We start from the raw sequence: 55,511 nt of genomic DNA on the forward strand, positions 1-55,511 counted from the left end.
GATGCCCCGGCTTTTGGCTTCGATAATACGGTTTTCGATCTGATCGCTCATGCCCAGGCCGTGACGCCCGCCGATGCGGTTTGCTTCCAGCATCAGCTCCACGTCGTCGCGGAAGGTTTTCCCGTTCAGCGCCACCGGGTGGCCCTGCTCAAAGCGAACGACGATCTCTTCCGCCGGCACCGGCACATTCTCATCCCAGAACTTAACGCCCATAATCGGATTGACGATTTTGACGCTGGAGTTGAGAAATTCCAGGTCTTTAGCTTCGTGGGTCGCCCCCAGCATGTTGGAGTCGGTGGAGTAGGCTTTTTCGACCGACATTTTGTAATCGAAACCGCAGGCGATCATAAACTCAGACATCTCATGGCGTCCGCCCAGCTCATCGATGAAGTCGGTATCCAGCCACGGTTTGTAAATCTGCAGATCGGCGTTGGTCAGCAGGCCGTAGCGGTAGAAGCGCTCAATGTCGTTGCCTTTATAGGTGCTGCCATCGCCCCAGATATTTACGCCGTCCTCTTTCATGGCGGCAACCAGCATAGTGCCGGTCACGGCGCGGCCAAGGGGCGTGGTATTGAAATAGGTCAGCCCGCCGGTCGTGTTATGAAATGCGCCGCACTGAATGGCGGCAATGCCTTCGGCAACCAGCTGTTTGCGGCAGTCAATCAGGCGAGCGTTTTCCGCGCCATATTCCATTGCGCGACGAGGAATCGCGTCATAGTCTTCTTCGTCCGGCTGGCCAAGGTTCGCCGTATAAGCATATGGGACAGCCCCTTTTTTTCGCATCCACAGCAGCGCAGCGCTGGTGTCCAGACCGCCGGAAAAAGCGATACCAATACGTTGACCTGGTGGAAGATGCTTGAGAATCGTCGTCATAAATAAACCCTGCTTAATAGACTGATTGTGAAATCGGTTTTCTGGTCTTAATGCATTTTTATGCAAAATAAATGAGTTTTCATTTAATCATCTTTTGTGCGGGACGGAAAGGGTTTCGCGCGCTTTTCACTTAAATAAAGCGAGGTTATCGGCAGGGGGCATCGTCGTCTGCTTATTCAGTCACAGGTACAGCAGGTCATAAGCGCCCTGTGGGGAACGATACCTGTAACCAGACTTGCACGGTGCGCCGTTTCGTCCTTATGCGCTTTCGACTCAGCGTCGACGCCGCAGGTAATGAAAATAGACCGTCCCGGCGGATAACGTGGTTGACAAACCGTCAACCCGAACGTTATAATCCCGGCAGATTTTACGTCCCGTCCTCGGTACCAAATCCCAGCAGTATTTGCATCTTTTATTCAAAACGAGTAAAATTTGCCACGTTTCAGGCGCGGGGTGGAGCAGCCTGGTAGCTCGTCGGGCTCATAACCCGAAGGTCGTCGGTTCAAATCCGGCCCCCGCAACCACTTTTCCTTAGAGTTTTTTTTCAAATATACTGTGAAGACTCGGGTCTTCGTAGCTGGATTTAAAAAGAATTCTTACGGAAGGTTCTCCAGACCGCAGCAGCGGTTATAGGGTTCAGTTATCTAAAGCCCCGATTTATCGGGGTTTTTTGTTATCTGACTACAGAATAACTGGGCTTTAGGCCCTTTTTTTATGTCTTGGGGGTGGGCTTGTCCACATTAGAGCAAAAATTAACAGAGATGATTACTGAGCCGGTAGAAGCCCTGGGCTTTGAGCTGGTCGGCATCGAATTTATTCGCGGTCGCACATCCACACTGCGCATCTATATTGATAGTGAAGATGGCATCAACGTTGATGATTGTGCTGATGTGAGCCACCAGGTCAGCGCGGTGCTCGATGTCGAAGATCCGATCACCGTCGCATACAATCTGGAGGTTTCCTCTCCAGGCCTTGACCGTCCCATGTTTACCGCCGAACACTACGCGCGTTTCCAGGGCGAAGAGGTTGCGCTGGTTCTGCGTATGGCGGTACAGAACCGCCGTAAATGGCAGGGCGTTATCAAAGCGGTAGAGGGTGAGATGATCACCGTCACGGTCGAAGGCAAAGATGAAGTGTTCGCGCTGAGTAATATCCAGAAGGCGAACCTGGTCCCCCACTTTTAACAGTCTGGATTGAGGTGAAAAGCCCGCGATGAACAAAGAAATTTTGGCCGTTGTTGAAGCCGTCTCTAACGAAAAGGCGCTGCCACGCGAGAAGATTTTTGAAGCGCTGGAAAGTGCGCTGGCTACGGCAACGAAGAAAAAATACGAACAAGAGATCGACGTGCGTGTAGAAATCGATCGCAGAAGCGGCGATTTTGATACCTTCCGCCGCTGGCTGATCGTTGAAGAAGTCACGCTGCCGACGAAAGAGATAACCCTGGAAGCCGCGCGTTATGAAGACGAAAGCCTGAACCTGGGCGACTATGTCGAAGATCAGATCGAATCCGTCACCTTTGACCGCATTACCACCCAGACCGCGAAGCAGGTTATCGTACAGAAAGTGCGCGAAGCTGAACGCGCGCTGGTGGTCGATCAGTTCCGTGAACACGAAGGCGAAATCATTACCGGCGTGGTGAAAAAAGTAAACCGCGACAACATTTCGCTCGACCTGGGCAGCAATGCGGAAGCGGTGATCCTGCGCGAAGATATGCTGCCGCGTGAAAACTTCCGCCCCGGCGACCGCATCCGCGGCGTGCTCTATGCCGTTCGTCCGGAGGCGCGCGGCGCGCAGCTTTTCGTCACCCGCTCTAAGCCGGAAATGCTGATTGAGCTGTTCCGTATTGAAGTGCCGGAAATTGGTGAAGAGGTTATTGAAATTAAAGCGGCGGCCCGGGATCCCGGTTCGCGTGCGAAAATCGCGGTTAAGACCAACGATAAGCGTATCGATCCGGTCGGTGCCTGCGTAGGTATGCGCGGCGCGCGCGTCCAGGCGGTATCGACGGAACTGGGCGGCGAGCGTATTGATATCGTACTGTGGGACGACAATCCGGCGCAGTTCGTTATCAACGCGATGGCACCGGCCGACGTCGCCTCCATCGTGGTAGATGAAGACAAACATACCATGGATATTGCCGTTGAAGCCGGTAACCTGGCGCAGGCGATTGGGCGTAACGGTCAGAACGTCCGCCTGGCTTCACAGCTGAGCGGCTGGGAACTCAACGTGATGACGGTTGACGACCTGCAGGCGAAGCATCAGGCGGAAGCGCATGCCGCCATCGATACCTTCACTAAATATCTCGATATTGATGAAGAGTTCGCCACCGTGCTGGTTGAAGAAGGTTTCGCGACGCTGGAAGAACTGGCCTATGTGCCAATGAAAGAGCTGCTGGAAATCGACGGCCTTGATGAGCCGACCGTAGAAGCGCTGCGCGAGCGCGCGAAAAACGCACTGACCACTCTGGCGCTGGCCCAGGAAGAGAGCCTCGGTGATAACAAACCGGCTGACGATCTGCTGAATCTTGAAGGTATGGATCGTGATATGGCGTTCAAACTGGCTGCCCGCGGTGTTTGTACGCTGGAAGATCTCGCTGAACAGGGCATTGATGATCTGGCTGATATCGAAGGGTTGTCCGACGAAAAAGCCGGTGAGCTGATTATGGCTGCCCGTAATATTTGTTGGTTTGGCGACGAAGCGTAATAAACTGTAGCAGGAAGGAACAGCATGACAGATGTAACCGTAAAAGCGCTGGCCGCAGAGATACAGACCTCCGTGGATCGCCTGGTACAGCAATTCGCTGATGCCGGTATCCCGAAGTCTGCCGATGACTCTGTGTCCGCACAAGAAAAACAGACCTTACTGGCGCACCTGAACCGTGATAACAGTTCAGGCCCGGATAAGCTGACGCTGCAGCGCAAAACGCGCAGCACCCTTAACATTCCCGGTACCGGTGGGAAAAGCAAATCGGTACAAATCGAAGTCCGCAAGAAGCGCACCTTTGTAAAACGCGATCCGCAAGAGGCCGAACGTCTTGCCGCGGAAGAGCAGGCGCGGCGTGAAGCGGAAGAGCAAGCCCGTCGTGAGGCAGAAGAAGCTGCCAGACGCGAGGCGCAACAAAAAGCTGACCGTGAGGCCGCAGAACAAGCTAAGCGTGAGGCCGCTGAAAAAGCGAAGCGCGAAGCTGCGGAAAAAGATAACGTGAGCAATCAACAGACTGACGATATGACCAAAGCCGCCCAAGCTGAAAAAGCCCGCCGTGAGAGTGAAGCCGCAGAACTGAAGCGCAAAGCGGAAGAAGAAGCGCGCCGTAAGCTTGAAGAAGAGGCGCGTCGCGTCGCGGAAGAAGCGCGCCGCATGGCGGAAGAGAATAAATGGACCGATAGCGCGGAGCCCGTTGAGGACGCCAGCGACTATCATGTTACCACTTCGCAGCACGCCCGCCAGGCGGAAGACGAAAACGATCGTGAGGTCGAAGGCGGCCGCACCCGCACCCGCAGCACGAAAGCGGCGCGTCCGGCGAAAAAAGGCAACAAACATGCCGAATCCAAAGCCGATCGTGAAGAAGCGCGCGCGGCGGTTCGCGGCGGCAAAGGCGGTAAGCGTAAAGGCTCCTCCCTGCAGCAGGGCTTCCAGAAGCCGGCGCAGGCCGTTAACCGCGACGTGGTCATTGGCGAAACCATCACCGTCGGCGAGCTGGCGAACAAGATGGCGGTTAAAGGTTCTCAGGTCATCAAAGCGATGATGAAGCTGGGCGCGATGGCGACCATCAACCAGGTGATCGATCAGGAAACCGCGCAGCTGGTTGCCGAAGAGATGGGGCATAAGGTGATCCTGCGTCGCGAAAACGAGCTGGAAGAGGCGGTAATGAGCGACCGTGACACCGGTGCAGCGGCCGAGCCGCGCGCTCCGGTGGTGACCATTATGGGCCACGTTGACCACGGTAAAACCTCGCTGCTGGACTACATTCGCTCGACGAAAGTGGCCTCTGGCGAAGCGGGCGGCATTACCCAACACATCGGTGCATACCACGTTGAAACCGACAACGGCATGATCACCTTCCTGGATACCCCCGGCCACGCCGCGTTTACCTCCATGCGCGCCCGCGGCGCGCAGGCGACGGATATCGTCGTGCTGGTCGTTGCGGCGGACGACGGCGTGATGCCGCAGACCATCGAAGCTATCCAGCACGCGAAAGCGGCGGGCGTGCCGGTGGTGGTGGCGGTTAACAAAATCGATAAGCCGGAAGCGGATCCGGATCGCGTTAAAAACGAGCTGTCCCAGTACGGCATCCTGCCGGAAGAGTGGGGCGGTGAAAGCCAGTTTGTCCACGTTTCTGCGAAAGCGGGCACCGGTATCGACGAGCTGCTGGACGCGATCCTGCTGCAGGCCGAAGTGCTGGAGCTGAAAGCGGTGCGTAAAGGCATGGCCAGCGGCGCGGTGATCGAATCCTTCCTGGATAAGGGCCGTGGTCCGGTCGCAACCGTTCTGGTTCGTGAAGGCACCCTGCACAAAGGTGATATCGTCCTGTGCGGCTTTGAGTATGGCCGCGTTCGCGCCATGCGTAACGAGCTGGGTCAGGAAGTGCTGGAAGCCGGTCCGTCCATTCCGGTTGAGATCCTCGGTCTGTCCGGCGTTCCGGCCGCCGGTGATGAAGTCACCGTGGTTCGTGACGAGAAGAAAGCGCGTGAAGTGGCGCTGTATCGTCAGGGTAAATTCCGCGAAGTGAAGCTGGCGCGCCAGCAGAAATCGAAACTCGAGAACATGTTCGCCAACATGACCGAAGGCGAAGTTCACGAGGTGAACATCGTCCTGAAGGCCGACGTTCAGGGTTCCGTGGAGGCGATCTCCGACTCTTTACTGAAGCTGTCTACCGACGAAGTGAAGGTGAAAATTATCGGCTCCGGCGTGGGTGGCATCACCGAAACCGACGCGACGCTGGCTGCCGCTTCCAACGCGATCCTGGTGGGCTTCAACGTGCGTGCCGACGCCTCAGCGCGTAAAGTGATTGAGGCAGAGAGCCTGGATCTGCGCTACTACTCCGTCATCTATAATCTGATCGACGAAGTGAAGGCGGCGATGAGCGGTATGCTCTCTCCGGAGCTGAAGCAGCAGATCATTGGCCTGGCCGAAGTGCGCGATGTGTTTAAATCGCCGAAATTTGGTGCCATCGCGGGCTGTATGGTTACCGAAGGCGTGGTTAAACGTCATAACCCGATCCGCGTTCTGCGCGAAAACGTGGTTATCTACGAAGGCGAGCTGGAATCCCTGCGCCGCTTCAAAGATGACGTTAACGAAGTGCGTAACGGCATGGAGTGCGGCATCGGCGTGAAGAACTACAACGACGTGCGCACCGGCGATATGATCGAAGTGTTCGAGATCATCGAGATTCAGCGTACGATTGCATAATCTTCGTCGTCTTTTGGGCCGCCACTGCGTTGGCTACGTGCGTTCACCCCGGTCACATAGTTAACTATGCTGCCGGGGATGGATGAGAGACATTCATGTCTCTCACCGGAGGTTAGCCTTCGGCTGTTCAAATTCGTTCCTGACGAATTTGTCACGCTCTTGCCGCCTTGTTGCAACCCAAAATATTTAGAAGATTGTTTGGCACAGACCGGGGAAGCGAAGCGCCACCCGGCAATAATTTTTAAAAGGGGCTTAGGGCCCCTTTTTTGTCTGGAGAATTTATTATGGCGAAAGAATTTGGTCGCCCGCAGCGCGTGGCGCAGGAGATGCAAAAAGAGATCGCAATTATCCTGCAGCGCGAAATTAAAGATCCGCGCCTGGGGATGATGACCACCGTTTCTGGCGTTGAGATGTCCCGCGATCTGGCCTATGCCAAAGTGTATGTCACCTTCCTGAACGACAAAGATGAAGAGGCCGTTAAGGCGGGCATCAAAGCGCTGCAGGAGGCTTCCGGCTTTATCCGCTCGCTGCTGGGTAAAGCGATGCGCCTGCGCATCGTGCCGGAGCTGACCTTCTTCTATGACAACTCGCTGGTTGAAGGGATGCGCATGTCTAACCTGGTGACCAACGTGGTGAAACATGACGAAGCGCGTCGTGTGAACCCGGACGACAGCAAGGAGGAGTGATGAGTCGTCCTCGTCGTCGCGGCCGCGACATTCACGGCGTGCTGCTGCTGGATAAGCCGCAGGGCATGTCCAGCAATGACGTGCTGCAGAAGGTAAAGCGCCTCTACAATGCCAACCGTGCCGGGCACACCGGCGCGCTGGACCCGCTGGCCACCGGCATGCTGCCCATTTGCCTCGGAGAAGCGACCAAGTTTTCCCAGTACCTGCTGGATTCCGATAAGCGCTATCGCGTGGTCGCCCGCCTTGGACAGCGCACCGATACCTCTGACGCCGACGGCCAGATTGTGCAGGAGCGGCCGGTGGCCTTTAGCCCGGAGCAGCTCGCGAGCGCGCTGGAGGCGTTTCGCGGCGATATTCAGCAGGTGCCGTCGATGTATTCGGCGCTGAAGTACCAGGGCAAAAAGCTCTACGAATATGCTCGCCAGGGGATTGAAGTTCCGCGTGAGGCGCGGCCAATTACCGTCTATGAGCTGCTGCTTATTCGCCACGAAGGCTGCGAGCTTGAGCTGGAAGTTCACTGTTCAAAGGGCACCTATATCCGCACCATTATTGACGATCTGGGCGAAACCCTGGGCTGTGGCGCGCACGTTACCTCGCTGCGTCGCCTGGCGGTCAGCCGCTATCCGGCGGAGCGGATGGTCACGCTGGCGCATCTGCAATGTCTTATGGAACAGGCGGAGCAGCAGGCTATTCCGGCGGCGCAGCTGCTGGATCCTTTGCTGATGCCGATGGACAGTCCAGCTTCGGACTACCCCGTCGTTAATCTTCCGTTAACATCTTCTGTCTACTTTAAAAATGGTAATCCGGTGCGCGCCGCCGCCGCGCCGCAGGAAGGATTAGTACGTGTAACGGAAGGCGAAGAGGGCCGCTTTATCGGCATGGGCGAGATCGACGATGAAGGCCGCGTGGCACCTCGTCGGCTGGTGGTTGAGTATCCGGCATAACGCCGGTGCGTCTTGCGATAACGGGGCGCGACGAGTAGAATACCGCCGCTTAACGTTACGCAAATTTTTCAACAGTAAGTTCGCGTGGCGTACACTGGGATCGCTGAATTAGAGATCGGCGTCCTTTCATTCTTAATACTTTGGAGTTTTAAAATGTCTCTAAGTACTGAAGCTACAGCTAAAATCGTTTCTGAGTTCGGTCGTGACGCAAACGACACCGGTTCTACCGAGGTTCAGGTTGCGCTGCTGACCGCGCAGATCAACCACCTGCAGGGTCACTTTGCCGAGCATAAAAAGGATCACCACAGCCGTCGTGGTCTGCTGCGCATGGTTTCTCAGCGCCGTAAGCTGCTCGACTACCTGAAGCGTAAAGATGTTGCACGTTATACTCAGCTGATCGAGCGTCTGGGTCTGCGTCGCTAATTTTTGCGAGTTTCAGAAAGAGGGGGCCTGTGTGGCCCCTTTTTTCAAACGGACGGCAGCAATTCACTGGAAACTAATGTATTGTTGCTATGAATGATCTTTTGTCGCAGAGGTTCGCGCGGCTAATGAGAGGCTTTACCCGTAGACGGGTCAGGGTTGTCATTAGTCGCGAGGATGCGCTGAAGATCGGGTATTAACGACGGTGCCGCGTTGCGTCGTCAAAAATTGAAAAAGGATATGACTTTGCTTAATCCGATCGTTCGTAAATTCCAGTATGGCCAGCATACCGTGACGCTGGAAACCGGCATGATGGCGCGTCAGGCAACTGCCGCCGTAATGGTTAGCATGGATGACACCGCGGTATTCGTTACCGTTGTTGGCCAGAAAAAAGCGAAACCGGGCCAGGATTTCTTCCCCCTTACCGTTAACTACCAGGAGCGTACCTACGCAGCTGGTCGTATTCCGGGCAGCTTCTTCCGTCGTGAAGGCCGCCCGAGCGAAGGCGAAACGCTGATCGCGCGCCTGATTGACCGCCCGGTACGTCCGCTGTTTCCGGAAGGCTTCGTTAACGAAGTGCAGGTTATTGCCACCGTGGTGTCCGTGAATCCGCAGGTTAACCCGGATATCGTGGCGATGATTGGCGCTTCCGCCGCGCTCTCTCTCTCCGGCATCCCGTTCAACGGTCCGATCGGCTCCGCGCGGGTGGGCTACATCAATGACCAGTATGTGCTGAACCCGACCCAGGATGAGCTGAAAGAGAGCAAGCTGGATCTGGTGGTTGCCGGTACTGAAGCCGCCGTGCTGATGGTTGAATCCGAAGCCGAGCTGCTGAGCGAAGACCAGATGCTGGGTGCCGTGATGTTTGGCCACGAGCAGCAGCAGGTTGTTATTCATGAAATCAATGAATTGGTGAAAGAAGCCGGCAAGCCGCGCTGGGACTGGCAGCCGGAAGCGGCCAATGAAGCGCTGAACGCGCGCGTGGCCTCCCTGGCTGAATCCCGCCTGAGCGATGCTTATCGCATCACTGACAAACAGGAGCGTTACGCTCAGGTTGACGTCATCAAATCTGAAACTATCGATACGCTGATTGCGGAAGATGAAACCCTGGACGCGAATGAACTGGGCGAAATCCTGCACGCCATCGAGAAAAACGTCGTACGCAGCCGCGTGCTGGCAGGCGAACCGCGCATCGACGGCCGTGAAAAAGACATGATCCGTGGTCTGGACGTGCGCACCGGCGTGCTGCCTCGCACTCACGGCTCCGCGCTGTTTACCCGCGGCGAAACCCAGGCGCTGGTCACCGCAACCCTGGGCACCGCGCGCGACGCGCAGAACCTCGACGAGCTGATGGGCGAGCGTACCGACAGCTTCCTGTTCCACTACAACTTCCCTCCGTACTGCGTCGGCGAAACCGGCATGGTCGGCTCTCCGAAGCGTCGCGAAATTGGTCATGGTCGCCTGGCGAAGCGCGGCGTGCTGGCGGTCATGCCGGATATGGACAAATTCCCGTACACCGTTCGCGTGGTGTCTGAAATCACCGAATCCAACGGTTCGTCCTCTATGGCCTCCGTGTGCGGCGCTTCCCTGGCGCTGATGGACGCCGGCGTGCCGATCAAAGCCGCCGTTGCGGGCATTGCGATGGGGCTGGTGAAAGAAGGCGACAACTTCGTTGTACTGTCTGACATTCTCGGTGACGAAGATCACCTGGGCGATATGGACTTCAAGGTGGCGGGTTCCCGCGACGGTATCTCTGCGCTGCAGATGGATATTAAAATTGAAGGCATCACCAAAGAGATCATGCAGGTTGCGCTGAATCAGGCGAAAGGCGCGCGTCTGCATATTCTGGGCGTAATGGAGCAGGCGATCAACGCGCCGCGCGGCGATATTTCTCAGTTCGCTCCGCGCATCCATACCATCAAGATCAGCCCGGATAAAATCAAAGACGTTATCGGTAAAGGCGGCTCTGTTATCCGTGCGCTGACCGAAGAGACCGGTACGACCATTGAAATCGAAGATGACGGCACCGTGAAGATCGCGGCCACCGACGGTGAGAAAGCGAAACACGCTATCCGTCGTATCGAAGAGATCACCGCAGAGATCGAAGTGGGTCGTATCTATAATGGTAAAGTGACCCGGATCGTTGATTTCGGCGCGTTCGTGGCCATTGGCGGCGGTAAAGAAGGTCTGGTGCACATCTCTCAGATTGCCGACAAGCGCGTTGAGAAAGTGACTGACTACCTGCAGATGGGCCAGGAAGTGCCGGTAAAAGTTCTGGAAGTCGATCGCCAGGGCCGCGTACGTCTGAGCATTAAAGAAGCAACTGAGCAAACTCAATCCGCTGCTGCGCCGGAAGCGTCAGCCAGCCAACAGGGCGAGTAAGGTTGTTGATTGCCCCTCGCCCAGCGCGAGGGGACTTTAACCTGGCAGGATGCCATGTTAGCAACCGAGGAACAGGACGTTCTTAATCGTTGTCTTCGGGAGTGGAAATGAAGCCTTTTTTGCGCTGGTGTTTCGTTGCGACTGCACTCACGCTGGCGGGATGTAACCATTCTGCCTGGCGTAAGAGTGAAGTTCTCGCGGTGCCACTGCAACCGACTTTACAGCAGGAAGTGATTCTGGCACGCATGGAACAAATTCTTGCCAGTCGGGCTTTAACCGATGACGAACGCGCGCAGCTTTTATATGAGCGCGGAGTGTTGTATGATAGTCTTGGTCTGCGGGCACTGGCGCGAAATGATTTTTCACAAGCGCTGGCAATCCGACCAGATATGCCGGAAGTATTCAATTACTTAGGCATTTATTTAACGCAGGCAGGCAATTTTGATGCTGCCTATGAAGCGTTTGATTCTGTACTTGAGCTTGATCCAACTTACAACTACGCGCATCTCAACCGCGGCATCGCTCTGTACTACGGCGGTCGCGACAGATTAGCGCAAGATGATCTGCTGGCGTTTTATCAAGACGATCCCAACGATCCTTTCCGTAGTCTGTGGCTTTATCTCGCCGGGCAGAAGCTCGATGAGAAGCAGGCTAAGGAGGCGCTGAAACAGCGCTTCGACAAATCGGATAAAGAACAATGGGGATGGAACATTGTCGAGTTCTACCTGGGCAACATTAGCGAAGCAACGCTGATGGAGCGCCTGAAGGCGGACGCAACGGATAACACCTCGCTCGCTGAGCATCTCAGTGAAACCAACTTCTATTTAGGTAAGTATTACCTAAGTCTGGGGGATTTGGACAACGCTAAGGCATTGTTCAAACTGGCGGTGGCTAACAACGTTCATAACTTTGTTGAGCACCGATATGCATTGTTGGAATTATCGCTCCTGGGCCAGGACCAAGATGACCTGGCAGAATCGGACCAGCAATAGCTGACGTACACATCAGCCCGTAATCATTTTTTGATTGCCATCACCTTCACGGGTGAGGGCGTTGTTGTTCGTTAATACACCTACTTTGAGCCGGTTCACACTTTTCAATGAAAATTGCAGATCAATTTCATGATGAGTTATGTAGACTGGCCGCCATTAATTTTGAGGCACACGTACTACATGGCTGAATTCGAAACCACTTTTGCAGATCTGGGGCTGAAAGCTCCTGTCCTTGAAGCCCTTACCGATCTGGGTTACGAAAAACCATCTCCAATCCAGGCAGAGTGCATTCCGCATCTGCTTGAAGGTCGCGACGTGCTGGGCATGGCCCAGACGGGCAGCGGCAAAACCGCAGCGTTCTCCTTACCGCTGCTTAACAATCTCGATCCTGAGCTGAAAGCGCCGCAAATTCTGGTGCTGGCACCGACCCGCGAACTGGCGGTGCAGGTTGCTGAAGCCATGACGGATTTCTCTAAACACATGCGCGGCGTGAACGTGGTTGCCCTGTACGGCGGCCAGCGTTATGACGTGCAGCTACGCGCCCTGCGTCAGGGGCCGCAGATCGTCGTCGGTACGCCGGGACGTCTGCTCGATCACTTAAAACGCGGCACGCTGGACCTGTCTCGCCTGAGCGGTCTGGTGCTGGATGAAGCGGACGAAATGCTGCGTATGGGCTTCATCGAAGACGTTGAAACCATTATGGCGCAGATCCCGGAAGGGCATCAGACCGCGCTGTTCTCTGCCACCATGCCGGAAGCGATTCGCCGCATTACCCGCCGCTTTATGAAAGAGCCGCAGGAAGTGCGCATTCAGTCCAGCGTGACCACCCGCCCGGACATCAGCCAGAGCTACTGGACCGTCTGGGGGATGCGTAAAAATGAAGCGCTGGTGCGTTTCCTGGAAGCGGAAGATTTTGATGCGGCAATTATCTTTGTCCGCACCAAAAACGCGACCCTGGAAGTGGCCGAAGCGCTGGAGCGCAGCGGCTATAACAGCGCCGCGCTGAACGGCGACATGAACCAGGCGCTGCGCGAGCAGACCCTGGAGCGACTGAAGGATGGTCGCCTGGATATCCTGATTGCCACCGACGTAGCGGCCCGTGGCCTCGACGTTGAGCGCATCAGCCTGGTGGTAAACTACGATATCCCGATGGATTCCGAGTCCTACGTTCACCGTATCGGCCGTACCGGTCGTGCGGGTCGCGCCGGCCGCGCGCTGCTGTTCGTTGAGAACCGCGAGCGTCGCCTGCTGCGCAATATCGAACGCACCATGAAGCTGACTATTCCGGAAGTAGAACTGCCGAACGCCGAGCTGCTGGGCAAACGCCGTCTGGAAAAATTCGCCGCGAAAGTTCAGCAGCAGCTGGAAAGCAGCGATCTGGACCAGTACCGTGCGCTGCTGAGCAAGCTGCAGCCGGCTGCGGAAGACGAAGGGCTGGATATGGAAACCCTGGCCGCGGCGCTGCTGAAGATGGCGCAGGGCGAACGCCCGCTGATCCTGCCGCCGGATGCGCCGATGCGTCCTAAGCGTGAATTCCGTGACCGCGACGATCGTGGCCCGCGCGATCGTAACGATCGGGGGCCGCGTGAAGATCGTCCGCGTCGTGAACGTCGTGACGTTGGCGATATGCAGCTGTACCGCATTGAGGTGGGCCGTGACGACGGTGTTGAAGTGCGTCATATCGTTGGCGCGATCGCTAACGAAGGCGATATCAGCAGCCGCTACATTGGCAATATCAAGCTGTTCGCCTCCCACTCCACCATCGAGCTGCCGAAAGGTATGCCGGGCGAGGTTCTGCAGCACTTCACCCGTACCCGCATTCTGAACAAGCCGATGAATATGCAGCTGCTGGGCGATGCGCAGCCGCACACCGAGCGCCGCGGCGGCGGCCGCAGCTTTGGCGGCGAACGCCGTGAAGGTGGCCGCAGCTTCGGCGGTGAGCGTCGTGAGGGTGGACGCGGTGGTGAAGGCCGTCGTTTCAGCGGCGAGCGTCGTGAAGGTCGCGGCCCGCGCCGTGATGACGCTACCGGTCGTCGTCGTTTTGGCGGTGATGCCTGATTCCGCGACTTCGCCGAACCATAGCGTAAAGTAAGCTATACAGCCCCGACAGATAATATCGGGGCTTTTTTTATTTTAATTGTACTCGTGTACTGGTACAGTGCAGCATACTGTGCTGTTATAGCCGAACAAATAACGGGAGAAATCGCTGTATGGCCATATTAACCACCACCCACACCTCGCCTTCACTGCTCGGCGGCGTGGTGATTATCGGCGGCACCATTATTGGTGCAGGGATGTTCTCCCTGCCGGTGGTTATGTCCGGAGCGTGGTTCTTCTGGTCGATGGCGGCGCTGGTTTTCACCTGGTTCTGCATGCTGCACTCGGGGCTGATGATCCTCGAAGCGAATCTCAACTACTGGATCGGCTCCAGCTTTGACACCATCACTAAAGATCTGCTGGGCAGGGGCTGGAATGCGATCAACGGCGTTTCTATCGCCTTTGTGCTTTATATCCTGACCTACGCCTATATTTCGGCCAGCGGCTCGATTTTGCACCATACGTTTACGGCGCTGTCGCTGAACGTGCCGGCGCGGGCGGCGGGCTTTGGCTTTGCGCTGCTGGTGGCGTTTGTGGTGTGGCTGAGCACAAAGGCGGTGAGCCGGATGACGGCCATTGTGCTGGGGGCGAAGATTATTACCTTTTTTCTGACCTTCGGCAGCCTGCTGGGGCATATAACGCCGGTCACGCTGTTTAACGTGGCGGAAAGCCATGCCAGCTATACGCCCTATCTGCTGATGACGCTGCCGTTTTGCCTGGCCTCGTTTGGCTACCACGGCAACGTGCCGAGCCTGATGAAGTATTACGGCAAAGATCCGCGCACCATTGTGAAATGCCTGGTATACGGTACGCTGCTGGCGCTGGTGCTGTACAGCGTCTGGCTGCTGGGGACGATGGGCAACATTCCGCGCCCGCAGTTTATCAGCATCGCGCAGCAGGGCGGTAACATCGACGTGCTGGTACAGGCGCTGAGCGGCGTACTGAACAGCCGCAGTCTGGATGTGCTGCTGGTGGTATTCTCCAATTTTGCGGTGGCAAGCTCCTTTCTTGGCGTAACGCTCGGGCTGTTTGACTATCTGGCGGATCTGTTTGGTTTTGACGACTCGGCGGCGGGGCGTTTTAAAACTGCGCTGCTCACCTTTGTGCCGCCGGTTATCGGTGGCCTGCTGTGGCCGAACGGGTTCCTGTACGCCATCGGCTATGCGGGCCTGGCGGCCACTGTCTGGGCGGCCATCGTTCCGGCGCTGCTGGCGCATAAATCACGCGAACGCTTCGGCAGCCCGAAATTCCGCGTCTGGGGCGGGAAACCGATGATCGTGCTGATTCTGCTGTTCGGCATCGGCAACGCGGTGGTGCATATCCTGTCGAGCTTTAATCTGTTGCCGGTGTATCAGTAAAGTGTTCTCCCCCTCACCCCTTTGGAGTGAGGGGAATAAACCGCGCTATCCCAACAACTCGTGCTTCACATCCATCGCCAAATCGAAGGAATGCAACCGTGCCTGGCGATCGAAAATCTGCCCATTAACCATAATTTCGTCCGCCTGGGTTTCCCGCAGAATGGCTTCCAGCCCGTGGCGGACTTTGGCTTTATCACCGACCAGCGACATGCTCAGGGCCTGCTGCACGCCGTACTGTTCTGACGGCGACCAGAGCCGATCCCTGTTCTGGATGGGGGGCGGAAGCTGGCCGGTTTCACCACGGCGCAGTTTGACAAACGCCTGCTGCATCGAGGTAAACAGATACTCCGCGTCGCGGTTACTGTCGGCGGTGATAATATTGATGCACACCATTGCGTACGGCTTTTCCAGCCGTGCCGAAGGTTTAAACCGGGTGCGGTACAGATCCAGGGCCTGGAACAGCATATCCGGCGCAAAGTGCGAGGCGAAGGCGAAGGGCAGGCCGAGCTGCGCCGCCAGCTGCGCGCTGTAGAGGCTGGAGCCTAACAGCCACACCGGGATCGGCTCGCCGTAGCCCGGCACCGGGCGCACCGGGGGATTGGGATCGCGGGCGTCGAACCAGTCGATCAGCTCCGCCACGTCGCGAGGGAAATTATCGATATCACCCGCCATATGGCGACGCAGGGCATGCATGGTTGGTCCATCGCTGCCCGGCGCACGGCCCAGTCCCAGATCGATACGTCCCGGATAGAGCGTATTCAGCGTACCGAACTGTTCAGCGATCGTCAGGGGTGAGTGGTTCGGCAGCATCACGCCGCCGGATCCCAGATGCAGCGTGGCGGTATTCGCCGCCAGATAGCCAATCAGCACCGAGGTGGCGGCACTGGCGATACCGGTCATATTGTGGTGTTCCGCCAGCCAGTAGCGATGATAGCCGCGCTTCTCCGCAAGGCGGGCGAGCTCGAGAGAGCGCGCAAAGGCCTCTTTTGCCGAGGAGCCTTCGGGGATTGGTGCCAGATCCAGCACCGAGAAGGGAATGGTTTTGTCAGTCATAACGGCTCGCTTTGTTCCGGTTAATCTTTTCATACTGCATTAAAGATTAGCGAATGTTGTTAACAAAGTGAGCTTTATAGCAGCAGTGATGCGCACAAAACGCCTGATGGCGCTACGCTTATCCGGCCAGGCGCAGGCCGGATAAGGCGGTCAGGTTACGCCTGTAGTTCCAGGCCGGGCAGCCGCTTCCAGTAGCCGTTGCAGTCGTGCCGATTGGCAAGCGGCAGCGGCGCGGCCCCGTTTTCGTTGGCCCGGAAGGCCTCAAGCATGGCGAAGGTCTCCGCCCCCTGCGGCGACAGGCGGACAATATCCACCAGGCCCTGCATTGAAGGTAGCTCGTTGCCGAGGTTATAGATGTAGCCGCTCATGGTCTGAATACCGTTAAGCACGAACACCTGCTGATTCTCTTGAGAGCGCACGCTGCGCCCGTTCGGGTACTTGATGCAGCAGGTTTCGCACTCATCTTTTGGCCGGTCCTCCGAGCGGGCGGTAAAGCAGCGGGCGGAGTACGCCAGCGGCAGATGGCCGTAGCTCAGCACCTCTACCTCGAACCGGTCGCGGATGCCCAGTTCGTCGCATTGAGCGAGCAGGTTTGCCAGCCAGTCGCGGGAAAGCTCCACCGGCATGCACCAGCGCACCATTCCCTGCTTCAGCAGCAGGCGTAGCGTGACCGCGTTATAGCAGTTCAGGGCGTGCCCGGCGACAAAGGGCAACTTACGTTCAGCGCACAGATTCACCACCCCGAGATCGCTGGCCTCCAGCAGAAAATCCCCGTTTTCCACATAGCGCTTCAGCTCGTTCAGCTCAGAGGAGGCCTGCACCAGCGCCAGGGTGGAGAGCACCACCTGCTTGCCGCTGCCGGCGAGGGTTTTCGCCATACCGAGCCAGTCCCCCGTTCTGGTGGCCCGCCGTTTGCTGCACACCGCCTCGCCGAGGTAAATCACATCGGCGCGGCTGGCGGCCGCCTGCTGATAAAAATCTTCCAGCGTTTCTTTCGGCCAGTACCAGAGCACCGGCCCTAAGGAGTATTTCATTGCTTCTCTCACTGCCATTTACGGTGATACGCGCCAAGCGTGGTCTGGGTGCCTTCGGACATCGCGCCGAGCGTCTCCATCCAGGCGCTTTGTGGAACAAAGCTCTGGGGATCGGCGATGCAGCGGTCAATAGCCTGACGCCAGACTTTCGCCACCTGGCTGACGTAGGCCGGGCTGCGCTGGCGGCCTTCGATCTTCACTGAGGCGATATTCGCCGCCAGCAGCTCCGGCAGCAGCGCCAGGGTGTTGAGGCTGGTCGGCTCCTCCAGCGCGTGGTAGCGCGCATCGTCGACCAGATACCGGCCTTTACATAGCGTCGGGTAGCCGGCGTTTTCCCCCTCCTGATAGCGGTCGATTAGCACTTCGTTCAGGCGGGACTCCAGCCCCTGGGGCGTCTGCTGCCAGCGCACAAAGCGGGCCGGGGAGCAGGCACCGACGGTGTTCGGCGACTCGCCGGTAAGGTAAGAGGAGAGATAGCAGCGCCCCTCGGCCATAATACACAGGCTGCCAAAGGCGAATACCTCCAGCGGCACCGGCGTGACGCGGGCCAGCTGCTTCACCTGGTGGATAGAGAGAACCCGGGGCAGCACGACCCGCGCCACGTCAAAATGACGTTGATAAAAGGCAATGGCCTCTTCGTTGGTGGCCGATGCCTGAACGGAGACATGGCGCTCAATATGCGGATAGCGTTCTGCGGCATACTCCAGCATGGCGAGGTCGGCGAGGATCAGCGCGTCAGCGCCGAGCTGGGCCGCCATATCCACCGCGCGCTGCCAGCGGGCATAGCCATCCGGGTGGGCGAAAGTATTGATTGCGATGTGCAGCTTACGACGGTGCTGGTGGACAAAGCTCACCGCCTCCTGCAATTTTTTTTCGGTAAAGTTAAGGCCGGCGAAATGGCGGGCGTTGGTATCATCTTTTAGCCCGATGTAAACGGCGTCAGCGCCGTTCTCGATGGCCGCCTTCAGCGCCGGGAGATTTCCGGCAGGGCACAGCAGCTCCATAATTTTTCCTGCAGGTGGCGTCTTCGGGGACGCATATTTGTTAACGAACATAGATTTTAATTAACCTTGCTGCGACAATTTTTGATTTAAACCAGTTAAAGTCGTATTGCTTAAGCATGAGACAGGTTAACGGTTTCATAAAGAATTGTTGATTTACGCCGCTATGTCATTTATCTGATATGGCAAAATAGCGGAACTTTTGAAACAGGGAGTAAAACTCGTGTTGGATAAACTGCGTTCACGCTTAGTTCATGTCGGCCCGTCACTGATGAGCGTGCCGGTTAAGCTGGCCCCCTTCGCGCTGAAGCGTCAGGTGCTTGAACAGGTCCTGAGCTGGCAATTCCGCCAGGCGCTGGCGGACGGGGAGTTAGACTTCCTCGAAGGACGTTGGTTAAGCATTACCGTTCGCGATATTGGCCTCAGATGGTTTACCTCCGTGGAGAATGATCGGCTTATCGTCAGCCAGCACGCCGAGGCCGACGTCAGTTTCAGCGCCGATGCCGGCGATCTGCTGATGATCGCGGCGCGTAAGCAGGATCCGGACACGCTCTTTTTCCAGCGCCGGCTGGTGATTGAGGGCGATACGGAGCTGGGGCTGTACGTTAAAAATCTGATGGACGCCATCGAGCTGGAGCAGATGCCGAAAGCGCTGCGCGTAATGCTATTACAACTGGCGGACTTTGTTGAGGCGGGCATGAAAGGCTCGCCGGAAGCCAAACAGACATCGGTAGGTGAACCATGCTGATTCGAGTAGAGATCCCCATTGACGCCCCCGGCATAGACGCCCTGCTGCGTCGTTCGTTCAATGGTGACGCCCAGGCGAAGCTGGTTCATGATCTGCGAGAGGATGGCCTCCTGACGCTCGGCCTGGTCGCCACCGACGATGACGGTCAGGTGGTCGGCTACGTCGCCTTCAGCCCGGTGGACGTGCAGGGCGAGGATCTGCAATGGGTCGGCATGGCACCGCTGGCGGTGGATGAAAACTATCGCGGCCAGGGGCTGGCGCGCCAGCTGGTTTACGAGGGGCTGGATTCGCTTAACGAGTTCGGCTACGCGGCGGTGGTGGCGCTGGGGGAGGCGGCGCTCTATAGCCGCTTCGGCTTTGAGCTGGCCGCACACCACGATCTGCGCTGCCGCTGGCCGGGCACCGAAAGCGCCTTTCTGGTGCATCGTTTAGCGGAAGACGCGCTGGAAGGGGTCACGGGCCTGGTCGAATACCACGACCACTTTAATCGTTTTTAGGCATCGGGGTTTGCAGGCTGCTGAGCAGCGCCTCAAATCCTTCCCCCTCCGCCACCAGCCGCTCTTTTTGACGACGAGTGAGCTGCTTGACGCGATACTCTGCGCGCAGTGCCAGCGAGCGATCGCCCACCCGCGCAGAAAATGCCAGGGTCAGCTCGCCTTTTCCCCGCAGCGCTTTTGCGCCTTTACCGCTCTGGTGCTGCTTATAGCGGCGCGCCACGTCGGTGGTGATGCCGGTGTAGAGGGTGTCGTTGGCGGTGCGGATCAGATAGAGATACCAGGGCGTCATGGCGGCCTTCAGCGCGTTATGTTTCAGACGCCCAGTATATACCTCTAATTCGCAGAGCGGGACTGTGCTGAAAAGCCGCCGGAACCGGCTTGTGGCCGTCAGCGCGATAGAGGTATCCAGAAACAGATTTGAATGTGTACAGGGCGGTCCAGGGTAAATGCATTGGATCGTTGTGTAGCCAGTGCGCATGTCTGAGCTAAGAGAGAACGAAGATGGAAGCACTTACCGCCGCGAGCCGCTGGCTGGCGAAACAGCATGTGGTAACCTGGTGCGTACAGCAGGCGGGCGAGCTGTGGTGCGCCAACGCCTTTTATCTGTTCGACGCCCGGAAGGTGGCTTTCTATGTTTTATCAGAGGAGAAAACCCGCCATGCGCGAATGTCCGGCCCGCGCGCGCCGGTGGCCGGAACGGTCAACGGCCAGCCGAAGACGGTAGCGCGGATCCGCGGCGTTCAGTTTAAAGGGGAAATTCGTATGCTGGCGGGGGAGGAGGGCGAAGCGGCCCGTCGGGCCTACTGTCGCCGCTTTCCGGTGGCCCGGATGCTGCCTGCGCCGGTATGGGAAATCCGCCTTGATGAAGTGAAGTTCACCGACAACACCCTGGGCTTTGGCAAAAAATTGATCTGGCTGCGTCCGTCAGGCACCGAGGATGCGTAGCGCCTCGCGGTTAAAGGCCGGCAGATCGTCCGGCGTCCGGCTGGTGACCAGTTGATCGTTATCGACCACCACCTCCTGGTCATAAAACTCCGCGCCCGCGTTTTTCACGTCAATAACGATTGGCTTGACGGCGGTAAGCTTGCGACCGCGAACTACGTCGGCGCTGATCAGCAACTGCGGGCCGTGGCAGATGGCGAAGACCGGCTTTCCGCTGTTGATAAAATCACGGGTAAAGGTGACGAAACGCTCGTCGCCGCGCAGGGCGTCCGGCGAGTGGCCGCCCGGCAGCAGCAGGGCGTCAAAGTCGGCGGGGCTGACGTCATCGATGGCTTTATCAATGGTGACGCTGGCATCGCCCTGTTTTCCCTTTACGGTTTTACCCGCCTGCTTCTCGATGGTGATAACCTCATGACCTGCTTTGCGAAATTCTTCGGCTGGCGAGGTAAATTCGGAATCTTCAAACTCGTCGGTAATCAAAACGGCAATCTTTTTACTCATGTTTCCTCCGCTGTGTTGGCTTTGGATAAGGCAATTTTTCCGCGTTGATGGATAATTACCTCCTGAACCATTAAGTGTTGTTTACCGGGTCAAAAGCGCAAGGCGGACAATTCTGTAAAGGAGCGAGGATGAGTCAGGTACTGATTACCGGCGCTACGGGGCTGGTCGGGAGCCATCTGCTGCGGCTGTTGCTTAACGAGCCGACGATCGGTGCGATTGCCGCCCCGACGCGCCGGCCGTTGCCCGCGGTTGAGGGCATTTTTAATCCGCACGATCCGCAGCTGAGCGACGCCCTGGCGCAGGTGGTTGAGCCGGTGGACATTGTCTTCTGCTGCCTCGGCACTACCCGTCGCGAGGCGGGCAGCAAGGAGGCGTTTATTCACGCCGACTATACGCTGGTGGTGGATACCGCCCTGACCGGTCGACGGCTGGGCGCGCAGCATATGCTGGTGGTGAGCGCCATGGGGGCCAACTCCCGTTCGCCCTTTTTCTATAACCGGGTAAAAGGGGAGATGGAGGAGGCGCTGATTGCCCAGAAATGGCCCCGGCTGACCCTGGCGCGGCCCTCAATGCTGCTTGGCGATCGGGTGAAGCAGCGGGTAAATGAAACGATTCTGGCCCCGCTGTTTCGCCTGCTCCCCGGCAACTGGAAATCCATCGAGGCGCGGGACGTGGCGCGGGCCATGCTGGCGGAGGCATTGAGGCCTGAGCGGGAGGGCGTCACCGTACTTACCTCCTCGCAGCTGCGGAAAAGGGCGCGACACGAATAGGCAGTAGCATGGTGAAGTGAGCCGCTGGAATCAGGCGGTGTCCCTTAACCGTTCGTGAGCGTCGCTGGCGGTCATTCAGGTCCGGGGCAAGGCGCGAGCCGTAAGGTCTGGTTATTCCAGATGCGCGGCGAGCAACGCGGCAGCGGGCCTGAATGACCCCAGCCCTGCGGGACGCGCGTCAGAAGCGCGTACTCTGCGTTGTCGGGCTTGAACGTAGTTCACTCTGTCCTGCGCCTTCCGCCTTGATTACGCGCTTCTGGCTCAGCGTCGACGCCACGCCCGGTTAAGGGACACAGCCTAATAAATAGCTGCGCGAATACCGCTATACTTTTGCCAATACGGGTTTCGCTCCGGGGAATGGGCTGGTTGTTTCCATAAAGCTACGCCCCTTTTCAATGGTTGCCGCACTGAGCGGCATTCGCGGCTGTTGCATGGCCAAAGGCGCGCGGTAATCTTTCCACACGGTCAAAATGTTTAAAACCAGTAGCTAATACCCGCGTGGATATCATGATATCTCACCCTGGTATTGACTTCAGCGTCCATGATGGCATCGAGATTAAAGGCGGTTGAGCGCCACGAAGTATCAGCAGAGGCTTTGCCCGCGTCAATATAGCGGTAGCCTAAATCAACAGACCAGTTTTCATCAATATGGCAGATGAGACCCGCGCCGAGACTCCAGGCAAGCTGGGTCTTGTTACCTGACATATTTATTGAATTTCTGTTGTTGATCACCCTATATTTTGTTTGATGCCGTAAACGGTTATTTGCCATTCCCATTCCGGCGGTAAAGTAAGGTCTGAAACCGGTTGCCGTGTTCACATCCCAATAGACATTTAGCATCAAGGTCTGGGTTCTGATACGAGAGGTATAAAACAGCTCATTATCGCCATAGTTAGGCACCAATAAGGCAAAGTCCAGATGGCTTTCATTAAGGGACTGGCTACCGTTATCTCGTGCAATATATTCCAGCTCTATTCTGATCGGTAGATTAAAACGTGAGTTAAGATCGTACCCTCCGGCTATACCTCCACTCAGGAGTGATTTAGTATCGCTACTAAAGTTCAGCTGGCTATGAGTCGCATATCCGTTGATAAGATCGGTGCCTGAGGATTTCAAATCACGATCGGCCTGCTGCTGTAAACTTACTCCCACTTTACCGCTGAGATAGAACCCTGAAAGATCCTCTGCACTCACTGAAAAAATAGAACTGACCAGCAAAGCAGATAACGTTATTCCCTTTTTAAACATATCACACTCCCTTTTATAAAGTGATGCTGCCATAATAAAGATGAATTATCTAATTATAGAAACAGGAAGTAATTTATCAGTAACAAGCTGCTGTATATGATCGTTGAAAGTATCAACCGAAGAGTAGTATTGCAAGCCGAGTTCAGCTTTACTACGGCTGCTGTTAAAGTAGATTGGATAACCCACATTATGAGTAACATAGTTACGCTGCAAACCTATCCATGGTGCAATTAACCATGTTAACCACTTAGGAACTTCATTCTTTGGTAGTTTGTTTTTAATGCCGTATTTTTCCGGATTGATCAGGCGACTAATTTCCAGCAATCGGAGACTTTCACCGGCAATAATATAACGACCAGCCACATCAGAAAGTATCGCTGCCTTGACGTGCGCCTGCGCAACGTTACGTACATCCACCACACCCACCCATAGTTTTGGTACACCGGAGCGGAACGTTCCATTCAATAGTTTAAAGATTATTCCTACGCTCGTTGCGTCTATCCGCTGTGATAAGGATGGTCCAAAGATAGCCGCAGGATGAAGAGTAATCAGTTCCCAGCGGGATTGTTTTTTTTGCTCATCCCTGGCAACAGATTCTGCCATTGTTTTAGAGTAGGCATAGGGATTATTAGCTACATTCTGATTACGGTTAACGTCCTTTTCCTGGACGGTATGGTTAACGTCACTACCTATGTCGCTCGCATTATTATAGAGCGAAACCACACTGCTGGTCAGGATAACCCTGGTTACGGATAATGTCTTATTCACCGAAGCCAGAACATTCAACGTTCCTTTCAGGGCGGGTTGAATCAGTTCTTTTTCAATATCTTTAGGTTTCTCTAAAAAATATGGCGAAGCCGTATGAATAACCACAGAACAAGACTTCATCGCTTCATCAAAGCTGTCAGGTTTTAATAAGTCAGCTTCATACAGTAACAGATCGTCAGGAAAAATCTCCATCATGCGCTCCAGATGCTTTACCTTTTCGCGATCCTTCAGGTTACGCACTGTTGCATGTACCCTGTGCCCTTCACGCAGCAGATAATTAACAATCCACGATGCCAGATAGCCTGCGGCACCCGTAACCATAATATTTTTTTTGTATTCAGGCATATAATATTTATTCCATTTTATACTTAGTAAAAGCCTGGCCGCCATCTTTCAGGTAGAATTTTCGTGGGCTTTATGACACAGCCCATCCAGAGAACTCTAATATAAAATAACCCGCAAAAACGTAAGGAAACGTAAATAACAAAAAAAACAAAGCGTTATATTTTCATTTATCCTATGATAAAAAATAATCTTAGTTTTGCTTTTTTGTTAATCATCATTGATGTGGATACATTAGAAGTGCTCGCCGTTCTAATCTAAGATTGGCTAATGAAACAGGTTGACAAAACTAGTATCTTATAGTGTTATCGAGCTTGTTATTAATCATCAAGGAAAGTGATATGTTGAAAGTAAAACCCCAGTTGAAAACAAAAAAAATTATTCTATCTATTATTATTGCAGAAGCATTTTTTTTATTACCTGTCCCCTCTCATGCACAAAGCCTTACGGGGTTTTATCTCAGTGGTAAAGTGGGGGCAAGCTTACAGCAACAGCGTAATCGCGATATTTCTGTTTTGGATACTGATTTGGTCACTGGTGCCAGCACGGGCGATCGCCTTAAATTTGGCAATCATACTAAATCAGTCCTGAGCGGCGGCGTGGCCGGAGGGTACGATTTTAATCCACAGTTTAATCTACCCGTCAGAATAGAGCTGGAATATATTGCACGTGAAAACGGTAGCCAATCACGCCACAGTGAACATGTAGACTTTGATTTGTTAGTTCCCAACCACGGGAATAACGCTTTCCACTACACCTCCAGTATCCGTACTCAAACGGCTATGCTGAATGTTTACTGGGATATTGACACGGCAACCGCTTTCAGGCCTTACATTACAACCGGGCTGGGTCTGGCCAGTCATCGTTTCAGTAATCGCACGGGCTATATGATGATGGGGAATACTGGCACCATGCGGGTTTCAGATACGGTGAATAATTTTGCCTGGAGCCTGGGGGCAGGAGTGGCCTTTGCCATTAATAATAACTGGTCAGTCGATTTAGGTTATCGCTATATAGATACCGGAAAAATCTCTGCTAATTCATCATGGCGTGAAACCTACTTTATTGACGCAAGGATTGACACAAAAACCAGGCTGGATGTAAAGTATCACGACTTTTTATTAGGCTTGCGCTACAGTTTTTAATCTTGTGCCATCCTCATTCAACGTTGAGTGAAAAATAAATTACCGTGAGTGTAGCCGAGATTTTTTACTTGTTATTGCCTGTCACATATTGGGTCAAGCATATTGTCTATTACCCATAACGTCGTTGTCGTGTCTGGGAGCTGTATCCATCCGGCTGGCTAAAGAGTTAAAAACCTGACTATGTGACAGCGTTTACAGCCTGCGAAAAGTGGCAATTTGCCATTGCCGTGAGTAAGTCAGGTACTCTCAGCTAGCTATCTTAGAAGATCAGACTTTTCTCCCGAAAGCACTCTGCAGATTTTCATTTCTGTATCAGTACCTAAAACAGGCGTCTCAATATAAGCTTTCAGGAGAGACTGTTCTTCAGCATCCAGTACATAGGAAGTTTGTTCAAACACCAGCTCCCCTAATTCCGGATGAAAAACTATCTTGATTAGGCTTCTCTCTGGCGAAACATAATTCTCAGCCCAGCACTCCCTAAAGAACGCACTTTCCTTTTTCAGCCGTTCTATATTGTTATAGAACTGAGGTTCATCTATAAATTTACTGTAGGATAATCTAAACTGTGATAATACTTCGCGCGCTGTTTTCTGCCAGTCTGAACAATATATTTTATAATTTTCATTAGTAAATGCAATAAGTAGTAAATTACGCTCTTTTTCACATAGTAAATTGATGTCAGGGAAAACAAAGTCGAAGCATTTATTCCAGTAAATAATATTAAAAAAACGATCGATAATAAATGCTGGTGAAAAAAACAGGCTGTCCAGCATGTTTTTATATGAAGATTTGACACCATCGCAGAAAGTATGCACTCTGGGGGGAGCCAGATCCGCAAGTGAGAAGACGTATTCAACCTCTTTTCTTGTGAAATTTAAGACGGTGCAGATATTTTCCAGTACTCTGCGGGAAACTTTAATCGGTTTACCTTGCTCTAGCCATGTGTACCATGAAATGCCAATTTTAGCCATAAATGCGACTTCCTCTCTTCGCAACCCGGGAGTGCGACGCCGAGAATTACCCAACGAATGAAAATTGTCAGGTGATGTGTCTTTCCTTTTAGCAAGTATAAATGCGCCCAATTCTTTGTGTCGATTTAATTTATTTTCCATATTTTTACACACTATCTTAATACTTTAAGTTGGCAGTTAAAAAATATTATAAATAAAATGAAAAGGCTGGTTGAATTTTTATATATACTCGTGGTTAAAACTCGTTGTGTCAATAAAGTGATTAACAATGTCAAATGTTGATGATTTTCAGGTTCTTATTACTGATGTCACCTGTATAAAGGGCAAGGGCGGAATCTCCACCTACGCAAACTGCATTTCCGACACACTCCATCATCGACATATCAGTGATATCATCTCCGTACGAGTAACTTTTAACCAGGTCTATGTTCTGGTTAGTCGCATATTCAAGTATTGCCTCTTTTTTCCCTATGCCGATAGTTTGAAAACCACCAATATCACCCGTTAAAATACCCTCTCTATTCTTAACTGGCTTAACGCATAAGATATCATCTACGTTGAGTAATCTACCAATTGGTTCTAATAAAGGTAACATTGAACCTGAAACGAAAACAATTTTATGTCCCTTGATTTTATGTTCTGAAATTAAAGCAACTACCTCTTGAATAAAAACATCTTTATTCAGAATTTGATCGTTAAACCATAGCTGTCCTTGCGAGAAGATCTCTTTTTCAGAAAAGCCTTTAAAAAAAGAATAATATTTTTTATTCATGACTTCTCTACTGCATTGACAATCCGTTAAACGTTTGAATTCCTTATAAAATGAGTCGCGAAGTTTGTTTAATTTATTGTTATTGGTCCAATAATCAAAAAAACTTAGCATACTATTAATCTTTAAAATTGTTCCGTCGACGTCAAAGAAGGCACATATCATAAAAAATCCTTTTATAGCATTGCTCGTTATATATAAGAAGAACTATATTCTTCTAAAAATTCACTGGTGGTTATTTTGGCCATTCTAACTTCGCTTCGGTTCATTATATTTGCAGAGCAGACCACATAAAGGCATTCACATTGTGCGCACAGTATATTATTTTGCCAGAGCTCTAAGTTGACCAGCAAATTAATTTTCTTTCCTGTTCCGGTTTTTTCAACCACTTTCAAAAAGATAGTCGCAGGCAGAGGGAAAAGGAAACCGTTGTAGGTAGTCTTGATATAATTTACGACAATAGTTGATTTTGTATTACTATCAATAGCAAAAAATTCTTCTGTTACCGCGACCATGGATTGTCGAAATGCTTCGACTATCATAATACCCTGTATATGCTGTCCTGTCTGATGATCCTGCAGAAGCTCACAGTTGTCATCGACCAGTAAGGGAAGCGCATAGGTTGAATCATCTCTCTTTTGTACTAATCCAACAATTATATTACAGGGCTTAGCTTTATGTGTTCTGGGGTTCTTTTTATTTAACATGGCGTTAGATAAATTAGAGACATCGAGATTTTTATTATCTCTACCATTTAAATGATAGAAAAAAATGGCTTCTTCTGCCAGTTCATAATTCACTCCTTGTCCCAGGAAAAACTTGCCTTCTAAAGTACTTGCGGTTTTTTTATCTTTAAGTTGGCTTAATAAATCATTAATTATTATTACTTTATCATTAATTGCATAATCATGGAATTTATTACCGACAACAACAAATTTATTCTGTAAAGCCATTGATCTTCCCCTTTTTGATAAGAGTGAGGCATTTAAGATAAACGTGAATGGAAACACCATACTATATCTGGATATCCATAACTAGCGTTATTTATATCATAGTATAAATAGTAATATGATAAATACCCAATAAACCTTAAGGTGCGGGATTAAGTATCTGAAAGCGATCGTTAATTCGGGACGTCAGAGAACTCGTTATTCCCAGGAGCGTATGGTCGAAAGATTCAAATATAGTATCCATGTACGCTTATACTCGTCATACTTCAAGTTGCATATGCGTTGGCTTCTGGTTACTCGTCTCATCCATGAGACTCGCCCTGACGGGCCGCCGCTGCGCGGCGTTCAAATCTGCTCCCGACAGAGTTGTCGCTCACCCCGGTCACTTACTCCGGTAAGCTCCCGGGGATTAATAAGAGACATTCCTGTCTCTCATCAGAGGCAGCCTGCGGCGGTTCAAATTCGTTCCTGACGAATTTGTCACTGGGTCGCTGCGTGATTCGGCCTGAAGGCCTCCCCCCTTCGGGGCCAGCCTGTGGCTATTCAAAACGCACAGCGTTTTGTCCTGCAACTCGAACTATTTAGGGTATATATGCTTCTGAAATAGCGGTTATTTCGCGCGTGTTCGTTCATTAACGTCCATATTTGTTCTATTGGATTCAGGTTTGGACGGTAGGGTGGAGGGTAATGCAATCTGTTATTTATCATTTATGCCCAGACTTTCACCAGGCTGCGTCCCTTAACCAGCGAAGCTCACGAGCGGTTAAGGGATACAGCCTGACTGCGAACGGTGGCGGGGGCATATAAGTTGACCACGACAGTACTATCGGAGATGCATTCTGACAACCTTACGGCATCTCCGTTAGGAAAGGGCGCGTTATTTTAAAAACGTAAAGGCGGTGGTGACGCGCTTCACGCCGCTCACCCGGCTGGCGATATCCGCCGCCGCTTTTCCTTCGCGCTCGGTCACCAGACCCAGCAGGAACACCTCGCCATTTTCAGTCGTGACCTTCACATTGGAAGATTTTACCCGATCGCTGGCCAGCAGCTGTGAGCGCACCTTGGTGGTGATCCAGGTATCCCCGGAGGCCGTGCCGAGGCCGATCGGATCGCCCTGACGCACCTCGTTATACACCTCTGAGGTGCCCTCCACGCCCATGGCGATCTGCTTAGCCCGCGAGGCCAGCTCGAGGTTCGGCGTCTGGCCGACCAGCAGCACTTTGCTCTGCCAGGCCGTGACGTTAATCCGCGCTTCCTTCTTAATTTGTGCATCTTTCCCCAGGGCGCTGCTGACCCGCAGCTCCAGAGTGCCGTCATCAACCTGGGTGCCCACGCTGCGCGGATCGGTTGCCGCTTTGGTGCCCACGGCCGCTGTGCCAACAACGGCGGCGGCCACGCAGCCCTGCAGCAGCAGTGCGGAAATAACCACTACGATTGGCGATAGTGCCTTCATGTTTACTCCTTAATCATCCTGGTGAGGAAAAAGCGTGCTATCGATCAGATCGCACAGGCAGTTTACCGTCAGCATATGCATTTCCTGGATGCGTGCGCTGTGGTGTGAGGGGATACGGATCTCAACATCCTGCGGCCCCAGCAGCCCGGCCAGCTCTCCCCCGTCATAGCCGGTTAGCGCCACAATGGTCATGTCCCGTGTGACGGCAGCCTCAACGGCTTTTACGATATCGCGGCTGTTGCCGCGGGTTGAAATAGCCAACAGCACATCACCCGCATGTCCCAGCGCACGGACCTGTTTTGCATAGATTTCATCATGCAGACGATCGTTGGCAATCGCAGTTAAGACCACGTTATCAGTATTAAGTGCAATAGCCGGCAGGCTGGGGCGTTCGGTTTCAAAACGGTTAATCATATTTGCAGCAAAGTGCTGAGCGTTGGCCGCGGATGTGCCGTTGCCGCAGCAGAGAATTTTATTACCGTTAAGCAGGGACTGAACCAGCGTCATGGCGGCGCGGGAGATGGCATCCGGGAGCGCTTCAGCCGCAGCGATTTGAGTTTGAATGCTTTCTGTAAAGCAGACTTTGATTTTATCTAGCACGCTAATCCTTAAGAACCTGACCCACTACGCTGTTTCAGTTGCTGTTTCGGCTCCGGACAGCGGCCACGCTCCGTGCATACTGGCCGTACGCGCCGGGAGAGAAACGCTGTCCGCGTCCTGGCCTGCGGCAGCAACGGACGCCTGGTGGGCCAGGCACTGAATCTTCAATTATGAATGGTCGTTGAAGGCATCCCGAAACCACTCAACGTCACTATTTCCCGTGAAGGCTACCACATCGAACCGGCAATCCACAGTATCAAAACTCCCGTTATGGCGCGCAAGCCACAGGCGAGCGGCCTGTAACAGCCTGCGCTGCTTGCTGTGGGTCACGCTGGCCGCCGCGCCGCCAAACTGGCTGGAGCGACGGTAGCGCACCTCCACAAAAACGGTAGTCTTGCCTTCACGCATGATTAAGTCAATTTCACCGCCGCGCTCACGGACGTTGGCGGCGATAAACCGCAGCCCTTTATCCTCCAGCCAGCGGCGCGCGGCGGCTTCCCAGGCGTCGCCGCGCTTTTTGCTCGTCAGCTGGCGGGAACGATCTGACCCTGCTGGTATTTGAGCCATGATAACTTCCTGTTAATCACGCACTCCTGGCTGGCGGTCAGGGTGCCGGTATTGCCGCCGATCTCAAAACCCGGCACCTGGCGCAGCTGCGAGAAATGGTTGGCCAGTGACCAGGCGTCGACGCCCATCGCGTACATGCGCGCCAGAGAGTAATCATTGCGCACGGCGCTGAGCGCCTGCTGCATCAGCGGGTCGTTGCCGCCGGCCAGCATTGGGATCTCGCTAAACTGGAGCCCTTCCATCTCCAGCCGGAAATCCGGGCCGGCATTGCCCTGGGCGCTGCGCGAGCTGGCGTAGAGCGTGGCTCTGCTCTGGCTGCCGTTGCGCATGGCGATCATCGGCTTGATAAACGCGATCTCCTCCGGCGTTGCCAGAATGTAGACCGCGTCCACGCGGCCGCCGCTGCCCTGCGTCATGGCTGCGGAGGCGACGGGCGTGCCGCTGAGGGTAATTCCGCCGCCGCCGTTGACGCCCATTCTCAGCTCGGCGGTTGAGCCGAACGTCTGCTGCAGTACCACGCCGCCGCCCAGCGCCTGCCACTCGCTGGCAAAGGCGCTCGCCACGCGGCTGCCGAGCGTGCTGCGCGGCAGCAGCAGTAGCGGAGCCTGCTTACCCTGGCCGTAAATATGGCGCGCCGCATCGCGGGCCTCATCCTCTGGCGAAAGGGCAAAGTAGCAGATATTGATGTGATTCTGCACCGCTTCGGGCTGGTTAAGCGCCAGCACGTTCAGCGGCGTGTTGCTTCTCACCAGTTCATCAACGTTATTTTTCAGCAGGGGGCCGACGACGATGCTGGCACCGTCCTGCTGCACCTGAGCGAGGATCTGGCTAAGGGGCTGCGAGCTGGTGTCATAGATTTTCAGCTCCGCGGAGGGGCTGGCCGGGGTGCCGATCGCCGCGGGCAGCGGCGCGGGGGCCGGTGCGGCGGGCGGCGTCTCGTTGGTCAAATCGTTGACCGGGGTTTGGGATGGGCTGGCAACGGTATCGCCCGTCTCCGGCTGCGCGTCAGCGGAGGCCTCAGGCGCGCTGACGCGCGGCTGTACAACCGGCAGGGTGCCCATATTCTTCGCCGCTTCAAAGCCTTGCTGAATGGTTCGTCCGAAAATGGCGGCCCGGCCGTTCAGCGGCAGTAGCAGAGCGATTTTACGGGCGGAGGTGGGTTTGTAGCCCTGTACGTTAAGCAGCGGCGTTGGCAGCAGGCTGGCCCCTGGATTATGCGGATAGCGCTTTTGCCAGTCGGCGATGGCGGCCTTCAGCATACCGGGGTCGTTGCGGTTGTCGAACCACATCCGCTGCAGATCCAGCCAGCCCTGCAGCACATTTTCATCAGCGCCAATGGTCAGGGCGCGGGCCTGCTGCTGGCTCATCGTCGAGAGGAGTTGCCAGGTGGCATCGATGTTTTTTTGTTTGTCCTGCGCCGCCAGTAGCGGCTGCCGGGCGATAAGCGCTCGCAGCAGATCGAGGGAGGGGCGGCCCTGGGCGCAATCAATTTGCGCCTGCCAGTAGCGCGCCTGCTGATTCGGGGACAGTTCGGCGGGCGACAGTTTCGCCAGCAGCGACCTGGCCCCGGTGAAGTTTTTAAAGGCCACCTGAAGTTCGATCGCCAGCAGCAGCTGTTCACGGCGCTGGGTGACGTTCATCCCCTGCGGCAGCTGTTCAAAGAGCCCAAGCGCCTGGCGGCTCTGCCCTTCTTTCAACAGCGCATGAATGGCGAGTAATTGCCAGTTGGTCTTGCTATTATCTGAGCTTTGTTGCATCTGCTGCAGATAAAAGCCTGAGTCAGCCTGAGCTGCGCCCTGCATATGGGCAATGCTCTGATCGGGGGTTCGGGTGCCACAGCCGACGAAAAGCAGCGTCGCCAGTACGACGGACAGGCAGCGGCCTGCGGCTTTTAAACGACAAAATGTTGAGGGTACCATACTGTATCCAGTGATATTTTTAAGCAATGCCCGATATTAAATCGGCAATACGGACGACACAATGAGACAACATGAATCGGCGGATAATTTTCAGGGCCAGCTCTATATTGTACCTACTCCGATAGGAAATTTGGCTGATATTACCCGGCGCGCGCTTGACGTTTTGCAATCCGTTGATTTGATTGCCGCTGAGGATACGCGCCACACCGGTTTACTGCTACAGCATTTCGCCATTAGCGCCCGCCTGTTTGCGCTGCATGACCATAACGAGCAGCAAAAGGCCGAAACCCTACTGGCGAAGCTGCAGGCGGGGCAGAATATTGCGCTGGTGTCCGATGCCGGAACACCGCTGATTAACGATCCGGGCTACCATCTGGTACGCACCTGCCGTGAGGCGGGCATTCGGGTGGTGCCGCTGCCCGGCCCCTGCGCGGCCATCGCCGCCCTCAGCGCCGCCGGGCTGCCGTCGGATCGCTTCTGCTATGAGGGGTTCCTGCCCGCCAGGTCGAAAGGCCGCCGCGATGCGCTGAAGGCGGTAGAAGCCGAGACGCGCACGCTGATTTTTTACGAATCGACCCACCGCCTGCTGGAGAGTCTGGAGGATATGGTCGCCGTCTGGGGCGGCTCCCGCTACGTGGTGCTGGCGCGCGAGCTGACAAAAACCTGGGAGACTATCCACGGCGCGCCGGCCGGCGAGCTGCTGGCGTGGGTGAAAGAGGATGAAAACCGCCGTAAGGGCGAGATGGTGCTGGTTGTCGAAGGGCATAAGGCGCAGGAGAACGAACTTCCCGCCGACGCCCTGCGCACCCTGGCGCTGCTGCAGGCGGAGCTGCCGCTGAAAAAGGCCGCCGCACTGGCCGCAGAAATCCACGGCGTCAAGAAAAACGCCCTGTATAAGTACGCGCTGGCGCAGCAGGCAGAATAAATCAACCGCCGTTTACCAAACGACCCGCACGCCGGGCCTGAACGCCATTCATTGAGCGCGGGTCGCTCAGGGATAACGGCCCGACGCTGGCCGCGACGCAGAATCTTCAGAAAGCCGAAGAGGCGGCCACGGTCAGGCCTCTGCGGGCAGCCGCAGGCGGTTTGCCGAGCCGCAGACGGCGATTTTGCTTCTTACCACCTCTTTCATGGCGTCCATGCCGACGCGCATGTAATAGCGCGGGTCGTTGCCCTGCGGGTTTTCGGCAAACCATGTCCTTATCGCCGCGGCGAAAGCGATTTTCAGCTCGGTGGCGACGTTGACCTTACAGATACCCAGCGTAATGGCGCGGCGAACGTAGTCGTCCGGTACGTCGCTTGCGCCGTGGAGCACCAGCGGTACGTCCACGACGTCGCGGATCTTCGCCAGCCGCTGAAAATCAATTTTCGGCGTGCTGGCGTACAGGCCGTGAGCTGTGCCGATGGCCACCGCGAGGCTATCTACCCCGGTCAGCTCCACAAAGCGTCGGGCCTCCTGCGGGTCGGTTAAAAACGCGCTTTCCGCATCAACGCTCATGTCGTCTTCCACGCCGCCCAGGCGTCCCAGCTCCGCTTCCACGCTGCAGTCGTGGGCGTGGCAAAATTCCACCACCGCTTTCACCAGCGTGGCGTTCTCATTAAATGGAAAATGGCTGCCGTCAATCATTGCGCTGCGTACCCCGGCGCTGACCTTGCGGCGGATATCTTCCAGCGATTCGTGATGGTCGAGATGCAGCGCCAGCGGTATCCCGTAGCGGGTGGAACAGGCGTCGCACAGCGCGAGGATCTCCTCAAGAGCGATGTGCTTAAAGGTGCCCGGCGTTCCGGCGAGGATGACCGGCGATTGCATTTCACTGCAGGTTTCAAGTATCGCCTGGATAGTTTCGGCGTTATGAATATTGAACGCGGGCACCGCATAGCCTTTCGCCTGGGCGTCCTGCAGCAGATATTTGGTGGAGATAATGCTCATGAAACGATCCTCTTATGCCTGCCACGGGTGAATGATCACACCCTGCACCACGCGGTTAACTGTACCGCTGGCGGAGGGCGTGTCCGGGGTGTTGCCGACGGCGATGGACTGCGCAAGGGCGAAGGTTTGCGCGTACATCAGGAAGCAGAAGGCCAGCTCGATGTCGAGAAGGGGGCGGCCGGGCGGCAGCAGAATATGCGGTCCGGCCTCAATAAGCGGATCGCCGTCGGCGGCAATGGCAATCACGCGCCTCGCCTGGCGATCCCGGCGCAGCTCGGCCAGTAAATCGAGGTCATAGCGGCGGGTGTAAGGGTGACTGGAGACAAACACCACCACCAGCGTTTCGCCATCCACCAGCGACTTCGGGCCATGGCGGAAGCCGGTCGGTGAATCGTAGAAGGCGGCCAGCCTGCCGGCAGTCAGTTCCAGCACCTTCAGCGCCGATTCGCGGGCTACGCCCTGTAAGCCGCCGCTGCCGAGATAGACGATCCGTCGCCACGGCTCGTCGCCGAAAGCGCTTTCCCGGAAATCCCCCAGCGAAGTCAGGATCGCCTGACAGCGATCCGCCACGTCGCGGAACATGTCGCAACCGAACGTATCCGGAGCGAATACCGTCAGGCAGCTGGCCATCATGGTGGTGATGCTACTGGTCATGGCGAAGCCGCGATCGTGCGTCTCCGCGGGCATCAGCAGGGCGAAGGCGTTGTCGGCGTTGACCGCGTTCAGGTACAGGCTGCCGGCTTCGTTACAGGTAATCGACAGATGATAGCACTGCGGGACAAATCGGTTAGCCAGCTCCACGGCGGCGACGCTCTCCGGGCTGTTGCCGGAGCGGGCGAAAGAGACCAGCAGCAGCGGATGCGCCGCGCTCAGGTAATCCATCGGATTGGTGACCAGATCGGTTGTCGGGATTGCGCTGACGTTTTTCCCGGTATGGCGCGCCAGCCACGGGGCGATGATATCGCCGATAAAGGCGGAGGTGCCGGCACCGGTGAGAACGATCCGCAGATCGTCCTGACGCAGAAGCGGGGTCAGAAAGCCGTCAATGTCGGATCGTTGAGGCGCGATATTGCTCAGCGAGCGCATCCAGCTGGCGGGCTGTTGACGGATCTCTTCTTCGGTCCATGTACCGGTTGTCGGGGCGGCGGAGGGATATCTCTCTGGCATAACGCGATCCTTAATCGGGTGAATTCCACTGCGAGCGCAGACAAACTGACGCTAACTTTCGTTTCGTTTCATTTATACCTTAAATGCGATAAATGAAATGTATAGAAAAGAAATCGAAAGATCAACAACAGAAAAAGAAATAAAACGAAATTTAACGGGAAAACGAAGCGCGGGTTTATGTGTTTGATAAAAAATAAGTTAAATAGATATAGCGGCCCGAAGCCGGCGATGGCGAAAGAAAAGGAAAGGCCCGACGGCGCGGTGCCGCACGTCGGAGAAAGAGGTTATCAATCCACTAGCGGAGCTGCGCAACACCGGCGATCCAGGTCTGCTGCAGGCGGAGAGCGTTATCCAGGGCAATGGCGTTGGCGTATTTACCTGGCGTCAGCGATCCCAACCGATCGTCTATCCCCAGCAGGCGCGCCGGGTGCCGCGTGGCCATCGCGATCGCCTCCTCAGGGCTGACGCCGGCCAGAGTAACCATATTACGCACCGCCGCGTCCATGGTCAGGGTACTGCCCGCCAGCCCGCCTGCGGCGGTGCGCACCACGCCATCGCGCATCTCCACCGGCTGGCCGCAAAGGGTGTAGCCGCCGTCGGGCATACCGGCGGCGCGCATGGCGTCGGTAACCAGTACCAGCCGGGCCGGTGCCCAGCCGCAGCACAACCGCATCGCTACAGGATGCACGTGGTGGCCGTCGGCAATTAGCTCCAGCCAGGGGCGCGCGTCGCTCAGCCCGGCTCCGACCATTCCCGGCTCGCGGTGGTGCAGGCCGGTCATCCCGTTGAAGCAGTGCACCAGCCCGTCGGCACCTGCATCAAACATGGCGACGGTTTGCGCGTAGCCGGCGGCGCTATGGCCGAGCATTACCCGCACGCCGCGCTGCTTCAGGTGGCGGAGCGCTTCTATCGCGCCCGGCTTTTCCGGTGCCAGCGCCACTACGCGCAGCGTGTTCTGCGAGGCGGCGATAAGGGCATCCAGCTCCGCGATATCCAGCTCGCGGAACAGCTCCGGCGCATGGGCACCTCTGTTCTGCGGCGTGAAGTAGGGGCCTTCCAGATAGCCGCCCAGCACCATTGCGCCGGGGCCGCCGCTTTGGCAGCGGCGGGCGATGCGCGCCAGCGTGCGGGTTATATCGGAAAGCGGGGCGGTTACCGTGGTCGGCAGCCAGGCACCGACCCCCTCCCGCGCTTTATGCATCGCCAGCCTGTCCAGCGTGTCCGGCGCTTCATCCATGACGTCCACTCCCGCGCCACCGTGGACGTGGACATCGATAAAGGCCGGGCAGAGCAGCTCGGCGTCGCGGGCCGGGATGCCGGCGGGAATCGGCTCAATCGCCTTAATGACGCCGTTTACAATACGCAGCTGACGATCCTCAAGCCAGCCCTGCTCGCTGAGCAGGTGCCTGGCGCGCAGCAGCCGGGTCATATGCCTTCCCCGACCAGGGGTTCCTCACGGCAGCGTTCCAGCTCGTCGGCCAGGCAGGTCAGCCCGCGATGGCCGCACTCCAGCGCTTGCAGCCGGAACGTTTCGCTGCTTAGCCCGTCGCGCTCCAGCGCCATCTCCAGCAGCAGCTGCAGGTTAGTGCCGGCGATCACCTCGCGCCCGGCTTTCTGCAGCGCCAGCGTAGAGGCGACGCGGAACGGCGTGCCGCCCAGCAGGTCGGTGAGAAATACGATATCTTCCTGAGCGTCCAGCGCGGCGACGGCCTCTTCCAACTGCGACGTCAATAGCGCGGTGGTAGAGCTTTCCGGAAAGTCAATGGCAATAAACTGCGGCTGCTCTCCCAGAATTTGCCTCATCGCCTGCGCCAGGCCACTGGCGAAACCGCCGTGGCCGCAAAGAATAATGCCTAACATAAAAGCTCCTTCTGCTTACAGGAAATGGGCGAACCTGCCGACGATGCCAAGAAGTACGGTAATGCCAATCAGGCGTAGCGGGCTCCAGCCGCGGCGTACCAGCCAGAACATGGTCAGGGTGTAAACCAACGGCAGGAAGGCGGGCATCAGCTTATCGATCACGTCCGTTTGCAGCTTAACAACCGCGTCGCCCGCGGCGATCTCCAGCGTGGTCGCCAGGCGTACATAGGTGGCCACCAGCGCGCCGATCACCGTCATGCCGACGATTGAGGCGGCGTGACCGACCTTTTTGGTGTTGGCCTTAATTAGCGGAATGGCGGCGACGCCCATGCGGTAAGCGTAATGGGCAAGGCCAAAGCGCAGGCCCAGGTGCACCACGTTAAATAGCAAGATAAAGACCACCGCGCCGAGTATTGAGCCCTGCAGCGCCAGGCTGGCACCAATGCCGCCGCAAATCGGCAGCAGCGTCAGCCAGAACATGGCGTCGCCGATGCCGCCCAGCGGCGCGCCGACGGCGATTTTGGTGCTCTGTATGCTGTTAACGTCCTGTTTGGAGCGCTCCATCGCCAAAATAATGCCGATGACGAAAGTGACCAGGAACGGATGGGTGTTGAAGAAGCCCATATGACCTTTCATGGCGCGGGCCAGATCGCGCGGATTGGTATGGATTTTTTTCAGCGCGGGTAGCAGGCCGTACAGCCAGCCGGAGGCCTGCATACGCTCGTAGTTAAAGGAGGCTTGCAGCAGCATTGAGCGCCAGGCGACGCGATTTATATCCTGCCTCGTCAGATCGGTGCCGATGGCGCGATCGTCGTAGACGTTTTCATTGACGTTTGACAGCAGCGTCTCTTCGCTGTCGGAAGCGTTCGCCAGGGGGATGTGATTAGATGCCATCTTCGAATTCCTCTTTCTGGGGCGCAGGTGCAGAAGGTTCAGGTGATTTACGCAGCAGGTCGATCAGCGCCATCGCCAACGCGGCGGCGGCAATCGCCAGCACCGGCAGCTTCAGCCAGGCGGCGGCGACGAAGCCGATGATGAAATAGGGGATGTAAACATTCTTCATCATGATTTTCAGCAGCACCGTGAAGCCGATGGCCGGCATAATGCCGCCCGCCACGCCCAGCCCGTCGATCAGGCGCTCCGGCAGTACATCAATGGCGGTTTTTGCATGTTCTGCACCAAAGTAAATCGGCAGGAACGCGCAGAGAAAATAGAAGGTGCCGAGGGCCAGCAGCGCCAGATAATTTACTCGCTCAATCCCGCGCGTATCCGCTTTCGCGGCCATGCGATCGCAGCGCGACATCACTCCGGACATTACCGAGAACAGGAAGGTGATGCCCATCTGCACCGCGACGGCAAACGGCACCGCGACGCCAACGGCGACATCCGGCTTCACTCCGGTGGTGATGGCAAAGGTAGCGCCGACGATGGTGCCGATAATCACATTAGGCGGCTGCGCGCCGGCCAGCGGTGCCAGACCCATCCACACCAGCTCCAGGGTGCCGCCGGTAAGGATACCGGTATGCAGGTCGCCAAGCACCAGGCCGACCAGTGGACCAAGCACTACCGGGCGATGCAGGTGCGTTAAGCCATTGAACATATCCAGACCGGCGATAAAGGCGAGAACGCCCAGGGTTAAAGCCTGTAACAGACTGATTTCCATCGTCAGCTCCTTAAAGCGTCTTAAAGAGGTCCAGCGCGGGTTCCGTGGGAACGCCCTGGATGGAACACGCCACGCCCGCGGCCTTCAGCCCCTGAAACGCGGCGATGTCGTCGGCATCCACCGAGACGGTTTTGGCGATTTGCCGTTTGCCGTCGGCGTAGTGCATATTGCCGACATTGATACGCGCGATCGGTACGCCGCCCGCCACCAGCTTGAGAAAATCGGCGGGTGTTTTGCAAACCAGCAGGATTTTCTGCCGGTCGCTGGCGCGATGAATGTTGTCGATGGTTTTTTGCAGCGTCCAGAAGCGTACGGCGATGCCCTCAGCTAACACCATCTCCATCAGATTTTGCTGGACGGTATCCTTCGCCACCTCATCGTTAGCAACCAGCACCAGGTTCGCCCCGGCGAATCCAACCCACTGCACGCCAACCTGGCCGTGGATCAAACGTTCGTCAATGCGACTTAATACAATGTTTGGCATAGCTTTTCCCTCTTCGTTGTTATGCGCTATGGGTCGTAGCGCCCTGACAGGCGACGTGATACTGCTGAAGTACGTCCTGAATGCGATCGATAATGAGCGCCGACGGCGTAGCCGCCAGCTCGCCCCTGCGCACTTTGCCGTACTGCAGCGGCAGATACTGGCTGATAAGCGGCAGCGGAATCGCGTTGTCCGTCAGATTGCGGATCAGGCGGGAAAAGGCCGCGTCGACCTGTCGATCCGGCCAGTAATAGCGAATGCGGTCGGAGTAGCTGTAGCCGCGGGCCAGGCGCTGGACGGCATCGTCGCCGTGATAGTGGCTCTGCCAGTATTCCGGGCGCTCCAGCATCACCTTTTCCAGCACCTGACGTAGCCTGGAGCAGGCCTGCGCGGGCAGCAGCTCCGCTTCGGCGGCGGCCAGGGAGAACAGCGCTTCGCGCAGGGCAAAGGTGAGTGCCGGGCCGACTTTCAGGATCGCGAAGTGATCTTTTACCAGCTGGCGCAGCGACTGGAGGGTCTGATAGTCGGTGGAATGGGCCTCGAAGACCAGGGTATCGTACGCTTCCGGTATGCCGCTGAGCGCGACGGCCCTCCGCGGCTGGTAATCAATGACGTGGGTATGGTCGAACTCGACGCCGGGCTGTACCACCAGAGCGATAATGCGTGGCCAGACGGCGGCCAGCCCCTGCCGTTCGAAGGCCTGCCGGTGCGCTTCCAGGGTGGCGCGCGCGGCTTCCGGTGTGGTTACCTCCAGCGTCTGCAGAGATTCATGGGCACCGCCGGGCACAGGGACTTCGGTGCCGATAACATAAACCAGATCGGACTTGCCAAAATGGCGCTGGCAGGTATCTTCGGCGACTTTCGCCAGCCGGGCGGCGCGTTCAGCGACGATTTCATCAGTCAAAGGAAGCGGATCGTCAGCGCAGGACATGCTGCAGTCGAGATGAATTTTTTTAAAGCCTGCGGCGACATAGCTTTCGATCAACGTATCGGCATGTGCCATCGCGTCAGCGGCGGGTAATTTTTGCCAGCGGTTGGGGCCGAGATGGTCGCCGCCGAGAATCAAATCGGATTCGGGAAAATTCAGCTCTCCGGCCAGCCGGCGGACGAAGCCGTGAAAATCGGCTGGCGTCATCCCGGTATAGCCGCCGAACTGATCGACCTGGTTTGAGGTGGCTTCTATTAACAGCGGCGTGCGCCAGGCCTGGGCGTAGCGAATGGCGGCCTCCAGAATCAGCGGATGAGCGGAGCAAACGGCGTATATCCCGTTTGTCTTCCCTTGTTTATGTTGTTCCACCATCGTAGTAAGATGTTTCACTTTCCGCTCCATTCAGATTTTTTACGACAACTTTCTTTCGTTTTGTTTCGTTTGATACTGCATTACGCTGCGATAAAAATAAAACGAAAGATAATGGTTTTCCGATCTGATTCACAAAAGAAACGTAATGAAATCTTTCAGCCGCCGCTCAGCCAGAGAAAGCGGCGATGGCGGGGGCTTGCTTTCTGTAAAAAGAAAGGAGTTAATAGGTCAAACGAAATAAAACGAAAGTTTTAGCTAAAGGGAGTCTTATGAGCGATAGCGATTCATCTGCTGACAGGCGCGTTGCGGGAACCAGCGAACGGCGCGAGCAGATTATTCAGCGGCTGCGGCAGCAGGGAAGCGTGCAGGTTAACGAGCTTTCCGCGCTGTACGGCGTCTCGACGGTGACGATCCGCAACGATCTGGCTTTTCTGGAAAAGCAGGGTATTGCCGTACGCGCCTATGGCGGCGCGCTGATTTGCGACGGCGGCGCTTCCGGCCAGGAGCCTTCGGTGGCGGATAAAAGTTCGCTGAATACGGCGGTCAAACGGCGTATCGCGCATATCGCCGCCGGGCTGATCGGTCCGGGCCATCGCGTGATCCTGGATTCCGGTACGACCACCTGCGAAATTGCCCGGATGCTGCGTCGGCATAGCGACGTTATCGTTATGACCAACGGGATGAACGTCGCCAATGCGCTGCTGGAGGCTGAAGGCGTGGAGCTGCTGATGACCGGCGGCCATCTGCGGCGTCAGTCACAGTCGTTCTACGGGGATCGGGCGGAGCAATCCCTGCAGAACTACCACTTTGATATGCTGTTTCTCGGCGTGGATGCTATCGATCTGGAGCGCGGCGTCAGCACGCATAATGAAGACGAGGCCAGGCTGAATCGCCGGATGTGCGAAGTGGCTGAGCGAATTATTGTGGTAACCGACTCCAGCAAGTTCAACCACTCCAGCCTGCACAAGATTGTTGATACTCAGCGGATAGACACCATCATTGTCGATGATGCGATTCCGACAGAGAGCCTGGAGGGGCTGCGAAAAAGCGGTATTGAAGTGATTCTGGTTACCGCCTGAACGCGAATAAGGCTCGACGGCGTAAGCGTATCGGGCCTTTGGGCTGCGCCCGATCAGGTTACCGGTGCCGGGTTAAATACCGCCAGCTGGTTATGCAGCCCCCAGCGATCGGAGAAGGTTTTTTTGCGGCCGCTGGCCACGTCCAGAATAAAGTGGAACAGCTTCCAGCCTACTTCCTCAATGGTCTCTTCGCCGGTGGCGATGGTGCCAGCGTTAATATCCATTAGGTCAAACCAGCGGTTTGCCAGCTCGGTGCGCGTCGCCATCTTGATGACCGGCACCGCCATCAGGCCGTACGGGGTGCCGCGGCCGGTGGTGAACACCTGCACGGTGATGCCGGAGGCGACCTGCTGGGTGCCGCAGACAAAGTCGCTGGCCGGGGTGGCGGCGTAGATCAGACCGCGTTTGGTGGGGCGCTGGCCCGGAGAGAGCACCTCCACGATGGCGCTTTTGCCCGATTTGGCGATGGAGCCAAGCGCTTTTTCCACCACGTTGGCCAGGCCGCCTTTCTTGTTACCCGGAGAGGGGTTGGCGCTGCGGTCGGTTTTCCCCATATCGAGATAGTTGTCGTACCAGGCCATCTCCTCCAGCAGGCGCTTGCCCACCTCTTCGTTAACGGTGCGCGGGGTCAGCAGATGGATGGCGTCGCGTACTTCGGTTACCTCAGAGAACATCACCGTTGCGCCGCAGCGCACCAGCAGATCGGAGGCGTAGCCCACCGCCGGATTGGCCGTCACGCCGGAGAAGGCGTCGCTGCCGCCGCACTGCATCCCGACCACCAGCCCGGAGGCCGGGCAGGTTTCGCGCTGGCGCTGGTTCAGCTTCTGCAGATGGCGTTCGGCAACCTGCAAAATATCTTCGACCATCGACTGAAAGCCAACGTGCTTTTCATCCTGCAGGCTGATGATGCTGGCTTCATCCACCGGGATGCGCTTCACGTCGTCGGTGCCTTCCAGCAGGCGCTCCGGCTGCAGCTTCTCGCAGCCGAGACCGATCACCATCACCTCGCCGCCGAAGTTTGGGTTCAGGGCGATATTATGAATGGTGCGAATGGGCACGACCGCCGCCGGCGCGTTGATCGCCACGCCGCAGCCGTAGAGGTGGTTCAGCCCGACCACGCCGTCCACGTTCGGGTATTTCGGCAGCAGATCGCGCTCGATAATTTTCACCACGTAGTCCACCACGCCCGCGACGCAGTGCACGCTGGTGGTAATGCCGAGCAGATTTTTAGTCCCGACGCTGCCGTCGGCGTTGCGGTAGCCTTCAAAGGTGTAGCCTTCCAGCGGCGGCAGCGGCTCCGGCACCTTCGTCGCCAGCGGCAGGGTGTTAAGCGGTGGGGCCTTTGGCAGCTCGACCATCGATTCATCGATCCAGCTGCCGCGCGGGATATCACGCACCGCGTAACCAATGATTTCGCCGTAGCGCACGATGTCGCCGTGGGCGGGAATATCGGCCAGCGCCACCTTATGGCCCTGCGGAATATGTTCAATCAGCTCCAGACCGTCCGGAAAGCGGGTGCCCGCTTTCAGACCATTGTCATTAACAATAATCGCCACGTTGTCAGTATCGTGAACCTTAATATAAAACGCCGTTGGCGATTCTTGTCTGATTTCGATGTTGGCCATTGTCCAGTATTCTCCAGGAAAATGAGACGAATAATATGTCGCTTAAATTTATTTAAAAATGACTAAATCAGCCGTAATGAAATAAGAATGTCAGGAGTGCTGAAATAAGAATGTGATCCAGATCACCCAATATTCATAAAGCCCCGCCGCCCGTAAGAGGAAAACGTAAATCTGTGCATTAACGCCCAGGTTTATGGGCATATGCTCAAAATAATATTTAAATACACCTTACTTAATGAGCTTTTGCACAATGCCTAACGCCTCTCCGCTGATTATAATGAATCACTAAATTATTACATTCGCTGGATTGTTAATATCCATTTTGTATTAATTAATAATCATGTGAAAGACGTAATAAAAATAAGAAGAATCCCTTTAGTACCCGAGGTAAATAAAATGATTCTGGATGCGGTTGACGCAAAAAGTAAAAGCACGCATACCCGCTATATCGTTCTGCTGATTATTTTTATCGTAACGGCGGTTAACTATGCCGATCGGGCGACGCTATCCATTGCCGGCACCGAGGTGGCGAAAGAGCTGCAGCTCAGCGCCGTTTCCATGGGTTACATTTTTTCCGCCTTCGGCTGGGCCTATCTGCTGATGCAGATCCCCGGCGGCTGGCTGCTCGACAAATTTGGCTCGAAAAAAGTCTATACATATAGCCTGTTCTTCTGGTCGCTGTTCACCTTCCTGCAGGGCTTTGTGGATCTGTTCCCGCTGGCCTGGGCCGGCGTCTCCATGTTCTTTATGCGATTTATGCTGGGCTTCTCAGAGGCTCCCTCCTTTCCGGCCAACGCCCGGATCGTCGCGGCCTGGTTCCCGACCAAAGAGCGCGGCACCGCCTCGGCGATTTTTAACGCCGCCCAATACTTTTCGCTGGCGCTGTTCTCCCCGCTGCTGGGCTGGCTCACCTTCGCCTGGGGCTGGGAGCACGTCTTCACGGTAATGGGGGTGATTGGCTTTGTGCTGACCGCCCTGTGGGCCAGGCTGATCCACAACCCGACCGACCACCCGCATATTTCGCCGGAGGAGCTGAAGTTTATCTCTGAAAACGGCGCGGTAGTGGACATGGACCATAAAAAGCCGGGCAGCGCCGCCGCGTCCGGACCAAAGCTGCACTACATCAAACAGCTGTTGACCAATCGCATGATGCTGGGCGTGTTCTTCGGCCAGTATTTCATTAACACTATCACCTGGTTCTTCCTTACCTGGTTCCCGATTTATCTGGTGCAGGACAAAGGGATGTCGATACTGAAGGTTGGGCTGGTTGCTTCTGTCCCGGCGCTGTGCGGCTTTGCGGGCGGGGTGCTTGGCGGCGTATTCTCTGATTTCCTGATTAAGCGCGGCCGTTCCCTTACCCTGGCGCGTAAGCTGCCTATCGTACTGGGTATGCTGCTGGCGTCCACCATCATCCTGTGCAATTACACCAACAATACCGCGCTGGTGGTGGCGCTGATGGCGCTGGCGTTCTTCGGCAAAGGATTCGGCGCGCTGGGCTGGCCGGTGATTGCCGATACCGCGCCGAAAGAGATTGTCGGCCTGTGCGGCGGGGTGTTTAACGTCTTTGGCAACGTGGCGTCTATTGTCACCCCGCTGGCGATCGGCTATCTGGTAAGCGAACTGCACTCCTTTAACGCCGCGCTGATCTTCGTTGGCTGTTCGGCCCTGATGGCGATGGTTTGCTATCTGATCATCGTCGGCGACATTAAACGTATGGAACTGCGCAAATAATTAACGGCTTAGCGACAAGGTATATGCGATGAATAACGATATCTTCCCGAACAAATTCAAGGCCGCCCTTGCGGCGCAGCGGGTGCAGATCGGCTGCTGGTCCGCGCTGGCGAGTCCCATCAGTACCGAAGTGTTAGGGCTGGCGGGCTTCGACTGGCTGGTGCTCGATGGTGAACATGCGCCGAACGATATTTCCACCTTTATCCCTCAGCTGATGGCGCTGAAAGGCAGCGCCAGCGCGCCGGTGGTGCGCGCCCCGACCAACGAGCCGGTGATCATCAAGCGCCTGCTGGATATCGGTTTTTACAATTTCCTGATCCCGTTCGTCGAGACGGCGGAGGAGGCGGCTCGCGCCGTGGCCTCTACCCGTTACCCGCCGGAGGGCATCCGCGGCGTTTCTGTCTCACACCGCGCCAATATGTTCGGTACAGTGGCGGACTACTTCGCGCAGTCGAACAAAAATATCACCATCATCGTGCAGATCGAAAGCCAGCAGGGCGTGGAGAACGTTGACGCCATCGCCGCGACTGAGGGCGTGGACGGCCTGTTTGTCGGTCCGAGCGATCTGGCGGCTGCGCTGGGCCATCTTGGCAACGCCTCTCATCCGGAGGTGCAGAAAACTATTCAGCATATTTTTGCCCGCGCGAAAGCGAACGGCAAGCCGTGCGGCATTCTGGCACCCGTGGAGTCCGACGCGCGCCGCTACCTTGAATGGGGGGCGACCTTCGTCGCCGTCGGCAGCGATCTGGGGGCGTTCCGTTCCGCGACGCAGAAGTTGGCCGATTCCTTTAAGCAATAACCACCCTCGACAGTACAGAGAGATAAAATTATGACTATGAAAGTTGGTTTTATTGGCCTTGGCATTATGGGTAAACCAATGAGTAAAAACCTCATTAAAGCGGGTTACTCGTTGGTGGTTTCTGACCGCAACCCTGAGGCAATTGCAGACGTTGTTGCTGCGGGGGCAGAAACCGCCTCTACGGCTAAAGCCATTGCCGAACAGTGTGATGTCATTATCACGATGCTGCCCAACTCACCGCACGTGAAAGAGGTTGCGCTGGGCGAAGGCGGTATTATCGAAGGCGCGAAGCCGGGTCTGGTGCTGATCGACATGAGCTCTATCGCTCCGCTGGCCAGCCGTGAGATCAGCGAAGCGCTGAAGGCGAAAGGCGTTGAGATGCTGGATGCGCCGGTCAGCGGCGGTGAGCCGAAGGCCATTGACGGCACGCTGTCGGTGATGGTGGGCGGTGATAAGGCGGTCTTCGACAAATATTACGACCTGATGAAGGCGATGGCCGGCTCCGTGGTGCATACCGGCGAAATTGGCGCAGGCAACGTGACCAAGCTGGCGAACCAGGTGATCGTGGCGCTGAACATCGCCGCGATGTCCGAGGCGCTGACCCTGGCCACCAAAGCGGGCGTCAGCCCGGATCTGGTCTATCAGGCCATTCGCGGCGGCCTGGCGGGCAGCACCGTACTGGATGCGAAGGCACCGATGGTCATGGATCGTAACTTTAAGCCGGGCTTCCGCATCGATCTGCATATTAAAGATCTGGCGAATGCGCTCGATACTTCTCATGGCGTGGGCGCACAGCTGCCGCTGACCGCGGCGGTGATGGAGATGATGCAGGCGCTGCGCGCCGATGGTCTGGGCACCGCCGACCACAGCGCGCTGGCCTGCTATTACGAAAAACTGGCGAAAGTGGAAGTCACTCGCTAACAAGAAGGGCGCGCTACGCGCCCTGTAATTCTTGCCTTGCGCGGCACTGTCAGGCGACTTAACTATGAAAATCGTAATTGCCCCAGACTCTTATAAAGAAAGCCTCTCTGCCACTGAGGTAGCACAGGCGATTGAAAAAGGATTTCGGGAAATTTTTCCCGATGCGCAATATGTTTGCGTTCCGGTTGCCGACGGCGGTGAAGGAACCGTTGAAGCCATGATTGCCGCCACGCAGGGCAGTGAACGTTGCGCGCGGGTGACCGGGCCGCTGGGCGAGACGGTGAACGCCAGCTGGGGGCTGTCCGGCGACGGCAAAACCGCGTTTATTGAGATGGCGGCGGCAAGTGGCCTGGCGCTGGTGCCGCCTGAAAAACGCAATCCGCTGATCACCACCTCCCGCGGCACCGGTGAGCTGATTTTGCAGGCGCTGGACAGCGGGGCAACCAGCATTATCATCGGCATTGGCGGCAGCGCCACCAACGACGGCGGTGCCGGCATGGTGCAGGCGCTGGGCGCAAGGCTGTGCGACGCCAGCGGGGCCGATATCGGCTACGGCGGCGGCAGCCTCAGCGCGTTGAGCAGCATTGATATTTCCGGGCTGGACCCGCGCTTAAAGCAGTGCGTAATCCGCGTGGCCTGTGATGTCACCAACCCGCTGGTGGGTGACCAGGGGGCCTCCCGCATCTTCGGGCCGCAGAAAGGGGCGAACGAGGCGCGTATCCTGGAGCTGGATCGCAACCTGGCCCACTACGCCGAAGTGATAAAACGCTCTCTGGGCGTGGAGGTGAAGGATGTCCCCGGCGCGGGCGCGGCGGGCGGCATGGGGGCGGCGTTGATGGCGTTTCTCGGCGCGGAGCTGAAGAGCGGTATTGAGATCGTGATTCAGGCGCTGAATCTGGAAGCGCATATCCGTGACTGTACGCTGGTGGTGACCGGCGAAGGGCGTATCGACAGCCAGAGCGTTCACGGTAAGGTGCCGGTGGGTATAGCCAGCGTGGCGAAGAAATACCATAAGCCGGTGATTGGCATTGCGGGCAGCCTGACGCGCGATGTAGAGGTGGTGCATCAGTATGGTATCGACGCGGTCTTCAGCGTCCTGACCCGCATCGGCACGCTGGAGGAAGCCTTCCGCGGTGCCTTTGATAATATCTACCGGGCCTCGCGTAATATCGCCGCGACGCTGGCGGTGGGAATGCGCTGTAGCGGGTGACAAGGGCGGATAAACCCTCTATACTTCGCGCCGAAGCTGACCAGACAGTCGCCGCTTCGTCGTCGTCCTCTTCGGGGGAGACGGGCGGAGGGGAGGAAAGTCCGGGCTCCATAGGGCAGGGTGCCAGGTAACGCCTGGGGGGGAAACCCACGACCAGTGCAACAGAGAGCAAACCGCCGATGGCCCACTCAGGTGGGATCAGGTAAGGGTGAAAGGGTGCGGTAAGAGCGCACCGCGCGGCTGGTAACAGTCCGCGGCACGGTAAACTCCACCCGGAGCAAGGCCAAATAGGGGTTCATAAGGTACGGCCCGTACTGAACCCGGGTAGGCTGCTTGAGCCAGTGAGCGATTGCTGGCCTAGATGAATGACTGTCCACGACAGAACCCGGCTTATCGGTCAGTTTCACCTTTTCAGACACGGCCCCGCTTCGGCGGGGTTGTTTTTTTGGGGCGGGCCGCCGGCGGTTTCCTGCCCGGCATCCGCCTGACGGGCGGGTTTATTCATCGTCATCGCGCCGCTTCTCCGGCTCAGGTCGGTAAATCTATCAGCAGGGCGCGCAGCGGCGTGTCGGCGACCAGGGTTATGTCAGCCTCGTCATGAATGAATGCGCCGTCGCCGCAGGCCAGCGCCTCGCGCTTCTCCCCGTGCGTTATAGCGTGAAAAGCGCCGTGAATCGACTGCAGCCAGGCGCGCGAACCGCGCAGCGGGAAGCGTTGCGTTTCTCCGGGGGCCAGCCGGATATGCCGCACCCACGCCTGCTGACGCAGCAGCAGGCTCCCCTGCGCGCCGTCGGGTGAGGCAATAAGCTGCTGTTCAGCCATCGTCAGCGGGATGCTCTGCACCGGCGGATTTTCACGCTCCGGGCAGGCGTCAAACCACAGCTGCAGGCGCGTCAGCGGCTTGTCTTTACGGGCGTTATGCTCGCGGTAGCTGATGCCCGGACGGGCGGCGAGCAGCAGCGCGTCGCCGCACTTTGCCCGGACGTAGTTGCCATCGCTGTCGCGGTATTCCGCTTCGCCTTCCAGAATGAGGTTCAGGACGTCCACCTTCGGCCATGTGCGCGGCTGAAAGGCGGCACCGGGTGCCAGCACTTCCTGATTCAGAACCCGCAGGGAGGCGTAGCCCAGCAGCTGCGGATCGAAATAGTGGCCAAAAGAGAAGGTGTAACGCGCCTGTAGCCATCCGTAGTCCGCCTGCCCGCACTGTCCGGCCGTTCGGGGGATAATCATAATTATTGACCTCGCTTAACGTCCTTTTATGTTAAGAGGCTGGACGCTGCATTGTTAGCCAGATATTCTGCCCGGTATGTTCAAATTTCCTGAATGAGATAGCTATGGCGAAAGAGAGGGCGTTAACGCTGGAAGCGCTGCGCGTGATGGATGCGATTGACCGCCGCGGCAGCTTCGCGGCGGCGGCGGATGAGTTGGGCAGGGTGCCTTCCGCGCTCAGCTACACCATGCAGAAGCTGGAAGAAGAGCTGGATGTGGTGCTGTTCGATCGTTCGGGCCACCGGACGAAATTCACCAACGTGGGGCGTATGCTGCTGGAACGCGGCCGGGTGCTGCTGGAAGCGGCGGATAAGCTGACCACCGACGCCGAGGCGCTGGCCCGCGGCTGGGAAACCCATCTGACGATTATTACCGAGGCGCTGGTGCCGACGGCGACGCTCTTTCCGCTGATTGAGCGGCTGGCGGTAAAGTCGAATACTCAGCTTTCGCTGATTACCGAGGTGCTGGCGGGAGCGTGGGAGCGGCTGGAGCAGGGGCGCGCCGATATCGTCATCGCCCCGGATATGCATTTCCGCTCCTCGTCGGAAATTAATTCCCGCAGGCTCTATACCCTGTTGAACGTTTATGTCGCCGCGCCGGATCACCCTATTCACCAGGAGCCGGAGCCGCTCTCGGAGGTGACCCGCGTAAAGTATCGCGGCGTGGCGGTGGCGGATACGGCGCGGGAGCGCCCGGTGCTGACGGTTCAGCTTCTGGATAAGCAGCCGCGCCTGACGGTAAGCAGCATTCAGGATAAACGACAGGCGCTGCTGGCCGGTCTTGGCGTGGCGACAATGCCGTATCCGCTGGTGGAAAAAGATATTGCCGAAGGGCGGCTGCGCGTGGTCAGCCCGGAATCAACCAGCGAGGTGGATATAATTATGGCCTGGCGGCGGGACAGTATGGGCGAGGCCAAAGCCTGGTGCCTGCGCGAAATTCCGAAATTATTTGCCAGGAAATAGTTCGACGCCATCAGATGCCGGCGGCTTCGGGGCAAAAAAATATTGCCCCGAACGAGAAATCAGCTGGCTACGCTACCTTTAGGGTCGGGACCGTATTTATTTTCACCCTCGGTTCCTGCTTTGCAGAAAAATACCAGAAGGATGATGCTGCCAACCAGCGGAATAAAGTGCAAAAACATCATGAAGCCGGAGCGGTCGGTATCGTGCAGACGGCGTACGCCAACGGCGATGGCGGGCACAAGCGTCGCCAGAACATAAATGATGGTGATATACGGAAACTCTAAGCCAATAATCCCCTGAATAACGTTAAGAACGGCAGCCACGATGCAGTTTATCAGCGTAAACATCCAGTATTCCTGACGACGTGCGCGCCCGGAGAACCCCGCGTAATTTTTTAAAACATGTAAATACCATTGCATAATAAAACATCCCTATTTATAAAAACTGGAGAAACATAGCATAACGATTTAGCGATGTCATTTTCAATTTTTCATCTGGCGGCAGGATAATTTATTTGTATTTCTGGTTTTAATGGTAATAGATGAGAATATATATATTATTTATTAATTGGGGCACGACTTCGCTGCGGGGGAAATAAAAAAGGCGGGAGGTTTTCCGCCTTTTTCTCATCGGTGCAAACCCTGCGGATCGGGGAGCACGCCCTTTGCCGCCATCAGGCAAAGCGGCGATCGCGCCCGTGCGGTTCATCCAGATCCTGCCACGGGCCGACGGAAATAATTCCCGTCGGGTTGATGGTCCGATGGCTGCAAAAATAGTGGTGACGGATGTGATCGCTATTAACGGTTTCGGCGACGCCCGGCGTCTGGTAAATATCCCGCAGGAAGCCGTAGAGATTCAGATAGTCGCTGATACGCTGTCTGTCGCATTTGAAATGGGTGACGTAGACCGGATCGAAGCGTACCAGGGTAGTCCACAGGCGGATATCCGCCTCCGTCAGCCTGTCGCCGGTCAGGTAGCGGTGCTGCCCGAGGAGCTGCTCCAGGCGAGCCAGCGCGGTAAAGACACCTTCAACCGCCTCGTCATAGGCCTGCTGGCTGGTGGCGAATCCGGCTTTATAGACCCCGTTGTTCACTTTGTCGTAGATCCAGCCGTTAAGCTCGTCGATTTTTTCCCTTAGCGCCGGGGGATAGTAATCACCGGCTCTGGCTCCCAGCGCATCAAAAGCGGTATTGAACATGCGGATGATTTCAGCAGACTCATTGCTGACGATAGTGTGGTTCTTTTTATCCCACAGAACCGGCACGGTGACGCGGCCGCTGTAGTGCGGATCGGCATGCAGATAAAGCTGGTAGAGGAATTCGTGTTGATAAAGGCGATCGCCCGTTGCCGCCGGGAAGCTATCGTCGAACGTCCAGCCGTTCTCCAGCATGAGCGGATGCACGACGGAGACGGAGATAAACGGCTCCAGTCCCTTTAGTTTACGCAGGATCAAGGTGCGGTGGGCCCACGGGCAGGCGAGTGACACATAAAGATGATAACGATCCTTTTCGGCGGCGAATCCCCCTTTCCCCGTGGAGCCGGGCGCGCCGTCGGCGGTAAGCCAGCTGCGGAACGCCGATACGGAACGCTGAAATTTTCCGCCGGTGGAGCGGGTGTCGTACCAGACGTCATGCCAGACGCCGTCTATAAGTTGTCCCATCTTCTCTCTCCTGCGTAGAGTAAAACGAGGAGCCTTTCCCCCCGTTTTGTCAGTTTATCCCGTCATACGCCAGGCTGCCCGGGCAGCGGCTTATGGCGAGCCGGCTCCCCCTGCATCGCCTGCCCGTCGGGTGGGCAGGGGAAGATGGCCTGACGTTTTGTGTTGCAGGCCGAATGATTCAGCGCTTACCACTTTTTATTCAGCAGGCGGTCGATGCTGTAAGCGCCGGGGCCGGTGAGGGCCAGCAGCAGAAAGCCTCCGGAAATGGTCATGTTTTTCATGAACATCAGGGAGTTTACCCCCTCCGCAAAGTTGCTGTGGAAGATAAAGGCGGTCAGCAGCGTAAAACCGGCGGTAAACAGCGCGGTGGTGCGGGTCAGAAAACCAAAGAGGATCGCCAGGCCGCCGCCAAACTCCAGCAGGATGGTCAGCGGCAGCAGAAAGCCCGGTACGCCCATGGCCTCCATATATTGTTGAGTGCCCCCATAGCCGGTAATTTTTCCCCATCCAGCCGTGATAAACAGGATCGGCATCAGAATACGCGCGATCAGGACACCAACATCTTCTAATTTTTTCATTCTGTTCTCCAGAGAACGATTAAGGCGGTTATTTCTGTTTTATTGAGCAAACTCAGCTTATTCAGCGCGTTTGCGTTCGATGAAGAGAATGATAGACGTGGCAAATGGCAAATGTTAGCGAGTAAAACTGTCAGGATTTATCAAAATAATTGAATGGGGGCCAGGCGTGAACGCCATCGGGCAGAGGAGCCGGATGGCGTTATGATTCAGTGGCGGATTAGCGGTGCGGCGTCTTAATCTGCAGCTGCTGCTGGCGAAGGGTGGACTTAACCAGTCGCCAGGCGCTCCAGACGCCGAGGCCGCGTTTTGCCCAGCGTACCAGCCTGTTGGGGTGACGAACGCTCCAGATAGCCAGGACGCTGCTGCCGGCCAGCGCCCAGGCGCGCAGGCTGAGCAGCGTATTCCAGCTGCGATCGTATGCGCCCGTGCTCTCCAGCCAGTCGCGGCGGCTGGCGGACAGGTCCAGCCGCTGCTGCTGGATTTCGCTCAGCAGGCGCGCCTTGCGCAGTTGGCGTTCGGCCTTACCGCTCATCGGCATCTCCTTCGAGAAGCTGACGATCGTTGGCCAGCTCATGGCGCGTATGGCGCAGCAGGGTGGAGCGCCGCGCCTTGCGCAGCGTCCATATTGCGCCAATAAGCGCCAGAACCAGCAGCACCACCGTGGTGGCGATCATCGCATTGAGGCGATATTGCGCATCGACGGCCCAGATGATGAGGACCATCAGGCTCATCAGGCCAAAAGCGGCAAAAAGCATGGTCAGCCCCAGCATAAGCAATAGCTGGAAAAGGTTAGCTTTTTCCTCTTCTAACTCAACGACCGCCAGCCGCAGACGGGTTTCCGCCATCTCAACGATCAGGGTGACGATCCGCTGCCCGATGCTCAGCACGCTTTTGCCCGGCCCCTGGGCTTGATGAGTATGCGCCATAATCAGCGACGCGCCAGTAGCATACCCAGGACCACGCCAACCGCTGCGCCGATACCAACGCCGGCCCAGGGATTTTCACGGACATAGTCATCGGCGCGAGAGGCCGCTTCACGGGTCTGTTTGGCGATCGCATCACCGGTCTCGCCCAGGCGGTTGCGGCTCTCTTTCAGCGCACGCTCCGCTTTGCTGCGAATCTTACTCAACTCTTCCCTGGACTTATCGCCAGAGGCGCTGAGCACCTCCTCAAGCGTATCGGTCAGGGATTTCAGCTCGGCGCGCAAATTTTCCGATGTATTATCTTTTGACATACCATTCTCCAGATGAGTAAGCAGTGATTAGTACTGACGTGCCTCAAGCTCTTGTAGCTCTTCCTGTGCTTCGGCAAGCTTACGCTCACGTTTCCTGATTTTATCCATATCGCCTTTTTGTTTCGCTTCGACCAGGTCGCGCTCACGTTCAGCGATCTCCTCTTTCTGTCCGGCGATTTTTTTCTGATGCTCGGCGCGAAGCTGGCTGTCGCTGCAGTGCGCCTGGACTTCGCTTAACGCTTTTTTCAGCCCATCAATACGATTCTGATTGTGGTGCTTTTCGGCAAAGCCGATCTCTCGCTGAATCTCCTGCGCTTTCTTCTGGCACAGGGTATTGGCGTAGCTGCCGGCGCTAAACGTAAAGAGGGTAATGGCGAAAGCGATACGGTATTTCATTATGGCGAACCTTCCATTGTGGCCCGAACCTGGCTATCAGGAACGATGATCCAGTGGTTAAAACGGCGGGCCGTGAACCCACCCTGTTAATCATAGACAGAAAACGGTAGATCACCAACGCGGTGATCTGATTCAGATTATTTTGCGGTTGGCGGGAGGCAGGCCGGGCGCGGAGGGGGAGGCCCGGCGGGCAAAATGCGCGGTAGCGGCGCTGAATCGCCCGGGTGTTATCCAGAAGTGCTTAATAAATACTCTTCACGCCGCCCCGCGAACGCTAGCCAAATCGGTGTGCGCTAATCCGCATACGGGTCAGCCACTGCTCCGCCTGGCTGGCACCGTTCTGCTGGGCGATAACGTAGTCTCGCGGCAGCGTCCTGCTCAGTACGACCTTTGCCGCCGCGCTTTGCGCGCGGGTGTCGAAGGTGATCAGCAGGGCGTCATTTTGAGGGGTAATGCTTTTGAAGTGGATGCCGTTGGCGTCCAGATGATGCCAGACGGAAAAGCCGTCCGGTGCGCTGGCCCCATGGTGAATGGCGCGGATTGCCAGCGTGGCGTCCGGCTGGCGAATGGCGGACCAGAAGAGAAGCGCGACGCCAGCCACCGTCAAAAAAGAGGTAGCCCAGGCCAGCTGTCGCAGCGTAATGCGTGGTTTCAGCATCCTTTTAACTCCGGTTTCCATATTTTTTCTTCCACAGAACAACCAGTGAGCCTCCCAGGCCGAAAACAAGCAGCACCAGCGGCAGCAGCATCAGGCAGGCCATCAGCCGATCTTCGTATTTCAGAAATACCGGCGTTTTGCCGAGCAGATAGCCCAGCGACGTCAGAATCAGCACCCACAGCAGGCCGCTCATCCAGTTGAAGAACTGAAAGCGGGCGTTGCTGAGACCGGACAAGCCGGCGATGGTGGGCAGCAGGGTTCTGACAAAGGCGATAAAGCGGCCAATCAGCAGCGCCGACAGGCCGTGTTTATGGAACAGATGATGGGCGCGCTGGTGGTAGTGGGCCGGCAGATGCGACAGCCAGTTTTGTACGATGCGGGTATTGCCCAGCCAGCGCCCCTGAATATAGCTCAGCCAGCAGCCGAGGCTGGCGGCGGCGGTCAGCAGCAGAAGCGTTTGTGGAAAGCCCATCGCCCCCCTTGCTATCAGCACGCCTACCAGAACCAGCAGGCTGTCGCCGGGTAAAAAGGCCGCCGGCAGCAGCCCGTTTT

The 55,511-nt window shown here is 56.3% G+C and carries 58 protein-coding genes, 1 tRNA gene, 1 other RNA gene and 1 pseudogene (2 of these 61 only partly in view); 26 read left to right on the forward strand and 35 right to left on the reverse strand.

What is annotated here, in order from left to right; genetic code table 11:
- Nucleotides 1-873, reverse strand: partial view of an argininosuccinate synthase gene (gene argG, locus GJV78_RS05470; protein ID WP_167519388.1) — the 5' portion only. 471 nt of this gene lie to the left of the window's left edge; 873 of the gene's 1,344 nt are visible here — the first part of the coding sequence; it begins with the start codon at nt 871-873; its stop codon lies beyond the left edge, outside the window.
- A gap of 447 nt (nt 874-1,320) precedes the next feature.
- Between argG and GJV78_RS05475 the strand changes: the two genes are divergently transcribed.
- The 12 genes from GJV78_RS05475 to mtr all read left to right on the forward strand — a co-directional run bounded on the left by GJV78_RS05475 (nt 1,321) and on the right by mtr (nt 15,158).
- Nucleotides 1,321-1,397 (forward strand) — tRNA-Met (locus GJV78_RS05475).
- 207 nt (nt 1,398-1,604) lie between these two features.
- Entirely contained in the window at nt 1,605-2,057 is a 453-nt protein-coding gene (gene rimP, locus GJV78_RS05480; protein ID WP_155107376.1) for a ribosome maturation factor RimP, read from the forward strand.
- Between the two features lie 28 nt (nt 2,058-2,085).
- Entirely contained in the window at nt 2,086-3,573 is a 1,488-nt protein-coding gene (gene nusA / locus GJV78_RS05485; RefSeq protein ID WP_155107377.1) for a transcription termination factor NusA, read from the forward strand.
- A 24-nt stretch (nt 3,574-3,597) separates the two neighbouring features.
- Nucleotides 3,598-6,279, forward strand: a complete 2,682-nt coding sequence (gene infB / locus GJV78_RS05490; protein WP_155107378.1) for a translation initiation factor IF-2 — start codon at nt 3,598-3,600, stop codon at nt 6,277-6,279.
- Between the two features lie 284 nt (nt 6,280-6,563).
- A complete protein-coding gene (rbfA, locus tag GJV78_RS05495) occupies nt 6,564-6,965 on the forward strand; it encodes a 30S ribosome-binding factor RbfA (RefSeq protein WP_155107379.1) in 402 nt (133 codons plus the stop codon).
- Entirely contained in the window at nt 6,965-7,909 is a 945-nt protein-coding gene (gene truB, locus GJV78_RS05500) for a tRNA pseudouridine(55) synthase TruB (RefSeq protein ID WP_155107380.1), read from the forward strand. The genes rbfA and truB overlap by 1 nt, the downstream gene beginning before the upstream one ends.
- 153 nt (nt 7,910-8,062) lie before the next feature.
- The gene (rpsO, locus tag GJV78_RS05505; RefSeq protein ID WP_000059466.1) at nt 8,063-8,332 is read left to right on the forward strand and encodes a 30S ribosomal protein S15; all 270 of its coding nucleotides are present in this window, start codon (nt 8,063-8,065) and stop codon (nt 8,330-8,332) included.
- 243 nt (nt 8,333-8,575) lie between these two features.
- Nucleotides 8,576-10,711 carry a polyribonucleotide nucleotidyltransferase gene (pnp, locus tag GJV78_RS05510; RefSeq protein ID WP_155107381.1) on the forward strand — a complete coding sequence of 712 codons (2,136 nt, stop codon included), beginning with the start codon at nt 8,576-8,578 and terminating at the stop codon, nt 10,709-10,711.
- 107 nt (nt 10,712-10,818) lie between these two features.
- Complete coding sequence (gene nlpI / locus GJV78_RS05515) at nt 10,819-11,703, forward strand: lipoprotein NlpI (RefSeq protein WP_155107382.1); 885 nt, start codon at nt 10,819-10,821, stop codon at nt 11,701-11,703.
- A gap of 107 nt (nt 11,704-11,810) precedes the next feature.
- A complete protein-coding gene (gene yrbN / locus GJV78_RS05520; RefSeq protein WP_010723222.1) occupies nt 11,811-11,891 on the forward strand; it encodes a protein YrbN in 81 nt (26 codons plus the stop codon).
- The gene (deaD, locus tag GJV78_RS05525; protein WP_155107383.1) at nt 11,884-13,761 is read left to right on the forward strand and encodes an ATP-dependent RNA helicase DeaD; all 1,878 of its coding nucleotides are present in this window, start codon (nt 11,884-11,886) and stop codon (nt 13,759-13,761) included. The genes yrbN and deaD overlap by 8 nt, the downstream gene beginning before the upstream one ends.
- A 152-nt stretch (nt 13,762-13,913) precedes the next feature.
- Nucleotides 13,914-15,158 (forward strand): tryptophan permease, encoded by a 1,245-nt coding sequence (gene mtr, locus GJV78_RS05530; protein WP_155107384.1) that lies wholly within the window; start codon nt 13,914-13,916, stop codon nt 15,156-15,158.
- A 45-nt stretch (nt 15,159-15,203) separates the two neighbouring features.
- Here the strand turns inward: mtr and GJV78_RS05535 are convergent, their stop codons facing one another.
- From GJV78_RS05535 to ubiU, 3 genes are all read right to left on the reverse strand, one after another.
- Complete coding sequence (locus GJV78_RS05535) at nt 15,204-16,211, reverse strand: luciferase-like monooxygenase (protein ID WP_155107385.1); 1,008 nt, start codon at nt 16,209-16,211, stop codon at nt 15,204-15,206.
- A 155-nt stretch (nt 16,212-16,366) separates the two neighbouring features.
- Nucleotides 16,367-17,245, reverse strand: a complete 879-nt coding sequence (locus tag GJV78_RS05540; protein WP_155107386.1) for a U32 family peptidase — start codon at nt 17,243-17,245, stop codon at nt 16,367-16,369.
- 8 nt (nt 17,246-17,253) lie between these two features.
- Nucleotides 17,254-18,249 (reverse strand): ubiquinone anaerobic biosynthesis protein UbiU, encoded by a 996-nt coding sequence (gene ubiU, locus GJV78_RS05545; protein ID WP_155107387.1) that lies wholly within the window; start codon nt 18,247-18,249, stop codon nt 17,254-17,256.
- 220 nt (nt 18,250-18,469) lie between these two features.
- Here ubiU and ubiT point away from each other — a divergent pair, with 220 nt between their 5' ends.
- Both ubiT and GJV78_RS05555 read left to right on the forward strand, forming a co-directional pair.
- The gene (gene ubiT / locus GJV78_RS05550; RefSeq protein ID WP_167519389.1) at nt 18,470-18,994 is read left to right on the forward strand and encodes a ubiquinone anaerobic biosynthesis accessory factor UbiT; all 525 of its coding nucleotides are present in this window, start codon (nt 18,470-18,472) and stop codon (nt 18,992-18,994) included.
- Nucleotides 18,988-19,491: a GNAT family N-acetyltransferase gene (locus tag GJV78_RS05555; protein ID WP_155107388.1), complete on the forward strand. Its 504-nt coding sequence runs from the start codon at nt 18,988-18,990 to the stop codon at nt 19,489-19,491. Before ubiT ends, GJV78_RS05555 begins: the two co-directional genes overlap by 7 nt.
- On the opposite strand, the gene GJV78_RS05560 is transcribed toward GJV78_RS05555, so the two are convergent.
- A complete protein-coding gene (locus GJV78_RS05560) occupies nt 19,478-19,780 on the reverse strand; it encodes a GIY-YIG nuclease family protein (RefSeq protein WP_155107389.1) in 303 nt (100 codons plus the stop codon). The genes GJV78_RS05555 and GJV78_RS05560 overlap by 14 nt on opposite strands.
- Nucleotides 19,781-19,992: 212 nt before the next feature.
- On the opposite strand from GJV78_RS05560, the gene GJV78_RS05565 reads away from it, so the two are divergent.
- On the forward strand, nt 19,993-20,436 hold the full coding sequence (locus GJV78_RS05565; RefSeq protein WP_155107390.1) for a YhbP family protein: 444 nt from the start codon (nt 19,993-19,995) through the stop codon (nt 20,434-20,436).
- On the opposite strand, the gene GJV78_RS05570 is transcribed toward GJV78_RS05565, so the two are convergent.
- Nucleotides 20,416-20,934: a type 1 glutamine amidotransferase domain-containing protein gene (locus GJV78_RS05570; RefSeq protein WP_155107391.1), complete on the reverse strand. Its 519-nt coding sequence runs from the start codon at nt 20,932-20,934 to the stop codon at nt 20,416-20,418. The genes GJV78_RS05565 and GJV78_RS05570 overlap by 21 nt on opposite strands.
- A 128-nt stretch (nt 20,935-21,062) precedes the next feature.
- Between GJV78_RS05570 and GJV78_RS05575 the strand changes: the two genes are divergently transcribed.
- The gene (locus GJV78_RS05575; RefSeq protein WP_155107392.1) at nt 21,063-21,704 is read left to right on the forward strand and encodes an NAD(P)H-binding protein; all 642 of its coding nucleotides are present in this window, start codon (nt 21,063-21,065) and stop codon (nt 21,702-21,704) included.
- A 152-nt stretch (nt 21,705-21,856) separates the two neighbouring features.
- The gene (locus GJV78_RS23920) at nt 21,857-21,991 is read left to right on the forward strand and encodes a hypothetical protein (RefSeq protein WP_269140449.1); all 135 of its coding nucleotides are present in this window, start codon (nt 21,857-21,859) and stop codon (nt 21,989-21,991) included.
- Between the two features lie 187 nt (nt 21,992-22,178).
- Here GJV78_RS23920 and GJV78_RS05580 read toward each other — a convergent pair whose 3' ends face one another.
- Together GJV78_RS05580 and GJV78_RS05585 are read right to left on the reverse strand one after the other, a co-directional pair.
- Nucleotides 22,179-22,952, reverse strand: coding sequence for an outer membrane protein (locus GJV78_RS05580; protein ID WP_167519390.1), 774 nt, complete (start codon nt 22,950-22,952; stop codon nt 22,179-22,181).
- A gap of 45 nt (nt 22,953-22,997) precedes the next feature.
- Entirely contained in the window at nt 22,998-24,065 is a 1,068-nt protein-coding gene (locus GJV78_RS05585; protein ID WP_155107394.1) for an NAD-dependent epimerase/dehydratase family protein, read from the reverse strand.
- Between the two features lie 338 nt (nt 24,066-24,403).
- On the opposite strand from GJV78_RS05585, the gene GJV78_RS05590 reads away from it, so the two are divergent.
- Nucleotides 24,404-25,207: an outer membrane protein gene (locus tag GJV78_RS05590; RefSeq protein WP_155107395.1), complete on the forward strand. Its 804-nt coding sequence runs from the start codon at nt 24,404-24,406 to the stop codon at nt 25,205-25,207.
- A gap of 254 nt (nt 25,208-25,461) precedes the next feature.
- Here GJV78_RS05590 and GJV78_RS05595 read toward each other — a convergent pair whose 3' ends face one another.
- The 8 genes and pseudogenes from GJV78_RS05595 to GJV78_RS05630 form a co-directional block, all read right to left on the reverse strand.
- A complete protein-coding gene (locus GJV78_RS05595; protein WP_155107396.1) occupies nt 25,462-26,319 on the reverse strand; it encodes a helix-turn-helix transcriptional regulator in 858 nt (285 codons plus the stop codon).
- Nucleotides 26,320-26,449: 130 nt separating this feature from the next.
- Nucleotides 26,450-27,112 (reverse strand): HAD family hydrolase, encoded by a 663-nt coding sequence (locus tag GJV78_RS05600; protein WP_155107397.1) that lies wholly within the window; start codon nt 27,110-27,112, stop codon nt 26,450-26,452.
- Between the two features lie 26 nt (nt 27,113-27,138).
- Nucleotides 27,139-27,900, reverse strand: coding sequence for an AfsA-related hotdog domain-containing protein (locus GJV78_RS05605; protein WP_167519391.1), 762 nt, complete (start codon nt 27,898-27,900; stop codon nt 27,139-27,141).
- Between the two features lie 591 nt (nt 27,901-28,491).
- Nucleotides 28,492-28,626: pseudogene (locus GJV78_RS05610) on the reverse strand (transposase); the annotation flags it as partial.
- Between the two features lie 148 nt (nt 28,627-28,774).
- On the reverse strand, nt 28,775-29,350 hold the full coding sequence (gene dolP / locus GJV78_RS05615; protein ID WP_155107399.1) for a division/outer membrane stress-associated lipid-binding lipoprotein: 576 nt from the start codon (nt 29,348-29,350) through the stop codon (nt 28,775-28,777).
- A 9-nt stretch (nt 29,351-29,359) separates the two neighbouring features.
- Nucleotides 29,360-29,950: a DnaA initiator-associating protein DiaA gene (gene diaA / locus GJV78_RS05620; RefSeq protein WP_167519392.1), complete on the reverse strand. Its 591-nt coding sequence runs from the start codon at nt 29,948-29,950 to the stop codon at nt 29,360-29,362.
- 168 nt (nt 29,951-30,118) lie between these two features.
- Nucleotides 30,119-30,517 carry a YraN family protein gene (locus tag GJV78_RS05625; RefSeq protein WP_155107400.1) on the reverse strand — a complete coding sequence of 133 codons (399 nt, stop codon included), beginning with the start codon at nt 30,515-30,517 and terminating at the stop codon, nt 30,119-30,121.
- On the reverse strand, nt 30,475-32,436 hold the full coding sequence (locus tag GJV78_RS05630) for a penicillin-binding protein activator (RefSeq protein ID WP_155107401.1): 1,962 nt from the start codon (nt 32,434-32,436) through the stop codon (nt 30,475-30,477). Before GJV78_RS05630 ends, GJV78_RS05625 begins: the two co-directional genes overlap by 43 nt.
- Before the next feature lie 61 nt (nt 32,437-32,497).
- Between GJV78_RS05630 and rsmI the strand changes: the two genes are divergently transcribed.
- A complete protein-coding gene (gene rsmI / locus GJV78_RS05635) occupies nt 32,498-33,361 on the forward strand; it encodes a 16S rRNA (cytidine(1402)-2'-O)-methyltransferase (protein ID WP_155107402.1) in 864 nt (287 codons plus the stop codon).
- A 132-nt stretch (nt 33,362-33,493) separates the two neighbouring features.
- Here the strand turns inward: rsmI and kbaY are convergent, their stop codons facing one another.
- The 8 genes from kbaY to kbaZ form a co-directional block, all read right to left on the reverse strand.
- Nucleotides 33,494-34,366, reverse strand: coding sequence for a tagatose-bisphosphate aldolase subunit KbaY (gene kbaY / locus GJV78_RS05640; RefSeq protein WP_155107403.1), 873 nt, complete (start codon nt 34,364-34,366; stop codon nt 33,494-33,496).
- Nucleotides 34,367-34,378: 12 nt separating this feature from the next.
- Entirely contained in the window at nt 34,379-35,533 is a 1,155-nt protein-coding gene (locus GJV78_RS05645; protein ID WP_155107404.1) for an SIS domain-containing protein, read from the reverse strand.
- Between the two features lie 295 nt (nt 35,534-35,828).
- Nucleotides 35,829-36,962 carry an N-acetylglucosamine-6-phosphate deacetylase gene (gene nagA, locus GJV78_RS05650; RefSeq protein WP_155107405.1) on the reverse strand — a complete coding sequence of 378 codons (1,134 nt, stop codon included), beginning with the start codon at nt 36,960-36,962 and terminating at the stop codon, nt 35,829-35,831.
- Nucleotides 36,959-37,393 carry a PTS galactosamine/N-acetylgalactosamine transporter subunit IIA gene (gene agaF / locus GJV78_RS05655; protein WP_155107406.1) on the reverse strand — a complete coding sequence of 145 codons (435 nt, stop codon included), beginning with the start codon at nt 37,391-37,393 and terminating at the stop codon, nt 36,959-36,961. The genes nagA and agaF overlap by 4 nt, the downstream gene beginning before the upstream one ends.
- Before the next feature lie 15 nt (nt 37,394-37,408).
- Nucleotides 37,409-38,287, reverse strand: a complete 879-nt coding sequence (gene agaE, locus GJV78_RS05660; RefSeq protein ID WP_155107407.1) for a PTS N-acetylgalactosamine transporter subunit IID — start codon at nt 38,285-38,287, stop codon at nt 37,409-37,411.
- Nucleotides 38,277-39,056 (reverse strand): PTS N-acetylgalactosamine transporter subunit IIC, encoded by a 780-nt coding sequence (gene agaW / locus GJV78_RS05665; RefSeq protein WP_155107408.1) that lies wholly within the window; start codon nt 39,054-39,056, stop codon nt 38,277-38,279. Before agaW ends, agaE begins: the two co-directional genes overlap by 11 nt.
- Nucleotides 39,057-39,066: 10 nt before the next feature.
- Nucleotides 39,067-39,540, reverse strand: coding sequence for a PTS N-acetylgalactosamine transporter subunit IIB (gene agaV / locus GJV78_RS05670; protein WP_155107409.1), 474 nt, complete (start codon nt 39,538-39,540; stop codon nt 39,067-39,069).
- Nucleotides 39,541-39,559: 19 nt separating this feature from the next.
- Complete coding sequence (kbaZ, locus tag GJV78_RS05675) at nt 39,560-40,867, reverse strand: tagatose-bisphosphate aldolase subunit KbaZ (protein ID WP_155107410.1); 1,308 nt, start codon at nt 40,865-40,867, stop codon at nt 39,560-39,562.
- Nucleotides 40,868-41,106: 239 nt separating this feature from the next.
- Here kbaZ and GJV78_RS05680 point away from each other — a divergent pair, with 239 nt between their 5' ends.
- Entirely contained in the window at nt 41,107-41,916 is an 810-nt protein-coding gene (locus GJV78_RS05680) for a DeoR family transcriptional regulator (RefSeq protein ID WP_155107411.1), read from the forward strand.
- A 53-nt stretch (nt 41,917-41,969) separates the two neighbouring features.
- Here the strand turns inward: GJV78_RS05680 and garD are convergent, their stop codons facing one another.
- The gene (gene garD / locus GJV78_RS05685; protein WP_155107412.1) at nt 41,970-43,541 is read right to left on the reverse strand and encodes a galactarate dehydratase; all 1,572 of its coding nucleotides are present in this window, start codon (nt 43,539-43,541) and stop codon (nt 41,970-41,972) included.
- Between the two features lie 396 nt (nt 43,542-43,937).
- Between garD and GJV78_RS05690 the strand changes: the two genes are divergently transcribed.
- From GJV78_RS05690 to rnpB, 5 genes are all read left to right on the forward strand, one after another.
- Nucleotides 43,938-45,272 (forward strand): MFS transporter, encoded by a 1,335-nt coding sequence (locus tag GJV78_RS05690; protein WP_155107413.1) that lies wholly within the window; start codon nt 43,938-43,940, stop codon nt 45,270-45,272.
- 28 nt (nt 45,273-45,300) lie between these two features.
- Nucleotides 45,301-46,071 carry a 2-dehydro-3-deoxyglucarate aldolase gene (gene garL / locus GJV78_RS05695; protein WP_155107414.1) on the forward strand — a complete coding sequence of 257 codons (771 nt, stop codon included), beginning with the start codon at nt 45,301-45,303 and terminating at the stop codon, nt 46,069-46,071.
- A gap of 30 nt (nt 46,072-46,101) precedes the next feature.
- Nucleotides 46,102-46,992 carry a 2-hydroxy-3-oxopropionate reductase gene (gene garR, locus GJV78_RS05700; protein WP_155107415.1) on the forward strand — a complete coding sequence of 297 codons (891 nt, stop codon included), beginning with the start codon at nt 46,102-46,104 and terminating at the stop codon, nt 46,990-46,992.
- Between the two features lie 64 nt (nt 46,993-47,056).
- On the forward strand, nt 47,057-48,202 hold the full coding sequence (garK, locus tag GJV78_RS05705) for a glycerate 2-kinase (RefSeq protein WP_155107416.1): 1,146 nt from the start codon (nt 47,057-47,059) through the stop codon (nt 48,200-48,202).
- 32 nt (nt 48,203-48,234) lie between these two features.
- Nucleotides 48,235-48,611: RNase P RNA component class A (gene rnpB / locus GJV78_RS05710), an RNA gene on the forward strand.
- A 119-nt stretch (nt 48,612-48,730) separates the two neighbouring features.
- Here rnpB and GJV78_RS05715 read toward each other — a convergent pair.
- Entirely contained in the window at nt 48,731-49,432 is a 702-nt protein-coding gene (locus GJV78_RS05715) for a pirin family protein (RefSeq protein ID WP_155107417.1), read from the reverse strand.
- A gap of 104 nt (nt 49,433-49,536) precedes the next feature.
- Between GJV78_RS05715 and GJV78_RS05720 the strand changes: the two genes are divergently transcribed.
- Nucleotides 49,537-50,433 (forward strand): LysR family transcriptional regulator, encoded by an 897-nt coding sequence (locus GJV78_RS05720; RefSeq protein ID WP_155107418.1) that lies wholly within the window; start codon nt 49,537-49,539, stop codon nt 50,431-50,433.
- A 59-nt stretch (nt 50,434-50,492) separates the two neighbouring features.
- Here GJV78_RS05720 and GJV78_RS05725 read toward each other — a convergent pair whose 3' ends face one another.
- From GJV78_RS05725 to yqjA, 9 genes are all read right to left on the reverse strand, one after another.
- On the reverse strand, nt 50,493-50,852 hold the full coding sequence (locus tag GJV78_RS05725) for a DUF805 domain-containing protein (protein WP_155107419.1): 360 nt from the start codon (nt 50,850-50,852) through the stop codon (nt 50,493-50,495).
- A gap of 254 nt (nt 50,853-51,106) precedes the next feature.
- A complete protein-coding gene (locus tag GJV78_RS05730; protein ID WP_155107420.1) occupies nt 51,107-52,093 on the reverse strand; it encodes a glutathione S-transferase family protein in 987 nt (328 codons plus the stop codon).
- Between the two features lie 185 nt (nt 52,094-52,278).
- The gene (locus GJV78_RS05735; protein WP_155107421.1) at nt 52,279-52,671 is read right to left on the reverse strand and encodes a DoxX family protein; all 393 of its coding nucleotides are present in this window, start codon (nt 52,669-52,671) and stop codon (nt 52,279-52,281) included.
- 217 nt (nt 52,672-52,888) lie between these two features.
- On the reverse strand, nt 52,889-53,203 hold the full coding sequence (locus GJV78_RS05740) for a YqjK-like family protein (RefSeq protein ID WP_155107422.1): 315 nt from the start codon (nt 53,201-53,203) through the stop codon (nt 52,889-52,891).
- A complete protein-coding gene (locus tag GJV78_RS05745; RefSeq protein WP_155107423.1) occupies nt 53,193-53,597 on the reverse strand; it encodes a phage holin family protein in 405 nt (134 codons plus the stop codon). Before GJV78_RS05745 ends, GJV78_RS05740 begins: the two co-directional genes overlap by 11 nt.
- A 2-nt stretch (nt 53,598-53,599) precedes the next feature.
- Entirely contained in the window at nt 53,600-53,905 is a 306-nt protein-coding gene (locus GJV78_RS05750; RefSeq protein ID WP_155107424.1) for a DUF883 family protein, read from the reverse strand.
- Nucleotides 53,906-53,932: 27 nt separating this feature from the next.
- Nucleotides 53,933-54,301: a DUF1090 domain-containing protein gene (locus GJV78_RS05755; protein ID WP_155107425.1), complete on the reverse strand. Its 369-nt coding sequence runs from the start codon at nt 54,299-54,301 to the stop codon at nt 53,933-53,935.
- Between the two features lie 274 nt (nt 54,302-54,575).
- A complete protein-coding gene (gene mzrA / locus GJV78_RS05760) occupies nt 54,576-54,959 on the reverse strand; it encodes an EnvZ/OmpR regulon moderator MzrA (protein ID WP_155107426.1) in 384 nt (127 codons plus the stop codon).
- A 4-nt stretch (nt 54,960-54,963) separates the two neighbouring features.
- On the reverse strand, nt 54,964-55,511 hold the 3' portion of the coding sequence (gene yqjA / locus GJV78_RS05765; RefSeq protein WP_155107427.1) for a DedA family general envelope maintenance protein YqjA. The gene runs 115 nt beyond the window's last position; 548 of the gene's 663 nt are visible here — the last part of the coding sequence; its start codon lies off the right edge, out of view — the gene reads right to left on this strand; it ends in the stop codon at nt 54,964-54,966.

Source organism: Intestinirhabdus alba, assembly GCF_009711095.1.
GTDB lineage: Bacteria > Pseudomonadota > Gammaproteobacteria > Enterobacterales > Enterobacteriaceae > Intestinirhabdus > Intestinirhabdus alba.

Bases quoted from the DNA above. Each gene is read 5' to 3' on its own strand.
- truB (WP_155107380.1), top strand. From the start codon at position 6,965: ATGAGTCGTCCTCGTCGTCGCGGCCGCGACATTCACGGCGTGCTGCTG.
- agaV (WP_155107409.1), bottom strand. From the start codon at position 39,540: ATGCCAAACATTGTATTAAGTCGCATTGACGAACGTTTGATCCACGGC.
- kbaY (WP_155107403.1), bottom strand. From the start codon at position 34,366: ATGAGCATTATCTCCACCAAATATCTGCTGCAGGACGCCCAGGCGAAA.
- GJV78_RS05600 (WP_155107397.1), bottom strand. From the start codon at position 27,112: ATGATATGTGCCTTCTTTGACGTCGACGGAACAATTTTAAAGATTAAT.
- GJV78_RS05555 (WP_155107388.1), top strand. From the start codon at position 18,988: ATGCTGATTCGAGTAGAGATCCCCATTGACGCCCCCGGCATAGACGCC.
- GJV78_RS05645 (WP_155107404.1), bottom strand. From the start codon at position 35,533: ATGCCAGAGAGATATCCCTCCGCCGCCCCGACAACCGGTACATGGACC.
- dolP (WP_155107399.1), bottom strand. From the start codon at position 29,350: ATGAAGGCACTATCGCCAATCGTAGTGGTTATTTCCGCACTGCTGCTG.
- GJV78_RS05560 (WP_155107389.1), bottom strand. From the start codon at position 19,780: ATGACGCCCTGGTATCTCTATCTGATCCGCACCGCCAACGACACCCTC.
- GJV78_RS05565 (WP_155107390.1), top strand. From the start codon at position 19,993: ATGGAAGCACTTACCGCCGCGAGCCGCTGGCTGGCGAAACAGCATGTG.
- GJV78_RS05740 (WP_155107422.1), bottom strand. From the start codon at position 53,203: ATGAGCGGTAAGGCCGAACGCCAACTGCGCAAGGCGCGCCTGCTGAGC.
- GJV78_RS05630 (WP_155107401.1), bottom strand. From the start codon at position 32,436: ATGGTACCCTCAACATTTTGTCGTTTAAAAGCCGCAGGCCGCTGCCTG.
- agaE (WP_155107407.1), bottom strand. From the start codon at position 38,287: ATGGCATCTAATCACATCCCCCTGGCGAACGCTTCCGACAGCGAAGAG.
- GJV78_RS05540 (WP_155107386.1), bottom strand. From the start codon at position 17,245: ATGAAATACTCCTTAGGGCCGGTGCTCTGGTACTGGCCGAAAGAAACG.
- mzrA (WP_155107426.1), bottom strand. From the start codon at position 54,959: ATGCTGAAACCACGCATTACGCTGCGACAGCTGGCCTGGGCTACCTCT.
- GJV78_RS05595 (WP_155107396.1), bottom strand. From the start codon at position 26,319: ATGGAAAATAAATTAAATCGACACAAAGAATTGGGCGCATTTATACTT.
- GJV78_RS05730 (WP_155107420.1), bottom strand. From the start codon at position 52,093: ATGGGACAACTTATAGACGGCGTCTGGCATGACGTCTGGTACGACACC.
- GJV78_RS05735 (WP_155107421.1), bottom strand. From the start codon at position 52,671: ATGAAAAAATTAGAAGATGTTGGTGTCCTGATCGCGCGTATTCTGATG.
- garD (WP_155107412.1), bottom strand. From the start codon at position 43,541: ATGGCCAACATCGAAATCAGACAAGAATCGCCAACGGCGTTTTATATT.
- deaD (WP_155107383.1), top strand. From the start codon at position 11,884: ATGGCTGAATTCGAAACCACTTTTGCAGATCTGGGGCTGAAAGCTCCT.
- yrbN (WP_010723222.1), top strand. From the start codon at position 11,811: ATGAAAATTGCAGATCAATTTCATGATGAGTTATGTAGACTGGCCGCC.
- rbfA (WP_155107379.1), top strand. From the start codon at position 6,564: ATGGCGAAAGAATTTGGTCGCCCGCAGCGCGTGGCGCAGGAGATGCAA.
- GJV78_RS05690 (WP_155107413.1), top strand. From the start codon at position 43,938: ATGATTCTGGATGCGGTTGACGCAAAAAGTAAAAGCACGCATACCCGC.
- GJV78_RS05535 (WP_155107385.1), bottom strand. From the start codon at position 16,211: ATGACTGACAAAACCATTCCCTTCTCGGTGCTGGATCTGGCACCAATC.
- infB (WP_155107378.1), top strand. From the start codon at position 3,598: ATGACAGATGTAACCGTAAAAGCGCTGGCCGCAGAGATACAGACCTCC.
- nusA (WP_155107377.1), top strand. From the start codon at position 2,086: ATGAACAAAGAAATTTTGGCCGTTGTTGAAGCCGTCTCTAACGAAAAG.
- rsmI (WP_155107402.1), top strand. From the start codon at position 32,498: ATGAGACAACATGAATCGGCGGATAATTTTCAGGGCCAGCTCTATATT.
- GJV78_RS05575 (WP_155107392.1), top strand. From the start codon at position 21,063: ATGAGTCAGGTACTGATTACCGGCGCTACGGGGCTGGTCGGGAGCCAT.
- GJV78_RS05745 (WP_155107423.1), bottom strand. From the start codon at position 53,597: ATGGCGCATACTCATCAAGCCCAGGGGCCGGGCAAAAGCGTGCTGAGC.
- ubiU (WP_155107387.1), bottom strand. From the start codon at position 18,249: ATGGAGCTGCTGTGCCCTGCCGGAAATCTCCCGGCGCTGAAGGCGGCC.
- GJV78_RS05755 (WP_155107425.1), bottom strand. From the start codon at position 54,301: ATGAAATACCGTATCGCTTTCGCCATTACCCTCTTTACGTTTAGCGCC.
- GJV78_RS05720 (WP_155107418.1), top strand. From the start codon at position 49,537: ATGGCGAAAGAGAGGGCGTTAACGCTGGAAGCGCTGCGCGTGATGGAT.
- GJV78_RS23920 (WP_269140449.1), top strand. From the start codon at position 21,857: ATGACCCCAGCCCTGCGGGACGCGCGTCAGAAGCGCGTACTCTGCGTT.
- nagA (WP_155107405.1), bottom strand. From the start codon at position 36,962: ATGACCCGGCTGCTGCGCGCCAGGCACCTGCTCAGCGAGCAGGGCTGG.
- nlpI (WP_155107382.1), top strand. From the start codon at position 10,819: ATGAAGCCTTTTTTGCGCTGGTGTTTCGTTGCGACTGCACTCACGCTG.
- garR (WP_155107415.1), top strand. From the start codon at position 46,102: ATGACTATGAAAGTTGGTTTTATTGGCCTTGGCATTATGGGTAAACCA.
- GJV78_RS05585 (WP_155107394.1), bottom strand. From the start codon at position 24,065: ATGCCTGAATACAAAAAAAATATTATGGTTACGGGTGCCGCAGGCTAT.
- garL (WP_155107414.1), top strand. From the start codon at position 45,301: ATGAATAACGATATCTTCCCGAACAAATTCAAGGCCGCCCTTGCGGCG.
- GJV78_RS05715 (WP_155107417.1), bottom strand. From the start codon at position 49,432: ATGATTATCCCCCGAACGGCCGGACAGTGCGGGCAGGCGGACTACGGA.
- garK (WP_155107416.1), top strand. From the start codon at position 47,057: ATGAAAATCGTAATTGCCCCAGACTCTTATAAAGAAAGCCTCTCTGCC.
- GJV78_RS05605 (WP_167519391.1), bottom strand. From the start codon at position 27,900: ATGGCTTTACAGAATAAATTTGTTGTTGTCGGTAATAAATTCCATGAT.
- GJV78_RS05570 (WP_155107391.1), bottom strand. From the start codon at position 20,934: ATGAGTAAAAAGATTGCCGTTTTGATTACCGACGAGTTTGAAGATTCC.
- kbaZ (WP_155107410.1), bottom strand. From the start codon at position 40,867: ATGGAGCGGAAAGTGAAACATCTTACTACGATGGTGGAACAACATAAA.
- agaF (WP_155107406.1), bottom strand. From the start codon at position 37,393: ATGTTAGGCATTATTCTTTGCGGCCACGGCGGTTTCGCCAGTGGCCTG.
- GJV78_RS05625 (WP_155107400.1), bottom strand. From the start codon at position 30,517: ATGGCTCAAATACCAGCAGGGTCAGATCGTTCCCGCCAGCTGACGAGC.
- GJV78_RS05680 (WP_155107411.1), top strand. From the start codon at position 41,107: ATGAGCGATAGCGATTCATCTGCTGACAGGCGCGTTGCGGGAACCAGC.
- GJV78_RS05750 (WP_155107424.1), bottom strand. From the start codon at position 53,905: ATGTCAAAAGATAATACATCGGAAAATTTGCGCGCCGAGCTGAAATCC.
- GJV78_RS05725 (WP_155107419.1), bottom strand. From the start codon at position 50,852: ATGCAATGGTATTTACATGTTTTAAAAAATTACGCGGGGTTCTCCGGG.
- GJV78_RS05590 (WP_155107395.1), top strand. From the start codon at position 24,404: ATGTTGAAAGTAAAACCCCAGTTGAAAACAAAAAAAATTATTCTATCT.
- mtr (WP_155107384.1), top strand. From the start codon at position 13,914: ATGGCCATATTAACCACCACCCACACCTCGCCTTCACTGCTCGGCGGC.
- GJV78_RS05580 (WP_167519390.1), bottom strand. From the start codon at position 22,952: ATGTTTAAAAAGGGAATAACGTTATCTGCTTTGCTGGTCAGTTCTATT.
- agaW (WP_155107408.1), bottom strand. From the start codon at position 39,056: ATGGAAATCAGTCTGTTACAGGCTTTAACCCTGGGCGTTCTCGCCTTT.
- rpsO (WP_000059466.1), top strand. From the start codon at position 8,063: ATGTCTCTAAGTACTGAAGCTACAGCTAAAATCGTTTCTGAGTTCGGT.